The sequence below is a fragment of the Bacillus cereus group sp. RP37 genome, assembly GCF_040459695.1.
GTDB lineage: Bacteria > Bacillota > Bacilli > Bacillales > Bacillaceae_G > Bacillus_A.
The window spans coordinates 517,760-562,500 of the sequence record NZ_JARVHP010000001.1 but is presented as its reverse complement, the minus strand read 5'-3'; the positions used below and the strand labels follow the sequence as shown (position 1 = coordinate 562,500).

Sequence of the window (44,741 nt, the reverse complement as noted above, 5' to 3'; positions counted from 1 at the left end):
AGTTATTTCTATCATTAGTTGCCTCCTGACGATTGTTTCTATTAAAGCAGCTTACAATTTACCACATACCGATCATATGAATATGGATCCACTTCGACTTGCCGCCCAAATTGTATCAGGAATCGGTTTTTTAGGTGCTGGTGTTATTTTAAGAAGAGGAAACGATAGTATTGCAGGATTAACGACCGCTGCTATGATTTGGGGTGCTTCTGGTATCGGTATTGCTGTTGGGGCTGGATTCTATATCGAAGCCATTTTCGGAATGTGTTTCCTTATGATTAGTGTTGAACTTATACCATTAACAATGAAATTTGTAGGACCTAGATCCTTTCGTCAACGTGATATCGCAGTAAAACTTGTTGTGCGAAATATGGACAATATCCCAATTGTAATTGAAGAAATAAAAGAAATGGATATAAAAGTTAAGAACATGAAGCTCAAAACATTGGAGAGTGGCTCGCACTATTTGCATTTGAAATTATCTATCGATCAAAAAAGACATACCGCTGATGTTTATTATGCTCTTCAACATCTTGAAAGTGTTCAACAAACTGAAGTGGAAAGTATGTAATGTAAAACAAACTCTCTTTTAAATTAGAGAGTTTTTCTTTTTTCTATAATGGTAACAATGAATGTAGTCCTGCAAAGTAAGGAGGAATAAGAATTTGAAATCCCGTCCGAATTTAGTAGATACATTTCGTGATTCCATTATTTTTCGTTTAATTTGCTTTATTGTTGTACTTACTGCTTTTTCCGGCTTTCTTATACATAGACTAGAGCCATCGCACTTCACCACATGGTTTGATGGAATTTGGTGGTCAATCGTTACCATTTTCACTGTTGGCTATGGTGACTTTGCCCCCCATACACTAATAGGCAAACTTATCGGTATGGGTATTATTTTATTTGGGACCGGTTTTTGTTCTTATTATATGGTTCTGTTCGCCACTGATATGATTAATAAACAATATATGAAAATTAAAGGAGAAGAAGCTGCAACTTCTAACGGGCATATGATTATTGTCGGCTGGAATGAGCGCGCAAAACATGTTGTAAAACAAATGCACGTTTTACAACCGAACCTTGATATCGTTTTAATTGATGAAACACTTTCTTTACTTCCAAAACCATTTCATCATTTAGAATTTATAAAGGGTTGCCCCCATCATGATCAAACTTTATTAAAAGCTAACATTACAACGGCTCACACTATATTAATAACAGCTGATAAAGAAAAAAATGAAAGCTTAGCAGATACACAATCCATTTTAAATATTTTAACTGCAAAAGGGCTCAATCCAAACATTCACTGTATCGCTGAACTTCTTACTTCTGAACAAATACAAAATGCAACGAGAGCTGGTGTATCAGAAATTATAGAAGGAAATAAATTAACGAGCTATGTATTTACCGCTTCTCTTTTATTCCCTTCCATTTCAGGCGTACTATTTTCACTTTACGATGAAATCTCTGATAATAAATTACAACTGATGGAGCTTTTTCCGTCCTGCACCGGACAAACTTTTGCAAATTGCAGCTATACTCTTTTAAAGCAAAACATTCTCTTACTAGGTATAAAGCGTGACGAACAATATATAATTAATCCAGTCCATTCCTTTCTTCTCATTGAAAGCGACATACTCATTGTTATTCACCATTAAGAAAATGTTTTTCTAGTTCCTGCATGAGCACTTTTCCAATATTGATATGTTTTCTTTTCACATCTCCATCTGGATCTTTCGGTTCAGCAAATTGATCCATACCACTTGTTCCAGCAGTTAAAGTATTCACATGATCATCTAGTTCGTTTTGATATACGTGCGAAAGAATATAAGGCGTTTCAAGACGGACTATTACGCCCGACACATCTAGTTCTCCATTCACCGCTGTAAATGGCACTCGTAAAAATTGATAGCCATCTTCTTCATCGATTTTGTAATCAAAGCATCCTTTATCATAATCCCAATTGCCACCAATACTATATCCAAGTGGCTTCATTATCTCTTCTAACTTATATAACGCATAGGTACGTCCTTCTAAATTTGATTGAATCGGAATCAAGTCCATCCCTCCTAGACTTTTTCTTTAGCATACCCACTCTAGTTTGAATATACTGATGGACTTTTCGATAAAATAATAAAAAGCGACCGGATTCCGGTCGCTTTTTATTATTTTAAACGCTCTTCTAATTCTGCTTTTAATTCTTCAAATCCTGGTTTACCAAGTAAAGCAAACATGTTTTTCTTGTATGCTTCTACTCCTGGTTGGTCAAATGGATTTACGCCTAATAAGTAGCCGCTCATCGCACATGCTTTTTCGAAGAAGTATACAAGGTAACCGAATGTGTACTCATTTAATTCAGGGATATTTACGATTAAGTTTGGTACTCCACCATCGCTATGTGCAAGTAATGTACCTTCGTATGCTTTTGTGTTTACGAAGTCTACAGTTTCACCAGCAAGGTAGTTTAATCCATCTAAATCGTTGTCTTCTAATTCGATTTTTAGTTCATGTGTAGATTTACCTACTTTTAGAACTGTTTCAAATAAGTCACGACGACCTTCTTGAACGTATTGACCTAATGAGTGTAAGTCAGTTGAGAAGTTTGCTGAAGATGGGAAAATACCTTTTTGATCTTTTCCTTCACTTTCACCAAATAACTGTTTCCACCACTCAGCGAAGTATTGAAGTGCTGGCTCATAGTTAACAAGCATTTCAATTGTTTTTCCTTTATTGTATAAAGCGTTACGAACTACTGCATATTGGTAAGCTGGGTTTTCTTCTAGCTCTGATGTTCCGAAGTCATCATGACCAGCAGCTGCACCTTTCATCATCTCTTCAATATTTAAGCCGCTTACTGCGATTGGTAATAAACCAACTGGCGTTAATACAGAGAAACGTCCTCCAACATCATCCGGAATAACGAATGTTTCGTAACCTTCGTTATCAGCTAATGTTTTTAATGCACCACGCGCTTTATCTGTAGTTGCATAAATACGTTTGCGAGCTTCTTCTTTTCCATACTTTTCTTCTAATAACTTACGGAAAATACGGAATGCTAGTGCCGGCTCTGTTGTTGTACCTGATTTGGAAATAACGTTAATAGAGAAGTCTTTACCTTCTAATACGTCCATTAAATCTTTCATGTAAGTGGAGCTAATGTTTTGTCCAACAAATAGCACTTGTGGAGTTTTACGTTGTTCTTTAGAAAGCGTGTTGTAGAAAGAATGGTTTAACATTTCGATTGCTGCACGTGCTCCTAGATAAGAACCACCGATACCTACAACAAGTAAAATGTCAGAGTCATTTTTAATTTTTTCTGCGCATTTTTGAATGCGAGTAAATTCTTCTTTGTCATATTGAAGCGGAAGGTCTACCCACCCAAGGAAATCGTTCCCAGCTCCAGTTTTTTCGTGGATTGCGTGATGTGTTACTTTCACTGCATCACGTAAATAAGTGATTTCATGTTCACTGATGAAGGATAACGCTTTGGAATAGTCGAACGTTACATGTGTACTCATCTTTTTCCCTCCAATTATGGATATGTATTTCTGTATTCACTTTAGCGAAACTGAAGTTGTAAATCAAGCGATTCAACCATTGTAAACGTAACCAAAATATATTTTTTAGAAAAAGTTCATTTTTTGCATAAAAATTCGCATTTTTCGGTATAGATGTATATACATCTCCTTTCAAACATTTTTTATGTATAAAAACAACATAACTGCACCATTCTATAAAAGAGTTAATTAACTCATCGCTTGCTTACGCTTCACAATTAAGGGGGGCTTTTTCATGAGTACTCTGCAACGTATCGCATTAGTCTTTACTGTAATTGGCGCTGTGAACTGGGGACTAATCGGGTTCTTCCAGTTTGACTTAGTGGCAGCCATTTTCGGTGGACAAAACTCAGCTCTTGCACGCATTATTTACGGCATCGTTGGTATTTCTGGGCTTATCAATCTCGGTTTACTCTTTAAACCATCAGAAAATCTTGGCACTCACCCAGAAACGAACGAAATTCGCTAGTCAGTATGTCTTTACTTCACCTCCGACATACGAATATGATTGCATGCAATCATATTTGCAAATATATATCATAAGATAAAGTAAAAGAGGAACGCTCATATGCGCTCCTCTTTTACTTTGTTAACTCGGACTCTTCAATCCATTCTGTTAGCTTTTCTCGCAGCGTATTAAATCCGTTCTCAGATGGATTCGGTATAAGAATCCGTCCTTGTTTTCTTTTCGCCGCTTTTAACGATAAACTCATTTTTCTGTGTTCTTCATCAATTGAAAGTACCTTTACTTCTACTGTATCGCCGACTTTTAAAAAGTCATGAATATCCTTTACATATCCATTTGTAATTTCAGATATATGCACAAGTCCTTGTGTTTCTGCATCTAACGCTACAAATGCACCGTAATCTTGAATCCCAGTCACTTTCCCTGTTACAACCACTCCTGTTGTATATTGTTCTGACATATGAAACACTCCCATACGTTTACCATTTTCTCTACAATTGTAGATAGCAAAGCAGATGATTTATTGATAAATATCCGATTGGTTAGTACGTATCCTAAGTAAAGCTACTCAGGATACGCATACCTTATATTAGTAAATTATACCACTATGACAGAACTCATTCAAAATTAACGAAAAATTTCCTGTAGTATGTATAATTCTCCAATATTGGGATAGAATACTAACACATGGCTTTCTAGTATTCCCCCCCTTTTATGGACAAAACGTATTGTGTTTTGTCCTTTTTTTATTTTCTACGAACCGTTCCATTCTCTTCATTGCTTCCATCAGTTGTTCAAGCGATGTTGCATACGAGCAACGAATAAATCCTTCACCACTTTCGCCAAATACACTTCCAGGTACAACAGCCACTTTTTCTTCTAACAATAACTGTTCTGCAAATTCTACCGAAGATAGTCCAGTTGAAGAAATAGAAGGAAAGACATAAAATGCTCCGCCCGGAACATGACATGTTAATCCTATTTCATTGAAAGATGTCGCCATAAAATTACGGCGTTTCTTATAGCTATCTCTCATCCGAATTACTTCATCATTCCCCGCGCGTAACGCTTCAAGTGCTGCGAACTGAGACATCGTCGGTGCACACATCATGGAATATTGATGGATTTTGAGCATTAATTCTGAAAAATGAACAGGAGCTGCAATCATACCGAGGCGCCATCCTGTCATCGCAAATCCTTTTGAAAATCCTGAAATTAAAATCGTATGCTCGCGCATATTTTTAATACTCGCGAAACTTGTATATATTTCGTCGTATACAAGCTCTGCGTAAATTTCATCAGATAATACAATTAAATTGTACTTCTCAACAATCACTGCTATCTCTTCAAGTTCGGATTTATTTAACATTGCACCTGTTGGGTTATTTGGTGAACAAAGCAAAATTGCCTTTGTTTTTGCTGTAATAGCTGCTTCAATTTGTTCTGATTGTACTTTAAACTCGTTTTCTAAAGTAGTTGCCACAGGAACTGGAACTCCTCCAGCCAATGTCACAAGTGGTGCATACGAAACGAAACTTGGTTCAATAATGAGTACTTCATCATCAGGATTTATAATGGCGCGCATCGCTACATCTAACGCCTGACTCGCTCCAACTGTAACAATGATTTCTTCATTTGGATCATAAGATACTGCAAATTGTTTTTTTAGATACTTTGCTATTTCTTGACGGAGCTCCAATAATCCTGCATTTGCTGTATATGACGTATATCCTTGTTCTAAAGAACGGATACATGCTTGCCTTACATTCCAAGGTGTAACAAAGTCAGGCTCTCCTACTCCAAGAGAAATAACACCTTTCATATTCGCTGCTAAATCGAAAAACTTTCGAATACCAGATGGTTGTAAAGATTCTGCCGCTCTAGATAGTTCAAATTGCTTCATGGTGTCACCACAATTCGCTTATCATCATCGTTTTTTTCATAAATAATTCCCTCATGTTTATACTTCTTCAAAATGAAATGCGTTGTTGTAGAAACGACAGATTCAATTGTTGCTAATTTCTCTGAAACAAACATCGCTACTTCGCCCATCGTCTTTCCTTCTAATGTAATAGAAAGATCATATGTCCCTGACATTAAATACACAGATTTCACTTCTGAATAACGATAAATTTGCTCAGCAACCGCATCGAATCCAACGCCGTGCTTTGGCGTAACTTTCACATCGATCATCGCCGTTAAACCTGTATGTTCTTTCACCTTCGTCCAATCGATATGTGTTACATAATCCACAATAATCTTTTCCGCTTCTAATTTTCCAACCATTTTCTTTACTTCTTCTACTTCTATATTTAACAGCTTCGCTAATGTATCTACAGATAATCGACTACTTTTTTCAAGACAAGCTAATAATTCTAATTCTTTTTCTGTCACCATATAAATCATCCTTCCTTTTCGTTTGTGTCTAAATTATACAAATACCCTTTCCAGTTTGAAAAGAAGATTTTTTTAGTGAATTATGTCAAAATAAAGTGAAACTTTAATCAGCGGAATGCTTCACCCCGCTGATTATTAGCCCGCACCAATCGGGCTTTTACGGACAGTTGCTTTCCCACCTAAGCTGCTTTTTGAGCTGGGAGGCTTACTGTCCGTTAAAGCGGGGTAAAGTGAAACTTTAATCAGTGGAAAAATGCGTGATAAAGCGAAAGGGGATGGAACCGTGAAACCAAAAGTTTATATTGCTGAACCAGTTCCAACATTTGTAGAAAACTATTTATCAGAACACTGTGATTATGAAAAATGGGAGCAAAATGAGAAGGTACCTCGTGATGTTCTATTGGAAAAAATACAAGATAAAGATGGTTTATTAAATTTTGGATCTGCTATTAATGAAGAATTATTGAAGGCGGCTCCTAACTTAAAAATAGTGAGCAACATTTCTGTCGGTTACGATAATTTTGATTTACAAGTGATGGAAAAGCGAAATGTAATCGGAACGAATACACCATACGTACTAGATGATACAGTAGCTGACCTTGTTTTCGCTCTTATGCTATCTGCTGGTCGCCGTGTTTGCGAACTCGACTCCTACGTAAAAAATGGTGAATGGAATGCCGAAATTGGAAAAGAGCACTTCGGACTGGATGTACACCATAGTACAATCGGTATTATCGGAATGGGACGAATTGGTGAAGCTGTCGCAAAACGAGCGAAATTCGGATTTGATATGAATGTTCTGTATTATAACCGTCGCCGTAAAGAAGAAGCTGAACAAAAATTCGATGCTACATATTGTGATTTACAGACGCTACTCAAACAGTCTGACTTTATTGTTCTTCTTACTCCATTAACAGATGAAACGTATCATCTTATCGGAAAAAAGGAATTTTCATTAATGAAAGAAACAGCAATCTTTATTAATGCTTCTCGCGGGAAAACAGTAGATGAAGAAGCGTTAATCCATGCGTTAACCGAAAAGAAAATCTTTGCAGCAGGCATCGATACGTTTACACAAGAGCCGGTTCAAAAGGATAATCCGCTCTTATCACTACAAAATGTCGTGACTTTACCACACATCGGATCTGCAACATTAAAAACTAGGCAGCAAATGGCTATGACAGCTGCTGAAAATTTAGTTGCAGGGTTACAAGGAAAAACACCGCCTAATATTGTTCGCGGGTAATGATTAATAAGCGAAAGGCAAGATGACATCGTCATCTTGCCTTTTTTTGTTAACATATTTTTTTCTTACCTGGAAATGATATGAACAAAAATCAATGGAGTGACAAAAAATGAATCACGAATATACTTGTCCTTATTTCACTTTTTCCACTCGCGGCACTACTATTCATTATGAATTGTATGAACATGACAACAAAACGGAACGTCCTACTTTCGTACTCGTTCACGGCTTTTTATCTTCCTCATTCAGTTACCGCCGCCTCATTCCTTTACTATCGAAAGCAGGTACAGTAATTGCTCTTGATTTACCGCCCTTCGGAAAAAGTGATAAGTCTCATCTTTTTAAGTATTCTTATCACAATTTAGCAACGGTTATTATCGATTTAATTGAACATTTATCTCTCTCAAATATTGTGTTAGTTGGGCATTCTATGGGTGGACAAATTTCTCTCTATGTAAACCGTATACGCCCTGAATTAATCTCAAAGACGATTTTACTATGCAGCTCTAGCTATTTAGCACGTGCAACTTTGCCTTTACTGTACTCTTCTTATTTACCGTTCTTTCATTTATACGTAAAGAACTGGATTATCCGGCGCGGCATTGTTCATAACTTAATGAATGTCGTTCATGATCACTCATTAATTGACGATGAAATGAAGGAAGGTTACTCCGCTCCTTTTTATGACAACCGTATATTCCCCGCTTTAACTCGGATGATACGAGACCGTGAAGGTGACTTGCCTTCAACTGAATTACAAAAAATCGAAACACCTACGCTACTCATTTGGGGCGAAAAAGATCGCGTCGTCCCTGTACATGTAGGTCACCGTCTACACAAAGATTTACCGAATTCGAAGTTTATTTCTTACGAAAACACAGGACATTTACTACCTGAAGAAAAGCCTGAACATGTTTATGAAGAAATTATCGCTTTTTCTGCGCAATAATATATAAAAAAAGGCTGTCGGACATTCCGACAGCCTATAATGAACAACTTCCGCCTTCTTTTATTACAAGTAATTCCACAGCCAACTTCTCACATTTTTCAAGCGCAGGTACTTCCTCAAAAGACATAAAGTATATATGTTGAATCTTCTTTGCGATGTATTTTGAATCATCAAACACACTTACGACGTTCACAACATCGCTCGCTTCTGTTTCATAAAATTCCGGTCCCATTTGAAACGGATCCCAATTCTTCACAACCTCTATCATCTTTTCATATGTACCCATTCGCTTCCCGCCTTTTCACTTTTTAATACTTTTCTTTATCCTATCACATCAGCTATTCTATAAGAAGAGAGAGAACTTTCATAACTTAACGGTTTTACAGAAGAAGGGGGCAAACTTATGCAACTATTTCATAAAACAGTCAATCGACGTGGAACTCATAGTACAAAATGGGATACATATAAAAACGAAGAGCTTCTCCATGCCTGGATTGCTGATATGGATTTTGAAGTACCACAACCAATTCAAACTGCTTTAAAGAAACGTATCGAGCATCCTATTTTTGGCTATACACTTCCTCCCGAAAATATTGGTGATATTATTTGTAACTGGACAAAAAAACAGTACAACTGGGATATACAAAAAGAATGGATTGTCTTTAGCCCGGGGATCGTTCCAGCTCTTAGTACGAGCATACAGGCCTTCACAAAAGAAAACGAATCCGTTCTCGTACAACCACCTATTTATCCCCCATTTTTCGAAATGGTCACAACCAACAATAGACAATTATGCGTAAGTCCATTACAGAAACAAAATGATACATATGCGATAGACTTTGAGCATTTAGAAAAGCAATTTCAACAAGGTGTCAAACTCATGCTTCTTTGTAGTCCGCACAATCCAATCGGACGTGTTTGGTCAAAAGAGGAACTCACACAACTTGGCGCGCTATGTACAACATATAATGTAATCGTTGTCGCAGATGAAATTCATTCCGATATTATTTATGCAGATCATACACATACACCGTTCGCTTCCTTATCAGATGAATTAGCAGAGCGCACAATTACTTGCATGGCTCCGAGTAAAACATTTAATATCGCTGGATTACAAGCATCGATTATTATCATTCCAAATGAAAAACTCCGTCAAGCCTTTACAGCTATCCAATATAGACAAGGCTTCCACGGATTAAATATATTCGCCTATACAGCGATGCAAAGTGCCTATACAGAATGTAACGATTGGCTAAATGAAATTCGATTATATATAGAAGATAACGCTCAATTCGCTTGTAAATATATTAAAGATCACATACCTACTCTTTCCGTAACGAAGCCAGAAGGTAGTTTTTTATTATGGATTGATTGCTCTCACCTACAGCTTTCTCAAAATGAGCGCACCACATTACTTGAGGAAAAAGGGAAAATCATCGTTGAGCCCGGTGAAAAATACGGATTAGGCGGCGAAGATCATATTCGAATTAACATCGGCTGTCCAAGATCTGTTTTAGAAGAAATTTTAAACAGACTGCGCCATACGTTTTCATGATAAGAAAGGAGGCTGCATCGTGGACAGCCTCCTTTCTCAATTCTTGTTGGTAAATTTATATATCCCAATAACCGCTGATATATTTTCAATTACGTTTCACAAAAAAAGCTACCATGCACGGTAGCTTTTACTTTTTCTTCATATCCGACGCTTTTTTTACCATGACACCACAAGCAATTCGATCGCCGGATTTACCTGTCGGTTGTGTCATGCCATCATCAGCATTTTCTGTAATAATAATAGACGCTCCATCTTTTCTATGAATCGTCGTTTTTCCTTCTCCCAGCGTTATATGTGGTGCATTGATTTCCGCTTTAATCTTTCCAGAACCATCTGCAATTACGTTCGGTAAATCACCGTTTTCTGCACCCTTCGGATTAAGAAGTCCATGCTTTTTATCATCAGGATTAAAATGATTACCAGATGATTCAAAACGTGGTGCTTTACACTCACCAATTTCGTGTACATGTATGCCGTGCGGGCCAGGTGCGAACCCTTCCCCTTTAATCGTGATTTTCACTCCGCTTGTTTGCTGCACTACTTTCGCAGTCCCCACTTCATCGCCTGAAGCATTATGTAATTTCACGTCAATTTCTTTCGGCTTTCCTTGGTCACAACCTGCCATCAGAAATAATAAACAACAACTGAAAAAAAGCCGTTTTTTCATTCTATTCCCTCCAAAATATATTCTGCCCTTAGATTGTCCGAGCATGGAGGGAAACATACAAAAATGAGTTACTGTTTCTTTTCCGCTAAAAGTTTTTCTTCAACTTTCTGTAACCGCTCCGCTTCTCGTTTGGATACACGAATGAACATACGCCACGTAGCAACGGCACCAATAATAAATAGAACGCAAACAATCCCTGGAATAATATATTCTGTTTTATCTTCCGGAAAATATAAAGGCATCATATAAATAGAACACTCCTTATTAGAGGATTTATAAAACATCAGAATTTTCTGTTATATAATATAAAATTATAGTGGAACCTAGCCATATTCTCAAGGGGGCATTCCGAAAGCGAATGATTTCTTTGACTCCTTCGCGCACTTTCCTTACTATAAACTTGAGGTGAAAAATATGAGAGAAACATTTGAAATTGGTGAAATCGTTACTGGTATTTATAAAACTGGCAAATATATCGGCGAAGTTACAAATAGCCGTCCTGGCAGTTACGTCGTAAAAGTATTAGCTGTTTTAAAACATCCGGTACAAGGTGACTTACATAACGTAAAACAAGCTGACGTACCATTTTTCCATGAAAGACGTGCTTTAGCTTTCCGGGAACAGACGAATATTCCAGAGCAAATGGTGAAGAAATATGAAGGAGAAATTCCAGATTATACAGAGTCACTCAAATTAGCATTAGAAACTCAAATGAATTCATTTTCTGAAGATGATTCACCTTTTGCGGTTCGTAGTCTAGAAACATTAGAGCAGTTAAAAAAAGACTACAAACTTTAAAAAAACAAAACGACCAAATTACATACTGTGCAATTTGGTCGTTACTGTGTACTCACTTTCTTTAACACTTTTGAAAAATCAACGAGTTCCCCTAATGTTGGAGGTGCTGGTTTCACTAAATACTCTTTATCTTTTTCTACTAATTTAAAAATATTATACGTCGTCATCGCATCATCTAGCGCACAATGATGCTTTCCTGTTCCTGCTTTTCCATACGCCTCAATTGCTTTCCACAATCCTGTTTGATTTCTCTCCCCAAAAAACTTCTTATACTCAAGTGATAAGTCACGACACTGTCCTAAGAATGGAAAGTCTACTCCCGCCATTTCACAATTATGCTTCAACACTTTCATATCCATATTTCCCCACGTAACAATGGTCGGTTTACATCTCTTTTCATATTCTGCAAGTTTTTCAACGAGTTCTGGAAACGAAATTCCTTTATCTACGACTTCTTGTTTAATTCCTAAAAATTTCTTACATCGATCCGTTAAAGAAGGAAAAGTTTTCGGCCTAACATGAGCAGAATACGTGTCTTCTACCTTACAGCCAACAACCGAAACGAGTCCTACCTCAATAATTTCCGGGAAAAATCCTTTTGGTTTTTTTCTGTGTTGGGGCATCGTAAACTCAAAATCCAAAAATAAAAATTGTTGTTCATCCATACGATCCCTTCCTTATCATCTTTGTCATTCCTTTCTATTTGACACTCCTACACGAACAAGCTCGAATGCTAATTCCATTTTAAATATTCAGATTGGATGTATCTTATATATATGTCAAATGCCCACAAATATTTTTAAAAATAAGAAAAAATGACCGATGCAGAAAATATGACAAAATAAGTCCTTTCATTTACATCCCCCTTTTTTCTACTTTATAATGACTTTATGTGTGTTTCATCTAGTTAATTTTTTGACACACTAAGAAAAGTGAATGAAAGGAGATGAGATTTTTGCACGAAACAACGCAAGAGCTCGCAAACTGGCAGTATTATTTTGCTATCGCAGTCTTTTTAATTACATATGCCATTATTATTTCAGAAAAAATTAATCGCGCTGTCATCGCACTTCTTGGTGCAGCACTCATGGTAATTATGGGAGTCGTTGATTTACACAACGCCTTTACGAAACATATTGAATGGGGGACGATTACGCTACTCATCGGTATGATGATTTTGGTGAACATTACGAGTAAATCGGGTGTCTTCCAATACGTTGCCATTAAAGCAGCAAAAGGGGCGCAAGGAAATCCAATTAAAATTTTAATTTCGCTTTCCTTACTTACTGCGCTTGGTTCCGCATTTTTAGATAACGTTACAACTGTACTTCTTGTTGTTCCAGTTACTTTATCTATTACGCGCATACTGCAAGTAAATCCTGTTCCTTATTTACTTTCTGAAATTATTTTTTCAAACATCGGAGGAACAGCTACATTAATTGGTGATCCGCCAAATATTATGATTGGTTCTGCAAATAAGCATTTAGACTTCAATGCATTCTTGCTAAACTTAGCGCCAATCGTAATTATTATTATTGGTGTTACAGCAGTAATACTTTACTTCATGTACCGCAAACAATTAATTGCTGATCCTGTACAAGTTAAGAAATTAATGAGTTTAGATGAAAAGCAATACATTAAAGACCCTGTATTAATGAAAAAATCTTTAACAGTACTTGGACTTACAATCGTAGGTTTCATGACTCACTCCATCTTCCATGTTGATGCAGCTATCATTGCCTTAACTGGTGCAACTGTACTTATGCTAATTGGTGTGAAAGAACATGAAATTGAAGAGGTATTCGCAAGTGTAGAGTGGGTAACAATCTTCTTCTTCGCAGGACTATTCGTACTCGTTGGAGGACTTATTGATATCGGGCTTATCAAAACGTTAGCTCAAAAAGTAATTGGAATAACAGGCGGAGATATTTCTCAAGCATCTATCCTTATTCTATGGGTATCTGGTATCGCCTCTGCAACAATTGATAACATTCCATTCGTTGCAACAATGATTCCACTTATTAACGATATGGCAGTTGGGCTAGGTTTATCACCTTCTGACGCACAAATCGACGTATTATGGTGGGCATTAGCATTAGGTGCTTGTCTAGGTGGAAACGGAACATTAATCGGAGCTTCAGCTAACGTAATTGTTGCAGGTATTGCAAGCCGCGAAGGACATAAGTTTAGCTACATGGACTTCTTAAAAGTCGGTTTCCCAATTATGATCGTTTCATTAATCATTTCTCATATTTATATTTATTTACGCTACCTTATGTAGTAGAAAAGGGCTGTCCTATTTGGCAGCCCTTTTTTCTTGGTCAACGAATTTATATCAACGATTCTACACGAAATATCAATTTACCGACAAAAAGCTGTTCCAAAATATCTTCGAAACAGCTCCCCGCATATATCTACTCGTTATACCTTACCGGCTCATTCCGAATAATGAACAAGTGAATCGGTAAGAAAACCGAAAATGTGATGGTATGAATAATCGTAAATAATATAGAGTTCGTTCCGTACCTGTCTAAAATAGCGTAGATAAGATAAATAGACAGCACAATCGATACAGCTGTTGCTAGTAAACTTATTATTGGTACGAAGTTAAAGATGAAACACGCGACATATATGCCGAATACTTTCCATCCTGCTTCTTCTTTCAAGAAATCTGGCAATTTGTCTTTTGCTAAATCCCCCCATGTCTTACTATTTATAAAAGGAATAAAAGCAAGAACACCATCCGTTGCACCATCATTTTTCGCCATCGTATACAGTGCAAAAGCCGTTAACAAATACGAAATAATTGCCCAAATCAATATAACAAGAATAAACGCAAAACTAAGAGCAAAGAAACCTGCTAGTACGCCTTGATCTTCCATCTTATCCTCTCCTCTCTACTCTCAACATATTTCATTACTCTGCAAGTTATGTTTTAAAATTTAACCAAACTCTCTGTATAATAATAGGAGTAAGTTAGTTAGAGAGGAGAACGGATTTATGCATCCATTTGTAAAAGCGTTACAAGAGCATTTCATAGCTCATAAAAACCTTGAAAAAGCAGAACCGATGGCACGTTATATGAAAAATCATTTTCCATTTCTCGGTATTCAAACACCTGAAAGAAGACAGTTATTAAAAGACGTTATTCAAATACATACTCTCCCAGATCAAAAGGATTTCCAAGTTATCGTACGTGAACTTTGGGATTTACCAGAACGTGAATTTCAAGCGGCCGCACTCGATATTATGCAAAAATATAAAAAGTATATAAACGAAACGCATATCCCGTTTTTAGAAGAACTGATTGTAACAAAATCTTGGTGGGATTCTGTCGATAGCATCGTTCCTACATTTTTAGGGAATATCTTTTTAAAACACCCAGAATTAATTTCCGCCTATATTCCAAAATGGATTGCATCAGATAACATATGGTTACAACGCGCCGCTATTTTATTCCAGCTAAAATATAAACAAAAAATGGATGAAGAACTTCTTTTCTGGATTATTGGACAACTACATTCTTCAAAAGAATTTTTCATTCAAAAAGCGATTGGCTGGGTCCTTCGCGAATATGCAAAAACAAAGCCCGATGTCGTTTGGGAATACGTGCAAAATAACGAGCTTGCTCCCCTTAGTAAACGTGAAGCAATTAAGCATATTAAACAAAATTACGGAATAAATAACGAAAAAATAGGCGAGACTCTATCATAGATAGACGCGTTCCTCTATTGAGATTTAAAAAAGAACGTGTTAGAATATGTTCATTATTATTAATATAAGTAGCGATGACGGACTTATAAGTACTTGCACAAAAAGCGATTCAGGGATAGTGAAAGCCTGAAACCGCAAGGAAACGGCAGTCTCGAGCAATACGTGATAAAGTGGATGCACCTGTTGTGTATCAACTAGGGTGGAACCGCGGGCAAACGCTCGTCCCTAGGCAATTAAGCCTTGGGATGAGCGTTTTTTTATGTTTTTTAAAGCATATACTGCTCGTTTCACAAGTACCAGAGCACGTCATCGCCAATACGTTAACTTTCAAAAGGAGGATTTTATTATGTATTCAATGGAACAAGTTGTAAACTTAGCAAAACATCGCGGTTTTGTTTTCCCTGGTTCTGAAATTTACGGTGGTCTTGCAAACACTTGGGATTACGGTCCACTTGGAATCGAATTAAAAAATAACGTTAAAAAAGCTTGGTGGAAAAAATTCATTCAAGAATCTCCATACAACGTTGGTTTAGACGCAGCTATTTTAATGAACCCAAAAACTTGGATCGCTTCTGGTCACGTTGGTAACTTCAACGATCCAATGATCGACTGTAAAAAATGTAAAGCGCGTCACCGTGCTGACAAATTAATTGAAGATGCATTAGATGCAAAAGGCATCGAAATGGTTGTTGATGGTCTTACTTTCGACCAAATGGCTGACTTAATGAAAGAACATGAAGTAAAATGTCCTGATTGCGGTAGTGAAGAGTTCACTGAAATCCGTCAGTTCAACTTAATGTTCAAAACATTCCAAGGTGTTACAGAGTCTAGCACGAACGAAATCTTCCTTCGTCCTGAAACAGCACAAGGTATTTTCGTAAACTTTAAAAACGTACAACGCTCTATGCGTAAAAAGCTTCCATTTGGTATCGGCCAAATCGGTAAGAGCTTCCGTAACGAAATCACGCCTGGTAACTTCACATTCCGTACACGTGAATTCGAACAAATGGAACTTGAATTCTTCTGTAAGCCTGGTGAAGATTTAGAGTGGTTCGCATTCTGGCGTGAAACTTGTAAGAACTGGTTACTTTCACTTGGTATGACTGAAGAAAGCATGCGTCTTCGTGACCACGGTGAAGAGGAATTATCTCACTACAGTAACGCAACAACTGATATTGAATTCCGATTCCCATTCGGTTGGGGCGAACTATGGGGCGTTGCATCTCGTACAGACTTCGATTTAAAACGTCACATGGAACACTCTAATGAAGACTTTAACTATATCGATCCACAAACGAATGAGCGTTACGTACCGTACTGCATCGAGCCATCTTTAGGTGCTGACCGCGTAACATTAGCATTCTTATGTGATGCATATGAAGAAGAGCAATTAGAAAATGATTCTCGTACAGTTCTTCGTTTCCACCCTGCTTTAGCACCATACAAAGCAGCTATCTTACCATTATCTAAAAAGCTATCTGAAGGTGCTACTGAAGTATTCGCAGAACTAGCTAAAGACTTCATGGTAGACTTTGACGAAACTGGTTCTATCGGTAAACGTTACCGTCGTCAAGACGAAATCGGTACACCATTCTGTATCACTTATGACTTTGACTCTGTTGAAGACAAAGCTGTTACAGTACGTGACCGTGACACAATGGAACAAGTTCGTATGCCAATCAGCGAACTAAAAGGTTTCTTAGAGAAGAAAATCCAGTTCTAATTATAAGAAAAAGAGGTTGCTCTAAGGAGCAACCTCTTTTCTATTTTTCACGTTTTTCTTTAATTGCTACTGTACATCTTGATATGCATAGTAATTCATCATTCTCATCAATGATACGAATATCCCAAACCATCGTTGAATGTCCTCTATGTATCGGTGTCCCGATTGCTGTTACAATTCCATCTTTCTTTGAGCGAATATGATTTGCATTAATTTCTAGACCGAAACAGATGCATTTCTCTTGATCAATTAAATTGTATGAACCGACACTTGCTACTGTTTCTGCTAACGCAACAGAAGCACCACCGTGTAAAAATCCAAATGGCTGATGCGTACGCCCATCAACAGGCATCGTAGCAACCACCTTATCTTCTGTCATCTCTAACAACTCAATTCCAAGTGAATCCATTAAAGTTTTTGCCATATCGCTTCCCCCTTCTCTAACTTTAATTAAAATGTATAATTTTACCTATTTATTTTCAAACTACCTATAACACTTATATAAGGAGGTTTCACCTAAATGAAACAGAAATTTTGTATATTACTGCTTATGTTCTCCTTGCTGACTATTGTACCAAATTGTGCACTAGCAGCCAAAACATCTAACCTGACAATCGATGTGAAGACTGTAACGCAAAAAGGTAAGAAACCTTATATAGAATATCAAATTAGCAGACCTTCGTTTCACAATTTTTCCGATTCTAAATTTCAAAATAAGCTCAATTTCTATTACAAAAAATCTACTGACAAATTTAAAACCAAATTAGAAAAAGACGCAAAAAAATATTATACAGAAACAGAAGGATCTAGTACACCATTTCACCCGTACGTGGCGAATGTTGATTATAAAGTCTCCTTAAATAAACCACCTTTTCTTAGCCTATATGTGAATTACTATCAATATACAGGCGGGGCACATGGTCTTTATATGTGGAAGGCAAACACATTTGATTTAAACGAAAAAAAGTTACTACACTTAGACGATTTATTTCAAAAAGAAGATACATATAAAGAAGTAATCCGTGCTGAGATTGTAAGACAAATTAACCAAAATGAAAGCATTTATTTTCCTGATGCAACTGAAAAGGTCATGAGCACGAAAAAGTTTCACTTCTTTTTAGAACCGGACAATCTCGTCATTTATTTCTCTTTATATGAGATTGCTCCTTATTCAAGTGGAATTCCGCAATTTCGCATTCCGTATACGTTGCTAAGAGACTATTTGAAGCCTTCTTATCAAAATATTTTGATTGACAACAAGTAAACATTTTCGCTACGATAATGTTAACCTAATAACAACAGGAGGTTAACATTATGAGAAGATTTCATGTTTTAGATTTAGCATTAGCTGCCATGTTCGTTGCTCTTATGGCTATTGGTGCAAATATTGTATCTTGGGCCCCATTCCTACAAGTGGCGGGCATCCCATTATCTATGCAACCATTTTTCGCAATTTTAGCAGGGCTTCTTCTTGGAAGTAGACTTGGTGCATTATCAATGACTGTGTATATGCTTGTTGGAGTAGCAGGTGCGCCAATCTTCGCTAACTTCAAAGCTGGATTTGGAGCACTTTTAGATCCTACTGGTGGTTTTATTATCGCATTTATTATCGTTGCTTACGTATCAGGAAAACTCGTAGAACAAAAGGAAAAACCAACATTTATTACTTTTACAATTGCCTCTTTCACAGGAATTATTTTAACTTATATTATCGGTACTACTTATATGTACGGGGCAGTCAATCTCTTCATGGGTGGTAATATGAGCTATAAAGCTGCTTGGATGATTATGATGTGGTTCGCAGTAAAAGATATTGTATTTACAATTATCGGTGCTATTATCGCACCTCGTATATACTATGCTGTACGTCGTTCCGCTTATCAGCATTCTCATTCGACGATTTCATAATAAAAAGAGTTATCTTACTATGTTAAGATAACTCTTTTTTATTTTTCGACAATATACGACACATATTGAAAATGATTTTTGTTATGCTAATTCAGCAAATCTTATATTTTGCACATCTAATTAGAACAATGTTTTGGAGGAAAATCAGTGAATCTATCAAAAAATACACTTATTAAAGTAAGTGTCGGAGTACTATCTTTATTTTTCATACTAGGCATGAGCATCAGTTACAAATTATATGGAAATAGCGAGTTAGGAATGCCATATACCATCGGAAACGGCCTAGCATTTTTCTTTTTAATTCTTACTATAGTTAGTTTATGCGCAGCTTTAATCTTTATTGTTATTGGATTCATTAAGAAAGTACGAAAATTACCAGCCAAAAAATCTTTAATAACATCTATAATACTATTTCTTACATCAGTTATATCCGTCATCGTTCTTCTCTTTACGATAACAAAAGTAACAAATATAGAAGAGGAGTATCAAGCTCTTCAAGCACAAAAGAAAAAAGAAGATAATTACTTAATTGCCGCAGCATCTTTTTATAATAATATAAACACCTTTAAATATGCAGCATCTTACGTATTATCCGAGTATTCAACTACATGGTCAAATGCAATAGATAAAAGACATGACTTCAATCATGCACTAAGTTCTAAGAGAACAGAAATTGACGGAATGATTACAACCGTTGATACGTTTTATAGCAATATGGGAAATGATTTAAAGTTAGTCTCTGAAGCTGCAAAAGAACAGCCTAATAAATATAAAGAAACCTATGAAGAATATAAAAAAATATACGGGATTATTACTGCTCTTAACGAACAAGCCCAATCTCCAAGTGGCAGCTTAATTTCATTTAACCAAAACGTTAATTCATTAATTCAGGAATACAAAAAAGCAGCTGGTAATATTAATATCGCTATTACTGATGAAATTAAATCCAAAGCTGATGAGCTAAAGCCTACTGATCAAAATTAAAGACACTCTCTCCTGAGTGTCTTTTTTTTCCAAAAAAACCCCCTTTAGATTAAGCAATACATACGTTTCTTTATCGCTCATCCAACAGGGGATTATATCACTATATTAAGAATCTTGATTCGTGTATTCTTCTAAAATTCTCTGCATCATCGGAACCATGTCATCACGTAATTCTGGGTGTTGCAGGGCCATTTCGATTGTCGTTTGAACGAATCCTAACTTTTCACCTACGTCGTAGCGCTTTCCTTCGAAATCGTAAGCGAATACACGTTGAATTTCATTTAAGTTTTGGATTGCATCTGTTAACTGAATTTCACCACCAGCACCAACATGTTGCTGTTCTAAGAACATGAAGATTTCAGGTGTTAAGACGTAACGTCCCATAATTGCTAAGTTTGAAGGTGCTGTACCTGCTGCTGGTTTCTCAACGAAATTACGAACTTGGTAACGGCGTCCTTCTTGCTCTAACGGATCAATAATTCCGTAGCGGTGTGTTTCATCTTCTGGAACCGTTTGTACACCAATAACAGAAGAAAGCGTTTTATCATACTCTTCAATTAATTGACGTAAACATGGTTTTTCAGCTTGAACGATATCATCACCTAATAAAACAGCAAATGGCTCATCACCGATGAATTTACGTGCACACCAAACTGCATGCCCTAATCCTTTTGGTTCTTTTTGACGGATATAGTGAATATCTACCATTTTTGAAGAAGCCTGTACTTTTTCAAGTAACTCATACTTTTTCTTTTCTAATAAGTTTTGCTCTAACTCAAATGCATTATCAAAATGATCTTCAATAGAGCGCTTCGTTTTACCAGTAACGATAATAATATCTTCGATTCCTGATTTTATTGCTTCTTCTACAATGTATTGGATAGTTGGTTTATCTACTATCGGTAACATTTCTTTTGGCATTGCTTTTGTTGCTGGTAAAAAACGTGTTCCTAATCCAGCTGCTGGGATTATGGCTTTTCTTACTTTTTTCATCACAAAATACCCTCTCTTCTGTCAGAATCAATAACGATTATTTCCTTACATAGAACAAAAGGGAGGTTTCGCTCCCTTTTGTTCCCTACTACTTAAAATTACTTTATATTATAAACGATTCATAATATCTTCTTTAATAGTAAGTAACTTTTGTTCACTATTTTGTAAAGAATTATCTTGAACACCGAAGTAGAACTTGATCTTCGGTTCAGTTCCAGATGGACGTAGGCAGAACCAAGAACCATCTTCTAATTGATATTTTAACACATTTGATTTCGGTAAGTGAATCTCTTCTTTATGTCCATCTTGTAAAGATGTAACGATGCTCGCTTTATAGTCTTCAACTGCTACAACTGTTAAGCCCGCTACTTCTTTCGGAGGATTCTCACGGAATGTTGCCATCATCTCTTGGATTTGTTCCGCTCCATCTTTTCCTTTTAGCGTTAACGATACAAGATCTTCACGGAAGAATCCGTACTTCTCAAATACTTCTAATAGACCGTCGTATAACGTTTTACCTTGTGATTTGTAGTATGCAGCTACTTCACATGCAAATAGAACAGATTGTACTGCATCTTTATCGCGGCAGAATGGACGGATTAAATAACCATAGCTTTCCTCATAACCGAATTGGAATTCGTATTGTCCGCTTTCTTCATACTGTTTAATTTTCTCACCAATAAATTTAAATCCAGTTAACGTATCAACTGTATCTAAACCGTATGCTTTCGCGATTGTACGGCCAATTTCAGACGTTACGATTGTTTTTAATACAACACCATTCTCTGGAAGCGTTCCGTTTTCTTTCTTTTGAGATAATAAGTAATCAAGCATTAGTGCACCTGTTTGGTTACCAGTTAATACTTGGAACTCACCCTCATGATTACGAACTGCTACACCTAGGCGGTCCGCGTCAGGATCTGTTGCGATTAACACATCTGCGCCTACCTTCTCACCGTCACGAATTGCATACTCAAACGCTGCATGCTCTTCTGGGTTCGGTGATTTCACTGTAGAGAAGTTTGGATCTGGTAACTCTTGCTCTTTTACAACTGTTACATCTGTAAATCCAACTTCCTCTAAACCACGGCGTACAGAAATATTTGATGTTCCGTGTAGTGGTGTAAAGACGATTTTTAAATCTTTCCCAACCTTTTGTACCATTTCTTTATTAATGATGACATTGTTCAATTCTGCAGCGTATGCATCATCTACTTCTTGTCCAATAATATGTAATAAACCGTCAGCTTTTAATTGCTCCACATCAGCAACCTCAACTGTTAATTCATCTTCTACTGCGTTTACGTAGCTAATTAACTCATCAGCTTCTTTTGGAGGCAACTGCCCACCATCTTCACCGTATACTTTATAACCGTTATATTCAGGCGGATTATGGCTTGCCGTAAGAACGATTCCACTTACTGTATGTAAATGACGAACTGCGAAAGAAAGTACTGGCGTTGGACGTAAGCTTTCAAACACATATGTTGTAATGCCGTGCGCACCAAGTGTAGCAGCTACTTCCATAGCAAATTCAGGTGATTTATGACGAGAATCGTACGCAACAACAACACCGCGCTTCTTCGCTTCTTCACCTAATTTTTCAATAAACTTTGCTAATCCTTGTGTTGCTTTACGAACTGTATATACATTTAAACGGTTCGTACCAGCACCAAGTTCACCACGCATACCACCTGTGCCAAACTCTAGATTTTTATAAAAACTGTCCTCGATTTTCTTCTCATCTTGCTTCATGTTTTCTAGCTGTTCTTTTAGTTCTGCGTCTAACTCTGCATATGAAAGCCAGCGACTAAATTCTTGTTTCCAGTTCATACTTTTATCTCCTCTCGCTTGTCATATCTTTATTATATGAAAAAAACAACCTGTATCTCAATATTTTTTACAATCTAACAGGATTTTACTAGGAATATTTGTATACACTATGGTTAAATACTCCACTAAAGGGAATGAGGATTATGCAAGAATGGGGCTTGTCAGAAGAGCTCAAAATACAAACAAAGCAAATGATTGAAATTGCTGAAAAAGAATTATCAATTATGAGGCAAGCAATCGATAAAGAAAATGAATGTATTTTGTGCAAAATGGAAGATATTCATCATATGTTAGCAAATGTACAAACATTAGCAGCTACATACTATATTCAAGCGTATTTATCACCTTATACGGAAAGCTCGCAGTTCATCACAACAGCTGTCCAGCATTTAAGCGCCCGAAAACATGGTGCTCTTATTGTTGTGGAACGAAACGAGACACTCCATCCTTTCATTCAAACCGGAACAACTTTAAATGCCCATTTAACTGCACCATTGCTCGAATCCATTTTTTATCCAGGTAACCCTCTTCATGACGGAGCCGTTCTCGTTAAAAATAATCATATTGTCTCAGCAGCTAATATTCTTCCATTAACGAAAAGTACCGAAGTTGATTCTGAGCTAGGAACACGTCACAGAGCTGCAATTGGCTTATCAGAACAAAGCGATGCACTTATATTAGTTGTCTCTGAAGAAACGGGGCGCACTTCATTTGCTTTAAACGGGACTTTATATACGATTTCTTTATGAAAACCTTCCTCTTTGACATATCTGTAAAAATAGATATAATAACAAACATGGAACCTTTATTAATATATAAATCATTATCCAATGAAACTCGTCGGCAAATCTTGTCATGGTTAAAAGATCCTAAGAAACATTTTGAAGTACAATGTCATCTACCTGAAAATGACGATTTTAAAACTGGTGTTTGTGTAGGTTCAATTCAAAAAAAAGCTGGCATGGCACAATCCGTAATTTCTAGTTACTTGGTGAACATGCAAAAAGCTGGATTGTTACAATCCGAGAGAGTAGGACAGTGGACATATTATCACCGAAATGAAGAAACCATTCGCCAATTTACTGAATATGTCCAAAATGAACTTTAAAGTCACTATTTAATCAGTGGAGATAGTCTTCACTGATTAAATTAACCATAAGTTAATCTAAAATAATAGATATATAGAAATCTAATTACATATACGTTAAAGGAGCTTTTCAACTATGAACGCAAAATACGATCTACTTTTCCAGCCATTTACTTTCCAAAATGGAGCAACAATTAAAAATAGAATTTCTATGGCTCCAATGACAACAATATCCGCAACAGAAGATGGAAGAGTATCTGCAGAAGAACTCTCATATTATGCCCATCGCGCTAATGGTATTGGTATGGTCATAACGGGTTGTGCCCATATTAAAGCTGATGGACAAGCCTGGGAAAGAGGATTTGCAGCAGATTCAGATGCAACTATTCATGATTTAACGCAGCTTGCTACTGCAATAAAAAAGCAAGGTGCAAAAGCTATTTTACAAATTTTTCATGCTGGTCATAAAAGCTTACATGCTAGCTCACATTCAGATTACATTCAAAAATTAACCGAAAATGAGATCATGCAGCTCATTCATGCTTTCAGCCAAGCAACTCTCCGCGCGATTAAAGCAGGGTTTGATGGTGTTGAAATTCATGGTGCCAATGGATTTTTAATCCACCAGTTTTTCTCCCAGCAAACAAATAACCGTAAAGATCAATTCGGTGGTTCTTTTACAAATCGTACTACATTCCCATTAGCTGTCGTAGAAGCTGTTTTAGAAACGGCAAGACAATATGCAAATAAATCATTTATTGTCGGTTATCGAATTTCTCCCGAAGAAGCTGGTGAACAAGGATTTACAATGGCTGATTCATTACAATTAATGGACCAACTTGCAAATACAGAATTAAGTTATCTCCACATATCAAATGGTGATTTTTGGTCACTTCCGAGAAGAGGTGTGGAAAAACATCATACCCGTATGGAATGGATTATGAAAAAAGTTGGAGAACGTATTCCATTAATTGGCGTTGGTGCTATTCAAACAGCTGATGATGCACTGAAAGCATTACAATCGGGCATTCCACTCCTTGCACTTGGGAAAGAACTTCTTATAGAACCAGAGTGGATTAAGAAAATCGAACGTGATGAAGAACAGAATATTGCACTAAGAATATCACCTGAAGACCAGAATCGATTAGTTATTCCAGATCCTATGTGGAAAAAATTATGGGAATCTTGGTTATAAAAAAGCAGTTCCGAAATGGATGTCTTCCATTTCGGAACTGCTTTTTTTCTTTTATTCTTCTCCGAAACGTTCAACAAGTGTTGCAAGTGTACGTACCATTGCACCTGTCGCTCCAGCTGGCCCTAAATCATGCGCTCCTGATGATTCAGATGTTCCAGCGATGTCTAAGTGTACCCAAGGTGTATCTTCAGCGAATTCACCTAAGAATGTACCTGCCATAACCGCATGTCCTTCGCGGCCTGGTGAGTTATTTAAATCAGCAAATTTACTGTTTCTCACGCGTTCCTTATCACGATCAAAAATCGGTAATTGCCAAATTGATTCATCTGTTTCCATAGATGCCTCTAGCACTTGCTCAAACAACTCTTCATTGTTTGTCATTGCGCCTGTCGTATGATTTCCAAGTGCAACAATTACACCACCTGTTAATGTCGCAACATCAATCAGATAGTTTGCACCTAATTTTTTCGCATACGTAATACCGTCAGCTAATGCTAAGCGACCTTCTGCATCTGTATTTAATACTTCAATTGTTTTTCCGCTCATAGACGTAATCACATCGTCCGGCTTAAATGCTGTACCACTTACAACGTTATCCGTTGACGGAATAACAGCGATCACATTTTGCTCTGGGCGAAGTTCTCCGATAATTTCCATTGCGCCTAAAACAGAAGCTGCGCCGCCCATATCACCCTTCATACCAACCATGCCTTCACGCGGTTTTAAAGAATAACCACCTGTATCGTATGTAATTCCTTTTCCAACGAATCCAATTACATCTGTCCACTCTTCTTTTCCTTTATAAATAAGAGCAATCATTTTCGGTGGCTCAGTAGAACCTTGGTTTACTGCAAGTAATGCACCCATACCAAGATCTTCCATCTCTTCTTTCTCAAGAACTTTATAATCCATATCATACTTTTCCGCTAATTCAACAGCATACTCAGCAAGCTTCGTCGCTGTTAATACGTTTGGCGGCATATTTACAAGTGTACGAGCTGAATTTGTTGCACGTCCATGTACGTAACCAACTGTTAATGCAGCTTCAATTTCTTGTGCATCTTCCGCTGTAATAGCCGTGAATTTCTCTAGCTCCACACGATCCTTTTTATCTGATTTATACGTTTGTAACTCATATGTACCAAGACCTTGTACTTCTGCTGCAATGTGAGCTACATCAATCGCATCTAATTTCTCTGTTACGAAAGAATCAAGTAAGATTGCTGCATCTTGTACTTTTGCTGCCTGTAACGTTTTAAACGTCTTACCAAGAGCCGCACGTAATGTTTCCGTCGTATAAGATTCTTTCTTACCTAAACCAACGAAATAATAACGTTTCACATTTGTTTTTCCTAAACTATGTACTTTTGAAATAGCTTTCTTCTTAGTAGAAAGTTCTTTTTCTTCTAATAAAACTTGTAATTGTCCTTCAAAAGCTTTGTCCAGTTCTTGTACAAAACTACTCGTTTTCTCTTCTTCAAATAAGGCAACAATCACCGCTTCATGGCTTGCTAATTCTTTTTGTACTTGAAACATGTTCAGACCCCCTAAATTTCTCTACTCTACCTTTATTATAACTTTATTTTCGATAAAATGCGACAATTCTAACTTCTATTGCATCCTATATAATCCATATTTCTTCTATTATAAAATAAAAAAGTCTAGCGTAATTCCCACTAGACTATCTTTGTTTTAAATATTGACCACGAAACACTTGCATCGTTTCGTCTTCATTTAACATCGTTAACTCTTCTTCTGTAAACTTACCATTTCCTATTTTTACTACGTATACATTTACTTTTTTCTTACCCCATTGGCTATAAACATCTTTCACCGTATCATAATATAGATCAAGACGGTTTCCTTTTATAGCACCACCCTTATCAGCAACAACCCCGTACCCGTAATCTGGCACGAATAGAATCGTTCCGATCGGGAATACGCGTAAATCCGCAGCGATTGTGGAATATAAATCCCTTTTCACTTTAACACCTGAATATGTAATACCATACTCTGGATGTCCTGGCCTCTTACCAGTTGACTCAATTCCCGACGTATAACCTGTTGCAGTCATTTCAATTGAACGATATTTAGACCAGTCGTTTGCCTGCTCTAAAGCATTTATCACTTCTTTACTCGGAGCAACGTTTCTCTTAACTTCTGCTGCATGTACTTCTTTTGCACTCGTTCCCTCATATGTCTTTACAATCTCTAATAAAGAAACTCCTGTGAAAGCCTTCCATGTTACGCATAATGCGATTGCAAGTAAACAAGTCATCATAATGCGAATACAATATCGTTTTAACATTTTTATATTCCACACTCCTTCATCGTTAATCATTCCCTATACGATGAAGGAATATGCAAAAAATAATCTCCAAATGAATTGGAGATTAAAACATTTGATATCCGCTTTTCCGAAGCTTCTTAATTACAATTCCGGCTAAAGCAGCGCCTACTAATCCAGTAGATAGAATAAACACATCTGCTTGTCCTAAATGCGATACACTTGTCCCAAATGAAGAGAATGTTTCTTTCGGCTTTGAAAAATAATCCCACACACTCGCCTTATTAATAATAAGTATACAAACAATCGGATACACAATAACCATTACCCATGTCGCTCGCAATATCATGTTGAGTAAAAATCCAATTCCAAAAAACAAAATAAAAAATAACATCATTGAAATAAGTAGTACCGGTATACTCACTCTTTCTCCCCCTCCTTCGTCTGCGCCGTAAATACGTGATAGGCTGTATAACCAAATTGCTCTCCTGGATCTAATGTTTTATTCATCTCAAGATGCAGCTCTGATCTTCCTTCTAGCAAATATTTAATAAGCAGCGACGTATTAGGATCGTCCGCAATCGTCTCTGGATGTAAAAATGCTACTTCAGACAATTCCTTCTCCTGTACAATAATGTTTTCTCCTTCAGGCTCCAAAAGGAAAATAATCATGTTATCACTAATCTCATTGCGAATCACGCCCGATCGAACACCAATGATCCCCTTCACATGAGCGACAATACCTGTCTCTTCTAACACTTCACGTTTCACAGCTTCATCAACCGTCTCACCTTCATTTACAAAACCAGCCGGTAAAGACCATTTCCCCTTTAATCCACTGTATTTTTTCTTAACGAATAGCCACCTGCCATCTTTTGTAGCTACTAGGCCACTGACAGCTAACCACACTTTCCCTCGCTTCTCCATGATGTAATACCCTCCTCTACCAGAACGAACAGAATATTCTTTCTTTTTATATATTATACTATATTTTTCACATGAAAAAAGCAGAAACAGCTCTTAGCCGTTTCTGCTTCTTCTACTATATATTAAAAGAACTTTAATTTACCTTTTTTAAGAACTAATAAAGGTCCACCTAATAAGAATAGGTAACGGTTATCGATAACTTTCTTCATGAAGGAAGCTTTCCAACCTGTTAACTTTTTGCCCATAACAACGCCCATTGCATCGTCATGACCTAAAGAACATACAGACCCTTTATTGTCGAATGCGAATGTTTTCATTTCACCTTTGCCACGAACTAACACAGTTAAGTTATGTGCAATGTTGTAACCTTGTTGAATTGCGATTTGTGCTGTTGGTGGGTATGGACGATTAATTTCTTCGTTAATGATTAACGCTGCGTCACCAACCATGAATACATCTTCGTATCCTGGAGCGTGCATGTACTCATCAACTTTTACACGTCCGCGCATTGCTTCAAAGCCAGACTCTTCCACAATACCGTTACCACGAACACCTGCAGCCCAAACTACTGTTTCAGACTTAATTAATTCAGTATCATCGCCATTTGCAACGATAATACCTTCTTCAGTTGCTTCTTTAATCGCTGTACCGATGCGGAATTCTACGCCTTTTTTCTCAAGTTGTTTCACAGCGTATTCTACTAATGCAGGATCGAAACCTGGAAGTGCTGTTGGAGCAGCTTCTACACAGATGATACGTGCTTTTTCACGTGGTACATTGTACTGTTTGCAAAGTTCAGGAACACGGTTCGCAAGCTCACCTACGTACTCGATACCAGTAAATCCAGCACCACCAACAACGATTGTTACTAACTCATCGCGTTGTTCAGTTGCATATTTAGCGAAACTAGCTTCCATATGCTCACGAATTTGACGAGTTGCATTAATGTTAGCGATTGAGAATGCATGCTCTTTTAATCCTGTAATTCCGAATGTTTCTGATTCGAAACCAAGACCGATTACTAAGTAGTCATACTCTAACTCACCGTCTTTTAAGATAATGCGTTTTTCAGCAGCTTTAATTTCTACTACTGTATCTTGTACAAAGTTCACTTTATTTGTATCAATAACGTCTTGAATATCTAGACAGATTTTTTCATCTTGTAATGTACCAGCTGCGCTCTCGTGTAACCAAGTCGCTTGGTAGTGATAGCTGTTGTTGTTTACTAACGTAATTTCAGCTTCATTTACAGATAATGCTTTTTGCAGACGAACAGTCGTAATCATCCCGCCATAACCTGCACCTAAAACTACGATTTTTGGAGTCTTCACCAAATCACAACCCTTTTCTTTATATAATAGTAATGAAAAATAATACCAAGTACTAAAAACTCTATTTGTCAAGAATGTGGAATTTATCACATTCTATATCATAACAAAACGCAGTCAAAAAATCGTACGAATTTTGTCATAGAAATTTAACATAATACTTCCCTATATTAGTCGGTTTTATTACAGAATTCAAGCGTCTGGAGAATTATCAATATTTTAAAATAACATAGCGTTTTCAAGGGTTTTTCAGCCTTTTTTTCATGTATTTTCCTTTCCCCATATTTTATACAATTTAAAAAGCATCTATGCGAAAACTTACACACAATTCAGTCGTTTTCAGAAGTATTATGAACTCAAATATGCTATCATTTATTTGAAAGTGTCATCATTTGCAGGATTTTCGTGTACATATGAACAATATATGAAATCAATATCAAAATTCCATCTATAGGGGGAATGAAAGTGGCAGAAAATCAAAAAGTTTACGACATAACAATTATTGGTGGTGGTCCAACAGGACTATTCACAGCATTTTATGGCGGTATGAGACAAGCAAGTGTAAAAATCATTGAAAGCTTACCTCAGCTTGGAGGACAATTATCCGCACTCTACCCTGAAAAATACATTTATGATGTAGCTGGATTTCCAAAAGTGCGCGCACAAGAATTAGTTGATAACTTAAAAGAGCAAATGAAGAAATTTGATCCAACGGTTTGTTTAGAAGAAGCTGTTGATACGCTTGAGAAACAAGCTGACGGTATATTTAAACTTGTTACGAATAAGCAGACTCACTATTCTAAATCAGTTATTATTACTGCCGGCAATGGTGCTTTCCAACCACGCCGTTTAGAATTAGAAGGTACAGCAAAGTATGAAAAGAAAAACTTACATTATTTCGTTGATGATATGAATAAATTTGCTGGTAAGCGCGTCGTAGTATTTGGCGGCGGCGACTCAGCGGTTGATTGGACAATGATGTTAGAGCCAATCGCTGACAAAGTTACAATCGTTCATCGCCGTGATAAATTCCGTGCGCATGAACATAGCGTAGAAAGCTTAATGAATTCTCGTGCAGAAGTAAGCACACCGTACGTTCCAGTAGAACTCATTGGTGATGACAACATTGAACAAGTCGTTCTTCAGCATGTAAAAACGGAAGAAAAAATTATCATCGATGTTGATGATGTAATCGTAAACTACGGCTTCGTTTCTTCCCTTGGCCCAATTAAAAACTGGGGCTTAGATATACAAAAAAACAGCATTCTCGTGAATTCGAAAATGGAAACAAATATTCCTGGCATTTACGCTGCTGGTGACATTTGTACATATGAAGGAAAAGTAAAACTCATCGCTTGCGGCTTCGGTGAAGCACCGACAGCAGTAAACAATGCAAAAGCTTACTTCGATCCAAGCGCAAAACTTCAACCGATGCATAGCTCGAGTATGTTTTAATATAGAAATGAAAAGAACTCCTTTTACGTGAAGGAGTTCTTTTATTATTGTGCTACCGTATCCTTCCAAAATATGTTACAATAAATAAGAACAAACGTTCTATATGATAAGGGGGATATTTTAAAATGAAAGAACCTAAGATCGTAAAAAAAGAAGCTTTCCAAGCAATCGGCGTTTCGATCACGACGACAAATGAAAAAGAGGCATCTACTGAAGGAAAAATCCCACAACTTTGGAACCGCTACTTCCAAGAACAAATCATGCATCACATCCCAAATCAACAAACGAAAGAAACATTCGCTTTCTACTCAAATTACGAATCAAATGAAACTGGTACATATCAATTTACAATCGGTATGCCCGTTTCTTCATTAGAAGACGTACCTGAAAATATGACAACTTTAACAATACCTGCCGCTACGTATGCGGTATTTACGACGAGAAAGGGACCCGTCGCTGAAGTCGTTTGTGAGGCTTGGGAATATATTTGGCAATGGTCAAAAGAAAACAAACGTGCTTTTACAACAGACTTTGAGCTTTATGATGAAAGAGCGTTAGATCCAACCAACGTACAACTGGATATTTATATTGCTTTAGCCTGAACGACAAAAAAGAAGATACCATTTGGTATCTTCTTTTTTGTCGTTAAATAGCCACTGTGCAAATTCATTATTATTGTCTACAATGAGAAAGTGCAGTATAGAAATATTAGAAACTGTATAAAGTGAAACTATACTCAGTGGGGGTTTTGTCCATCCCCCACTGAGTATTAGCCCTCACCAATCGGACGTTTACGGTCAGTTGGTCTCCCACCTAACTTCTTTACTCGAGCCGAATTTTGAGGTGGGAGTTTTACTGCCCGTTAACGCGGAACAAAACTATTGTTAACAGGTTTTTTAGTTTAAATTTGTCACATAGAAAGGAAGCAATATGGAGGAACTACAACAAAATAAATCTGCTTTAGAGGGACGCGGAAAACCGTTATTAAAAAATACAAATTTCCTTTTTCTTTGGGCAGCTACTCTCTTTTCAAGCTTTGCTTTAGCCTTTTTTACTTTTTCACAAACGTGGTACATAGCAAAAACATTAAACCTTGAAGCTTCACTCGGTGTTGTTTTCGTAGCTCTTAGTGTTCCAAGGCTTATTTTTATGATTATCGGCGGTGCTGTAGCTGATAAATTCCCGAAAAAAAACATTATGTTTTATTCTAATATTATTCGTGCTATTCTTGTCGCAACCATCCTTACATGGTTCATCGTAGGTGATGTAACACTATATACATTTGCTTTATTCGCTTTATTCTTCGGACTTGCTGATGCTTTTTTCTGGTCAGCTGACGGATCTATCTTACCTGAACTTGTAGAAAAAAGCCGTTTAACACAAGCAAACTCACTTACACAAATGACAAACCAAGCATCGGTTATCTTAGGTCCTGTACTTGGCGGCATTCTTATCAAATTTACGAACTATGAAACGATCTTTTCAATCACGATTTTATTACTAATCGTCGCAGCCATACTCGTTCAAAAAATACAATTTACGATGCCAGAACAGCAAAATACAGACAAAGGCATGTTCACTTCTATTAAAGAAGGAATTTTATACGTAAAGGAATCACCATTCCTTTCGACTTTCCTTCTTTGTAGCGCCTTTTTAAACCTATTTTTAATTGGTCCGATGCAAGTCGGCTTCCCGCTTTTCATTAAAAATGTTCTGCACGGTGACTCGCTCCAGTTCAGTTACTTAGAAGCATCTGTCGGCGGCGGAATGGCAATAGGCGCTGTCATTGTCGGTTTAAAAAATATTAATCGTAGACGCGGTCTATTTTGCATTATCATGATGTTACTGTCTGGTGTATTCTTCTTATCCATCAACTTTAGCACCGTACTTTGGCAAGCATTATTAGCCGGCATGTTTTACGGTATTACAATCGCAATGGCGATCGTTCCGCTTATGGCGATGATTCAATCAACAGTAAAAGAAGAAATGATGGGACGCGTAATGAGTTTACTTATGCTATCATCAATGGGCTTTATCCCGCTTTCTTATGCATTCACATCAATCGCGCTTGCAATAGGAATTCCAATCGTAACCGTTATGAAAAGCGGTGCAATCGCCGTTATCGTCTTCGTACTATTTGTAGCGATTCGTGTTCCAGTTGTAAGAAAGTTCGATTAGCTAATTAGAGTCATGTGTTATACGCATGGCTCTTTTTTAAACGGATCAAATAACGGTACTCCCTTACTTCTTCTCACAGCTGCTCCCCATTCTAATCCAACCTCTAAAAATAGATCCCGCACTGTACTGTATAAAAGAGCCTTAACATTTTTACGGATTTCCCCGTATTTATACGCTCTCACAACACTCTTCACTCGCCAAATGAAATTTCCATACACTTCTTCATCAGCTAATATTTGCTCCAGTAACACACCTTGCTCTAGTAATCCGCTCTTTTTATACGCAAGTTCCACCTTACTCCAAAATATATTAATCTTCTTCGGATTACTCGTCATCGGCACAAGTGCGTATATAAAAGGCTTCGGTATATCATGACGACAATACGTCTCATCAAGCTCATACGTTCCTTTTCTATTCTCTTTTATTTGTGGAATGTTTTTAAAAAGAATTGTTTCCCCTGCGCTTTTTTGCTCATTTTTACTACAGCTAGCTGCATTATCCTCATTTTTACAAGCGGACATTTTCATACGGTCATCCATGCGGTCAATCGCAGATGTAAGAAATACATATAAGTTCGCACTATACCCGCCGCGTCTATGTCTTTCTTTTGTTGCAACACGCTTTATAATTCCTAGTTCCTCTAACTTTGCAATGGAGCGGCGTACTGTACGAATACTTTTTCCAACATTCGTTGCAATCGTCTCCATTAACGGACAAGCAACTCCTACTGTTTTTTGTTTCTCATTCACCGCATACTTTCCTAAAAAATGAATAATGATAGCATCCGTTTTATTTAATTGGAATCGGTAGCACTTCAAAACTTGTTTTTGATATGTATTAAACTCTTCTTTACTTCGAAATTCACTATATGGTTTCATTAAATTATATAAGCTTCCCATTTATATCACCTCATATATAAGTAAGAGGCAGGAAGAGAAATTGGCGTGACATTGAATATTTTTTATTGGAGATGAAAATATGATCGTAATTAGCGCTTGTTTAGGTGGTATCGCTTGTCGGTATGATGGAAATGACAATCTCGTTTCAAAAATAGAGGAGCTGCTGCAACAAGAAGATACAGTCCTCATTTGTCCTGAAGTACTAGGAGGATTGCCAACGCCTCGTCCCTCAGCTGAAATTATTGGCGGGAATGGCGATGATGTTTTGGATGGAAAAGCGAAAGTGATGACAAAAGATGGTGAAGATGTCACAGAATCTTTCGTGAGTGGTGCTTATAAAGCTCTAGAACAAATTAAGAATTTACATCCAGAATATATTATTTTAAAAGAACGCAGTCCATCTTGTGGTAGTTCTACGATTTACACTGGAGAATTTAACGGAAATAAACAAACTGGTTACGGAGTAACAGCTGCTTTATTCAAAAGACATGGATTGAAAGTCATTTCAGAAGAGGATTTTGAGAATATAAAAAGGAATTGACCTTGTTCGTCAATTCCTTTTTTATTCTTATTTTGCACCTAGCTTTTCTTTCACTTTCGCAGGAAGCTCATCTTTCTTTACTTCTTCCCAAGCCGATACACCTTTTTTATCTGAATGATATACACGTAAGAATGCATCTTTACGTAAGTTTTTTTGAGCTGTGAATTCTAATTCTTTTTCTTTTCCCTCTTTATCAAAACCAGTTAACTTATATTCGTAATTTTTATACGGCTCACCATTATCAGACTTACCATTATACTCTTTTCCATCTACTGTGATTTGAACGTAATACTCATCTTTCCCCATACGGTTAATATCACAACCAACTAACAAACTTGCGAATACAACTAAAATACTAAACAGTGCAATATATCTTTTCATTTCCTTCACCTCATGTTTTTTTCTTATATTGTTATCTTAAATCTCAGAGCTTAAAGAAGAAATTCAAAAACATGACATGAACATTACACTTTTGTAAGATAATAGTTATTTCTTCACTTTAGAAACCATCATTCCGTCACCAATTGGAATGAGTACAGATTTTAAATTTAGATGAGTTGCTACCACTTCATTAAACTTCTTCATACACATAAACCAACTTCTAATTATGCAAAAGAAAAAAATCAAAAAAATAATCATTCCTTATTCAACTAACCGTTTCATTTTCAATATGTAAAAAGGGATTTCTAAATGATGAATTGAATATGTATTTATTATTTTCTAGCTTTTGAGCGAAAGTTTTTTACATAAGTTTCACTCTGTCCTAATTTAAAGGTTTCGAGAGGAGAAATAATATGAATCCTATTTTATTAGATGTTCCGTTACAAATAGAAACAGACAGACTCATTCTTCGAGCCCCCCTTCAAGCAGGTGAAGGGAATGTAGTACATGAAGCTATTAAAGATTCAATCAGTGAATTAAAGCAGTGGTTGTCTTTATTCCAGTCCATTCCTACTGTTGAAGAAACGGAAATTCTCCTGAGAAATGCGCATATAGATTTTTTGAAAAGAGAAAGCTTTCGCTATCTTATCTATCATAAAGAGACGAATGATTTTATTGGAACCGCTAGCCTTCACGGCATTGATTGGAAGGTTTCTAAATGTGAAATTGGATATTGGATTAACACGCAATTTAGTGGCAATGGATATATGACAGAAGTAGTAAATGCGTTAATAAACCTTGGATTTCAGTTATTCAAATTTAGAAGGATTGAAATACGATGTGAACGTAATAACACGAAAAGTCGTGCGATTCCTGAAAAATTAGGTTTTGAGCTTGAAGGGATATTACGTAATGAAGATCTTTCAGCTGACGGCAAACAACTAACTGATACTTGCATCTATGCAAAGATAAAGTGAAATTTTAATCAGCCCTCGCCAATTAGGCTTTTATGGCAAAAGAAAAGACCTCCTTAACGATTTTATTTCATCGCTAAAAAGGTCTTTCTCTATTTCTACTAAAAACTTAGCACTCTTCTGGCTTACCAGCATTCGTCGCTGTACGGAAAGATGATCCACATCCACATGATGCGATTGCGTTTGGATTGTCGATTGTGAATCCACCGCCAAGCATAGATTGTTTATAATCAATTTTTACTCCTTTAACAATTGGAGCACTTTCTGTATCGATAACAAATTCAACACCGAAAAACTCAAGAACTGTGTCGTCTTCTTTTGGTTCTACTTCAAATCCTAAGCCGTAAGAAAGGCCCGTACATCCGCCGCCATGTACAGCAAGGCGCACGTACTTCTCTCCATCTTCAGCATCTTTTAACATATCTTTAATTTGAAAAGCTGCTTGTTCTGTTACTTCAATCATGAAATACACATCCTTTCTGTTCTCATTCTATTATACATCTTTACGCTTCTATCTTGTACTCATACACTCCGCGGCAAATTACTTCCGCTGGTCCTTTCATTAACACATTGCCTTCTTCTGTCCATGCAATCATTAAATCGCCACCAGCTAAATGAACTGTAATTTCCTTACCACGTTCCATCTTTCCATTTAAAATAGAGGCTACAACCGCAGCACACGCCCCTGTTCCGCAAGCCTGTGTTACGCCAGATCCACGTTCCCAAACGCGGAAGTTCATCTCTTCTTCATTCAAAATCTCGATGAATTCAACATTTACTCGCTCTGGGAACATTTCATGTGTCTCAAGAACTGGTCCAAGTGTTGTAAGAGGTGCTTGTTCTACATCATCAACAAAAATAACTGCATGCGGATTCCCCATTGAAACAGCTGTAAATGCATAACGATGATTATTGTATAAGAAGTTTTCACGAATAAATGGCGTTTCACCTTCACCAAGCATCGGTATTTCTGCACGTGTTAAACGAGGCGCTCCCATATCGATTTTCGCTAATGTAACTTTCCCTTCTACTACCGTTACTTCCGCCGTTACAATGCCAGCTAACGTTTCAATTGCGAAAACTGTATCTTCTACTAGTTTATGCTCATACGCATATTTCGCTACGCAGCGTAAACCGTTACCACAGCTCTTGCCTTCTGAACCATCATTATTAAACATGCGCATTTTCACCGGAGCTACGTCAGATGGACAAATTAAAATCATTCCATCTGCTCCAATACCAGTATTAATATTTGAAACCTTTTCCGCCACAAGAGCTAAATCTTCTTCGGGAATTTGTTCTTCAAACATATTTACATATATATAACTATTGCCAAGACCATGCATTTTTGTAAAAGAAAATTGGCTCATTTGTATTCACTCCAAAAATAATTTGTTATTTTAAGTATAAAATGCATGCTTTTAGAACACAATATGAATGTCCCCCGTTTCTCATATTTGACAACATTTGGCGATGAGCCATTCTTGCGCAAATTGTGTAAGAAAAAAGCCCTTCTAAAAGGGCCTTTTTTATTTATATACAATATTATCCTCCCCTGCGAAATAGGATTTTATCTAATAGAAAAAGAAAAAGGTGCTGCCGATTGCAACACCTTAAAACATTGGATTTTCATCCAAATACTCATATACATTATTGACAAGTTCTTCTACTGTAGAACCTTGTACTACTTCACCATTTACAAGTGCAAATGGTCCTTCAAAACAAATACCACAATATCCTAAACAACCATACTCCATTACATCTAAATTCGGATCTTTTTCTAATTTCTCTAAAGCTGCTTGTGAGCCACTCGCAAGGTTACCCACACAAAATTCAATTAACGGTTTAATCAAAATTCTCCCCCCTGTACTACAAAACAAATTACTTTCTGACCTTATCTATAAGAATAAAACTAAGTTTTCTCTTGTTGTTTTCGTTATACATTCTAAACTATTTAGTTACTTCACTATTTCACTTCAAAGTAGATGGTTTTATTTTATATAACATGCTATTCATAATGAAATAGTAACTAAAAAATGAAAACAGTTTACTTTACTTTTCTTCTTATTGTACAACAGAGTATTCATTCATGCATTGTTATTTGTTCACAAATTCGATATAATTTGATTGAGTAAAGTCGAAATATTTTATTAATATAAAATTGTGTGATTAGGGGATATTTCAACAGAAAAGGGGTAATCCATCATGAAACACCTCGTAATACTAGGTGGCGGCTACGGTGGAATGAGAATTCTGCAACGGCTACTTCCAAACAACCAACTTCCGGATGATGTACAAGTGACATTAATCGACAAAGTACCATACCATTGTTTCAAAACTGAATATTATGCATTAGTAGCGGGTACAATTTCAGAAACGCATATTCGCATACCGTTTCCTGATCACCCACGCCTTAATATTCAATACGGCACAATAACAAATATTGATCTCGAAGAAAAAGCTGTTCATCTTGATGGCGGCGAAGCAATCCAATATGATGATTTAATTATCGGACTTGGCTGTGAAGATAAATATCATAACGTTCCTGGAGCAAAGGAATATACGCACAGTCTACAATCGATTGAACAAACACGTAAGACATATGAACAATTAAATAGTCTAGAACCGAATGCAACAGTTGCTGTTGTTGGTGCGGGCTTAAGTGGCGTTGAAGTAGCAAGTGAACTTCGCGAAAGCCGTTCTGATTTAAAAATCTATTTATTTGATCGAAAAGATAGAATTTTATTCCCATATCCAGAGAAATTAAGTAGATATGTAGAAGAATGGTTTGTAAAGCATAAAGTTAACATTATACGAAACTCTAACATTACAAAAGTAGAACCAAATATTGTGTACAACCACGATGAGCCACTTGAATGTGATGCAATCGTCTGGACAGCTGGTATTCAAGCAAATGAAGTTGTTCGAAACCTTCCAGTTGAACAAGATGGTAGCGGACGGGTTGTTTTAACAAAATATCACAATATTCCAAATAACGAGCACGTTTACGTTGTAGGAGATTGTGCAGCACTTCCACATGCACCATCTGCTCAACTTGCTGAAGGTCAAGGAGAACAAATTGTCCAAATATTATTAAAACGTTGGAATAATGAGCCACTTCCTGATGAACTACCTGTAATTAAATTAAAAGGTGTTCTCGGTTCTCTTGGTAAGAAGCACGGCTTCGGTTTACTAGCAAACCAACCATTAATGGGGCGTGTACCGAGATTGTTAAAATCAGGTCTTCTTTGGATGTACAAATATCATAAGGGTTAATACTTTACAGGCTGTCTACTATGTAGACAGCCTCTTTTATTAGTTACAATATAATTATCAGACACATCTTTCTCAACATGGATAATGATTTATTTTTCATTTTTATATTAAAAACTAGTGATAAACAGTGTATGCTATTTATAAGTTGTTTATTATTTCCTTTAAGACCGAAGTCATTCGGTCTTATTTTTTATGTTGTAAATACTTTTACAGGAGGCATTTCATTTCACTTATGAACTTAACGAAACTAAACGATCGAATAGAAGCGAAGAAGAAAGAATTGATCTATCTCGTTGAAAAGTACGGATTCACTCATGATAAAGTAATTTCTTTCAGCCAAGAATTAGATCGTTTACTTAACTTATTAATAAAACTCAAGACGAAGAAAAAACGTTGCTCTTTATAACCGTTCTCTTCTCTTTTTTGATACGATATAAAGTGAAACTTTAATCAGCCCTCACCAATCGGGCTTTTACGGGCAGCCCGCCCCCCACCTAACTTCTTTGCTTTCGCTGAATTTTGAGGTGGGGGCTTACTGCCCGCAAATAGCGGGATAACTAGAATCTGAAAGGAGCAATTTATGTTTATATTAAAAGACGTTACCTATAAAGATATACTACACATTCCTTATTTACAGATTCAAAAAGAAAAAATCACATGTATTATCGGTGAAAGCGGGAGTGGAAAAAGCACCTTGCTCCGCATGTTAAATGATCTACAATCTCCAACATCTGGCACAATTGAATATAACGGAAAACTAATTTCTGATTATCCCCCTATTCAATTACGACGTGACGTAGTTATGCTTGGGCAAACGCCACCTATTTTCGATGGAACCATTAAAGACAATCTATTAATGGGACTTCGTCTTTCTGAAAAACCATTTCCAAATGATGATGCCCTGCGAAGCGCATTAGCGACTGTTAGCTTAGAAAAAAATTTAGAAGACAACGCTGATTCATTATCAGGCGGGGAAAAACAACGACTTGCTTTTGCACGTATCGTACTTATGGATCCACCTGTCTATTTATTAGATGAACCAACCTCGGCGCTAGATAGTGATACAGAACGCCGCGTTATGAAACAATTCACTATACTGGCAAGAGAAAAGAAAAAAACAGTTATCTTCATCACACACTCGCAACAACTTCCAGAAGAAATTGCAGACGACATTATTGAAATTAGTAAAGCAAACGGTGCAACTAGAAAGGAAGTGCTCTCAGTTGAAGGGCGTTATTGAACTCCAAATTTGGCAACTTGCCGCTGCATATATTTTCATTCTTATTTTAATTGGACTTGTAAAATTAAAAGGTATTCCGCGTGAAAAACAAATTGCACTCGCAACATTCCGTATGACGATTCAGCTTGTACTTGTTGCCTATGTCCTTACATACGTATTTGAAAATAGTAATCCATTTTATACAATTGCTCTTATTACTTCTATTACTACCTTTGCAATTTTTAATATTTATAAACGAGTCAATATCCCGATGTCAAAAGACTTAAAACGAGTAGCCGCTCTTTCCATGGTTGCCGGATCAATTGGGCCACTTCTACTATTTATCTTTGTTATAATCGGGCATGATCCTTGGTATGCGCCGCAATATATCGTTCCGATTACGGGAATGTTAGTTGGAAATGCAATGACAGGTGTTTCTCTCGGTGCAAATACATTCTTAAACAACATGAAATCGCAAAGAGGTCAAATTGAAGGAGCACTTATGCTCGGTGCAACACCGAAAGAAGCAACTGCTCCACTCATACGCGACGCTTTTGACTCTGCTATTTTGCCAACAATCAATTCTATGGTCGGAATGGGGATTATAAGCTTACCGGGCATGATGACCGGGCAAATATTAGCTGGTGTTTCACCATTTACAGCCATTCAATATCAAATCGCCATCATACTCGGTATTTCAGGAAGTACCGCTTTCGCTGTCATTATCTTCTTACAGCTTGGATATAAGACCTTCTTTAATAAGCGGTGTCAGTTGAAAGAAGTTGACTATGGTGCCCGGTAAATGGTGCACTGTTCGCGCTGAATGAAATTATACCGAAAAAAAAATGACAATAAAAAAGAGGAGGCTACTCGCCTCCTCTTTTTACTTACGCCTTCTTAACGAATTGTGATTTTAACTTCATCGCTCCGAAACCGTCGATTTTGCAATCAATATCGTGATCGCCATCAACTAGACGGATACTCTTTACTTTCGTACCGATCTTCACAACTGAAGAAGTTCCTTTTACTTTTAAATCTTTAATGACAGTAACAGCATCGCCGTCTTGAAGAACATTTCCGTTCGCATCTTTTACAACTTTTGCACCATCATTATTTTCAGCTTCTGCTTCTTGGCCCCACTCATGAGCACATTCTGGACATACGAAAAGAACGCCATCCTCATACGTATATTCTGAATTACATTTTGGACAATTTGGTAAAGTAGCCATAAATTCATTTCCTCCGTTCATTATTTATACGTAAAAATCAAAATTGATGTTTACATCTCGATAAATAAAATTTGTATAGCATTTCTTTATAGTGCCATAGTCTCACGTTATTGACAAGCCTACCTGGAATTCTCATTTTTTATTGTATTTTACAAAATTTCAATTCGTATGGTGTTTCCAATAAAAAAGAAGAACCTTCACAAGATTCTCATTTTCAAAATGAACGAATTCTCACTAGAGCCCCCATCCATTTTCCTCAATATAAAATTGATACTCTTCTAGCTCATCTTCACTTAACTTCTTATTATTCTCATATACTTCTTGCCATTCAAAATAGTCTTCACTAAAATAAACAGCAAATTTAATTTTCACGTTTTTCTTCTCTGTATAATCATAACCAGTAAATTCTACTACATCATAATCTTGTTCTTTCTTCACAAACTTCCAAGTTGGATTATCCGTCATAATCTCTAAAGTAACACCTTCACTACTTGAACGAACAACATTTTTAATATTCGGCTCAGTTTGTAAAAGGGAGAGTCCGAACATAGCTCCACCAAACACGATTCCAACTATAACCTGGACACCAACCATACCAGCAAAACTAGCGCTCCCCTTTGATTGTAGGTAATACGCCTTCTCATGATCTGGCATATTTTCTCCCTTATGTAAAACACGAACAGCATGCTTATAATATAAACGGTTTCCTTGCCATCCAGTAAATATCATCGTTCCTAACTGAAGAACTAAACTACATGTTAAATAAACCCCATCTGGAATATCTATAAAAGGAGTTACAACGATACTAGGTATCGCCAATAACGTAAGTATAATAAACAACTTATACATTTTACGATAAGCTAACCAAAAAGTTGGGAAGAAAAAGGCTACCCAATTCCACGTATTCCCTTGCGCTGGATTTTCTACTTTGCTCCATTTAAAGTCATAATAAGCTGTATTCTTTTGAACAACTTTATGTAATTCTTGCGGAGAAATTGTTTCTTGTAAAACAGTGTCATTCACGTACATCATCCTTTTCTTCTTTCTACATACATGTATTTTATAGAAAGAAAAAGAAGGAATCTAACAAAAAGGACATATATTTCATAAAAATGAACAGAAATCGAATATATTCCGACAATTCCCCGTTTCTTATTCCATTTTTCTTTTTAATATATTAAAATACTTATGAATGATACGTTTAATACACTAAGTTAAGCATTTTACATAGGCATAAAAAAAGATGTTCCAAAATCATTTTGAAACATCCTCTTAATTTTCCACTATTTTAAACTACCTTTAACTTTTTCAATAACATCCTCTATACGTTCCGCTATGCATTCCAGCTCCCAATCTCCCTCACCATGCATAGCCGTATAAACTGGACAATTCTCATCATTACTATCTACAAAAATCGGATCTCCAAGATACGAGTCTATCCCAATTACAATCCATCCTTCTTTCCAATCTCCTTCTTCATTCCCGATTAAACTTTGCCCTTCATCATCAAAGCTATAGCCAAGTTGGCCTTCTTCTATTTCTTCACTATTAAATAGTTCTATTGTCATTGGTTCAAATTCATACTCTAACTCAATTTCATTATCCTCAGCACGATCTACATATTCTAAAAGTTGTTTAATTTTATTGTGGTTTATCATAAGACTTTCTCCATTCTCTCTTAAAAAATCTAGCTCTAGTCATATTATAATATATAAAATAAAGTTCATAAAACTACTATTTCAGGTGATTAAATATGAAGTGTATAGCTTGGACAGAAGATGTTTTTTCACAAAACTTCACTACGTTCCATATTACATAATGTTTCACATGAAACTATCGACATTCCGAATTACCTTTCTACTATTTTCGACTGGTTTCAAACGTGGGCATCTTATGAAAATTTAACAAAAATAAATACCGAGGAAAAAGAGCCCGTATTCTTTCATGAAGTTGATATGTATATGAAAAAACTAGTAGAAAGCGCAATGTAATTTCACATTGTGCTTTCTACTAGTGCTTTATATTCCTCTTGTAATTTTTTAAATTGTTCTTCATATTTTTGCATCTTTACGATATCCGTCTTCGAATTAAGGAGTGGTCTTCTTCTCCCAGTCACCATTATATTTTTCCCCTCTATTGCATCGTTCATATGTACATAAGGTTTAAAAAACTCACATTCCGTATATGGCAATGCTACAGATAATTTTGCATACTCTTCTACCTTAAATTGATTAGATATGCTTAACTCTTTTAAAGTTTCCAATTGCATTAACGGTTCTAATGAATCATCTTTAACCTTTAAATTCATCAAAGTAAGCTTTTGCAACTGCTGTAATTCAGCGAGTGGTTTTAAAGTTTGTACTTTCATCGCTGCATTTATCCCACCACCCATATAGAAGGTATTGAGTTGTGTGCACTTACTTAAAGCACTTAAATCTTCTAACTTAGAAAAATCATCAATTAGTAAGGATTTGAGTTTTTTATTATAATCAATATCCCATAACGTCTTCGCTTTTGTATTCCAGCACATATGTAACTGTTGTAAATTAGACAATTTCTGAAGGCTACTTAAATCCTCGACCCTCATTTCGTAAACATATAATATATCGGGACAAACATACGTAAGAATATGATCAAACTGCTTTTGATTTACTGCGAACACCCATAACTTTTTAACTTGCAAAGATGCTAGTCGTTCTATATTTTTTGTTTTCCCCTCAATCGCTACTTCTTCTAAATCACCAGCTATACTTACTAAGTCTTTCGTAATCTTCGGCTGATCACCAATCGGAAACATTTTATCCTCCCCTACAACTCCCAAATAATATTCATCTCTTCAAACGACGCTTTACTAACTTCTAACCCTTCACTATCATCCGTTCCAATCATCGCTACTTCTTCTTTAGATAACTTAATTTCCTCATTTGGATTTTTGATTTTTCTCTCATACACGAGTTGTAAAAGCTCTATTT

The 44,741-nt window shown here is 36.6% G+C and carries 54 protein-coding genes and 1 pseudogene (2 of these 55 running past the window's edge); 26 read left to right on the top strand and 29 right to left on the bottom strand.

Annotation, left to right across the window (positions count from 1 at the left end):
• Both QCI44_RS02860 and QCI44_RS02855 read left to right on the top strand, forming a co-directional pair.
• A protein-coding gene (locus QCI44_RS02860) for an MgtC/SapB family protein (protein WP_016085759.1) crosses the window boundary here: on the top strand, positions 1-571 show its 3' portion. It extends 110 nt beyond the left edge of the window; only the last 571 of its 681 coding nucleotides appear in the window; its start codon lies off the left edge, out of view; it ends in the stop codon at positions 569-571.
• A 94-nt stretch (positions 572-665) separates the two neighbouring features.
• Positions 666-1,661 carry a potassium channel family protein gene (locus QCI44_RS02855; protein ID WP_016085758.1) on the top strand — a complete coding sequence of 332 codons (996 nt, stop codon included), beginning with the start codon at positions 666-668 and terminating at the stop codon, positions 1,659-1,661.
• Here the strand turns inward: QCI44_RS02855 and QCI44_RS02850 are convergent.
• Entirely contained in the window at positions 1,648-2,061 is a 414-nt protein-coding gene (locus tag QCI44_RS02850) for a YugN-like family protein (protein WP_353810995.1), read from the bottom strand. The two genes, QCI44_RS02855 and QCI44_RS02850, sit on opposite strands and share 14 nt — an antisense overlap.
• A 107-nt stretch (positions 2,062-2,168) precedes the next feature.
• On the bottom strand, positions 2,169-3,521 hold the full coding sequence (locus QCI44_RS02845; protein ID WP_016085756.1) for a glucose-6-phosphate isomerase: 1,353 nt from the start codon (positions 3,519-3,521) through the stop codon (positions 2,169-2,171).
• Between the two features lie 274 nt (positions 3,522-3,795).
• Between QCI44_RS02845 and QCI44_RS02840 the strand changes: the two genes are divergently transcribed.
• The gene (locus tag QCI44_RS02840; RefSeq protein WP_000105788.1) at positions 3,796-4,029 is read left to right on the top strand and encodes a DUF378 domain-containing protein; all 234 of its coding nucleotides are present in this window, start codon (positions 3,796-3,798) and stop codon (positions 4,027-4,029) included.
• A 112-nt stretch (positions 4,030-4,141) separates the two neighbouring features.
• Here the strand turns inward: QCI44_RS02840 and yugI are convergent, their stop codons facing one another.
• From yugI to QCI44_RS02825, 3 genes are all read right to left on the bottom strand, one after another.
• Positions 4,142-4,486: a S1 domain-containing post-transcriptional regulator GSP13 gene (gene yugI, locus QCI44_RS02835; protein ID WP_000003765.1), complete on the bottom strand. Its 345-nt coding sequence runs from the start codon at positions 4,484-4,486 to the stop codon at positions 4,142-4,144.
• 252 nt (positions 4,487-4,738) lie between these two features.
• Positions 4,739-5,929, bottom strand: a complete 1,191-nt coding sequence (locus tag QCI44_RS02830) for an aminotransferase (protein WP_016085755.1) — start codon at positions 5,927-5,929, stop codon at positions 4,739-4,741.
• The gene (locus QCI44_RS02825; RefSeq protein WP_000255702.1) at positions 5,926-6,423 is read right to left on the bottom strand and encodes an Lrp/AsnC family transcriptional regulator; all 498 of its coding nucleotides are present in this window, start codon (positions 6,421-6,423) and stop codon (positions 5,926-5,928) included. Before QCI44_RS02825 ends, QCI44_RS02830 begins: the two co-directional genes overlap by 4 nt.
• Positions 6,424-6,676: 253 nt before the next feature.
• Here QCI44_RS02825 and QCI44_RS02820 point away from each other — a divergent pair, with 253 nt between their 5' ends.
• Together QCI44_RS02820 and QCI44_RS02815 are read left to right on the top strand one after the other, a co-directional pair.
• Entirely contained in the window at positions 6,677-7,669 is a 993-nt protein-coding gene (locus QCI44_RS02820; protein WP_016085754.1) for a 2-hydroxyacid dehydrogenase, read from the top strand.
• A 109-nt stretch (positions 7,670-7,778) separates the two neighbouring features.
• Complete coding sequence (locus QCI44_RS02815) at positions 7,779-8,618, top strand: alpha/beta fold hydrolase (RefSeq protein WP_016085753.1); 840 nt, start codon at positions 7,779-7,781, stop codon at positions 8,616-8,618.
• Positions 8,619-8,652: 34 nt separating this feature from the next.
• Here QCI44_RS02815 and QCI44_RS02810 read toward each other — a convergent pair whose 3' ends face one another.
• Positions 8,653-8,904, bottom strand: coding sequence for a YugE family protein (locus QCI44_RS02810; protein WP_000537644.1), 252 nt, complete (start codon positions 8,902-8,904; stop codon positions 8,653-8,655).
• Positions 8,905-9,021: 117 nt separating this feature from the next.
• Between QCI44_RS02810 and QCI44_RS02805 the strand changes: the two genes are divergently transcribed.
• Positions 9,022-10,173 (top strand): MalY/PatB family protein, encoded by a 1,152-nt coding sequence (locus QCI44_RS02805; RefSeq protein WP_088084539.1) that lies wholly within the window; start codon positions 9,022-9,024, stop codon positions 10,171-10,173.
• A 127-nt stretch (positions 10,174-10,300) separates the two neighbouring features.
• Here QCI44_RS02805 and sodC read toward each other — a convergent pair whose 3' ends face one another.
• Entirely contained in the window at positions 10,301-10,840 is a 540-nt protein-coding gene (sodC, locus tag QCI44_RS02800; protein ID WP_016085751.1) for a superoxide dismutase [Cu-Zn], read from the bottom strand.
• 68 nt (positions 10,841-10,908) lie between these two features.
• The gene (locus tag QCI44_RS02795; RefSeq protein WP_000982763.1) at positions 10,909-11,085 is read right to left on the bottom strand and encodes a hypothetical protein; all 177 of its coding nucleotides are present in this window, start codon (positions 11,083-11,085) and stop codon (positions 10,909-10,911) included.
• A 169-nt stretch (positions 11,086-11,254) separates the two neighbouring features.
• Between QCI44_RS02795 and kapB the strand changes: the two genes are divergently transcribed.
• A complete protein-coding gene (kapB, locus tag QCI44_RS02790) occupies positions 11,255-11,638 on the top strand; it encodes a kinase-associated lipoprotein KapB (RefSeq protein WP_016085750.1) in 384 nt (127 codons plus the stop codon).
• Positions 11,639-11,679: 41 nt separating this feature from the next.
• On the opposite strand, the gene kapD is transcribed toward kapB, so the two are convergent.
• The gene (kapD, locus tag QCI44_RS02785; protein ID WP_016085749.1) at positions 11,680-12,303 is read right to left on the bottom strand and encodes a 3'-5' exonuclease KapD; all 624 of its coding nucleotides are present in this window, start codon (positions 12,301-12,303) and stop codon (positions 11,680-11,682) included.
• A 290-nt stretch (positions 12,304-12,593) separates the two neighbouring features.
• Here kapD and QCI44_RS02780 point away from each other — a divergent pair, with 290 nt between their 5' ends.
• Positions 12,594-13,919, top strand: coding sequence for an ArsB/NhaD family transporter (locus QCI44_RS02780; RefSeq protein WP_016085748.1), 1,326 nt, complete (start codon positions 12,594-12,596; stop codon positions 13,917-13,919).
• A gap of 133 nt (positions 13,920-14,052) precedes the next feature.
• Here the strand turns inward: QCI44_RS02780 and QCI44_RS02775 are convergent, their stop codons facing one another.
• Entirely contained in the window at positions 14,053-14,520 is a 468-nt protein-coding gene (locus QCI44_RS02775) for a hypothetical protein (RefSeq protein ID WP_016085747.1), read from the bottom strand.
• A gap of 118 nt (positions 14,521-14,638) precedes the next feature.
• Between QCI44_RS02775 and QCI44_RS02770 the strand changes: the two genes are divergently transcribed.
• Together QCI44_RS02770 and QCI44_RS02765 are read left to right on the top strand one after the other, a co-directional pair.
• Positions 14,639-15,352 (top strand): DNA alkylation repair protein, encoded by a 714-nt coding sequence (locus tag QCI44_RS02770; RefSeq protein ID WP_016135916.1) that lies wholly within the window; start codon positions 14,639-14,641, stop codon positions 15,350-15,352.
• A 346-nt stretch (positions 15,353-15,698) separates the two neighbouring features.
• On the top strand, positions 15,699-17,075 hold the full coding sequence (locus QCI44_RS02765; protein WP_000287155.1) for a glycine--tRNA ligase: 1,377 nt from the start codon (positions 15,699-15,701) through the stop codon (positions 17,073-17,075).
• 40 nt (positions 17,076-17,115) lie between these two features.
• Here QCI44_RS02765 and QCI44_RS02760 read toward each other — a convergent pair whose 3' ends face one another.
• Positions 17,116-17,499 (bottom strand): hotdog fold thioesterase, encoded by a 384-nt coding sequence (locus tag QCI44_RS02760; RefSeq protein ID WP_016085744.1) that lies wholly within the window; start codon positions 17,497-17,499, stop codon positions 17,116-17,118.
• A gap of 96 nt (positions 17,500-17,595) precedes the next feature.
• Here QCI44_RS02760 and QCI44_RS02755 point away from each other — a divergent pair, with 96 nt between their 5' ends.
• From QCI44_RS02755 to QCI44_RS02745, 3 genes are all read left to right on the top strand, one after another.
• Entirely contained in the window at positions 17,596-18,339 is a 744-nt protein-coding gene (locus QCI44_RS02755; RefSeq protein ID WP_088084540.1) for a DUF3298 and DUF4163 domain-containing protein, read from the top strand.
• 50 nt (positions 18,340-18,389) lie between these two features.
• Positions 18,390-18,983 carry a biotin transporter BioY gene (locus QCI44_RS02750; RefSeq protein WP_016135919.1) on the top strand — a complete coding sequence of 198 codons (594 nt, stop codon included), beginning with the start codon at positions 18,390-18,392 and terminating at the stop codon, positions 18,981-18,983.
• 147 nt (positions 18,984-19,130) lie between these two features.
• Positions 19,131-19,967, top strand: a complete 837-nt coding sequence (locus tag QCI44_RS02745) for a hypothetical protein (RefSeq protein ID WP_016135920.1) — start codon at positions 19,131-19,133, stop codon at positions 19,965-19,967.
• Positions 19,968-20,072: 105 nt separating this feature from the next.
• On the opposite strand, the gene galU is transcribed toward QCI44_RS02745, so the two are convergent.
• Entirely contained in the window at positions 20,073-20,960 is an 888-nt protein-coding gene (galU, locus tag QCI44_RS02740) for a UTP--glucose-1-phosphate uridylyltransferase GalU (RefSeq protein WP_016085740.1), read from the bottom strand.
• A gap of 108 nt (positions 20,961-21,068) precedes the next feature.
• Complete coding sequence (locus QCI44_RS02735) at positions 21,069-22,793, bottom strand: phospho-sugar mutase (protein WP_016085739.1); 1,725 nt, start codon at positions 22,791-22,793, stop codon at positions 21,069-21,071.
• A 143-nt stretch (positions 22,794-22,936) separates the two neighbouring features.
• Between QCI44_RS02735 and cdaS the strand changes: the two genes are divergently transcribed.
• The 3 genes from cdaS (at position 22,937) to QCI44_RS02720 (ending at position 25,075) form a co-directional block, all read left to right on the top strand.
• Positions 22,937-23,542 carry a sporulation-specific diadenylate cyclase CdaS gene (gene cdaS, locus QCI44_RS02730; RefSeq protein WP_033659962.1) on the top strand — a complete coding sequence of 202 codons (606 nt, stop codon included), beginning with the start codon at positions 22,937-22,939 and terminating at the stop codon, positions 23,540-23,542.
• A 47-nt stretch (positions 23,543-23,589) separates the two neighbouring features.
• Positions 23,590-23,901 carry an ArsR/SmtB family transcription factor gene (locus QCI44_RS02725; RefSeq protein WP_033660224.1) on the top strand — a complete coding sequence of 104 codons (312 nt, stop codon included), beginning with the start codon at positions 23,590-23,592 and terminating at the stop codon, positions 23,899-23,901.
• A gap of 115 nt (positions 23,902-24,016) precedes the next feature.
• Positions 24,017-25,075: an NADH-dependent flavin oxidoreductase gene (locus tag QCI44_RS02720; protein ID WP_016136905.1), complete on the top strand. Its 1,059-nt coding sequence runs from the start codon at positions 24,017-24,019 to the stop codon at positions 25,073-25,075.
• Positions 25,076-25,126: 51 nt separating this feature from the next.
• Here QCI44_RS02720 and pepA read toward each other — a convergent pair whose 3' ends face one another.
• The 5 genes from pepA to QCI44_RS02695 form a co-directional block, all read right to left on the bottom strand.
• Entirely contained in the window at positions 25,127-26,611 is a 1,485-nt protein-coding gene (gene pepA, locus QCI44_RS02715) for a cytosol aminopeptidase (protein ID WP_016085735.1), read from the bottom strand.
• Between the two features lie 145 nt (positions 26,612-26,756).
• Positions 26,757-27,383: a 3D domain-containing protein gene (locus QCI44_RS02710; protein WP_016135925.1), complete on the bottom strand. Its 627-nt coding sequence runs from the start codon at positions 27,381-27,383 to the stop codon at positions 26,757-26,759.
• Positions 27,384-27,468: 85 nt separating this feature from the next.
• Entirely contained in the window at positions 27,469-27,786 is a 318-nt protein-coding gene (locus QCI44_RS02705) for a YuiB family protein (protein ID WP_000027007.1), read from the bottom strand.
• Entirely contained in the window at positions 27,783-28,289 is a 507-nt protein-coding gene (locus tag QCI44_RS02700; RefSeq protein WP_016085733.1) for an NUDIX hydrolase, read from the bottom strand. Before QCI44_RS02700 ends, QCI44_RS02705 begins: the two co-directional genes overlap by 4 nt.
• Positions 28,290-28,411: 122 nt before the next feature.
• The gene (locus tag QCI44_RS02695) at positions 28,412-29,620 is read right to left on the bottom strand and encodes an NAD(P)/FAD-dependent oxidoreductase (RefSeq protein ID WP_016085732.1); all 1,209 of its coding nucleotides are present in this window, start codon (positions 29,618-29,620) and stop codon (positions 28,412-28,414) included.
• Between the two features lie 462 nt (positions 29,621-30,082).
• Between QCI44_RS02695 and QCI44_RS02690 the strand changes: the two genes are divergently transcribed.
• The 3 genes from QCI44_RS02690 (at position 30,083) to QCI44_RS02680 (ending at position 33,250) form a co-directional block, all read left to right on the top strand.
• The gene (locus QCI44_RS02690; RefSeq protein ID WP_016135926.1) at positions 30,083-31,072 is read left to right on the top strand and encodes an NAD(P)/FAD-dependent oxidoreductase; all 990 of its coding nucleotides are present in this window, start codon (positions 30,083-30,085) and stop codon (positions 31,070-31,072) included.
• A 125-nt stretch (positions 31,073-31,197) separates the two neighbouring features.
• Positions 31,198-31,674 (top strand): GyrI-like domain-containing protein, encoded by a 477-nt coding sequence (locus QCI44_RS02685; RefSeq protein WP_016135927.1) that lies wholly within the window; start codon positions 31,198-31,200, stop codon positions 31,672-31,674.
• 328 nt (positions 31,675-32,002) lie between these two features.
• A complete protein-coding gene (locus QCI44_RS02680; RefSeq protein WP_016085730.1) occupies positions 32,003-33,250 on the top strand; it encodes an MFS transporter in 1,248 nt (415 codons plus the stop codon).
• Positions 33,251-33,267: 17 nt separating this feature from the next.
• On the opposite strand, the gene QCI44_RS02675 is transcribed toward QCI44_RS02680, so the two are convergent.
• The gene (locus QCI44_RS02675) at positions 33,268-34,149 is read right to left on the bottom strand and encodes a helix-turn-helix domain-containing protein (RefSeq protein WP_016135928.1); all 882 of its coding nucleotides are present in this window, start codon (positions 34,147-34,149) and stop codon (positions 33,268-33,270) included.
• A gap of 79 nt (positions 34,150-34,228) precedes the next feature.
• Here QCI44_RS02675 and QCI44_RS02670 point away from each other — a divergent pair, with 79 nt between their 5' ends.
• The gene (locus tag QCI44_RS02670) at positions 34,229-34,690 is read left to right on the top strand and encodes a 2-thiouracil desulfurase family protein (RefSeq protein WP_016135929.1); all 462 of its coding nucleotides are present in this window, start codon (positions 34,229-34,231) and stop codon (positions 34,688-34,690) included.
• Positions 34,691-34,717: 27 nt separating this feature from the next.
• Here the strand turns inward: QCI44_RS02670 and QCI44_RS02665 are convergent, their stop codons facing one another.
• The gene (locus tag QCI44_RS02665) at positions 34,718-35,071 is read right to left on the bottom strand and encodes a YxeA family protein (RefSeq protein WP_016085727.1); all 354 of its coding nucleotides are present in this window, start codon (positions 35,069-35,071) and stop codon (positions 34,718-34,720) included.
• Between the two features lie 105 nt (positions 35,072-35,176).
• Complete coding sequence (locus QCI44_RS02660) at positions 35,177-35,317, bottom strand: methyltransferase (RefSeq protein ID WP_088084560.1); 141 nt, start codon at positions 35,315-35,317, stop codon at positions 35,177-35,179.
• A gap of 167 nt (positions 35,318-35,484) precedes the next feature.
• Here QCI44_RS02660 and QCI44_RS02655 point away from each other — a divergent pair, with 167 nt between their 5' ends.
• Entirely contained in the window at positions 35,485-36,048 is a 564-nt protein-coding gene (locus QCI44_RS02655) for a GNAT family N-acetyltransferase (RefSeq protein WP_016135930.1), read from the top strand.
• A gap of 106 nt (positions 36,049-36,154) precedes the next feature.
• Here QCI44_RS02655 and QCI44_RS02650 read toward each other — a convergent pair whose 3' ends face one another.
• From QCI44_RS02650 to QCI44_RS02640, 3 genes are all read right to left on the bottom strand, one after another.
• Positions 36,155-36,508 (bottom strand): HesB/IscA family protein, encoded by a 354-nt coding sequence (locus QCI44_RS02650; RefSeq protein WP_000573830.1) that lies wholly within the window; start codon positions 36,506-36,508, stop codon positions 36,155-36,157.
• A 40-nt stretch (positions 36,509-36,548) separates the two neighbouring features.
• On the bottom strand, positions 36,549-37,415 hold the full coding sequence (dapF, locus tag QCI44_RS02645; RefSeq protein ID WP_016085725.1) for a diaminopimelate epimerase: 867 nt from the start codon (positions 37,413-37,415) through the stop codon (positions 36,549-36,551).
• 243 nt (positions 37,416-37,658) lie between these two features.
• Positions 37,659-37,898: a YuzB family protein gene (locus QCI44_RS02640; protein ID WP_000595027.1), complete on the bottom strand. Its 240-nt coding sequence runs from the start codon at positions 37,896-37,898 to the stop codon at positions 37,659-37,661.
• 352 nt (positions 37,899-38,250) lie between these two features.
• Here QCI44_RS02640 and QCI44_RS02635 point away from each other — a divergent pair, with 352 nt between their 5' ends.
• The 4 genes from QCI44_RS02635 (at position 38,251) to QCI44_RS02620 (ending at position 41,342) form a co-directional block, all read left to right on the top strand.
• Positions 38,251-39,321, top strand: a complete 1,071-nt coding sequence (locus tag QCI44_RS02635) for an NAD(P)/FAD-dependent oxidoreductase (protein ID WP_098505941.1) — start codon at positions 38,251-38,253, stop codon at positions 39,319-39,321.
• Positions 39,322-39,553: 232 nt separating this feature from the next.
• The gene (locus QCI44_RS02630) at positions 39,554-39,727 is read left to right on the top strand and encodes an aspartyl-phosphate phosphatase Spo0E family protein (RefSeq protein WP_001054621.1); all 174 of its coding nucleotides are present in this window, start codon (positions 39,554-39,556) and stop codon (positions 39,725-39,727) included.
• Positions 39,728-39,901: 174 nt separating this feature from the next.
• The gene (locus QCI44_RS02625; protein WP_016085723.1) at positions 39,902-40,561 is read left to right on the top strand and encodes an ABC transporter ATP-binding protein; all 660 of its coding nucleotides are present in this window, start codon (positions 39,902-39,904) and stop codon (positions 40,559-40,561) included.
• The gene (locus QCI44_RS02620) at positions 40,545-41,342 is read left to right on the top strand and encodes an ABC transporter permease (RefSeq protein ID WP_016135932.1); all 798 of its coding nucleotides are present in this window, start codon (positions 40,545-40,547) and stop codon (positions 41,340-41,342) included. The genes QCI44_RS02625 and QCI44_RS02620 overlap by 17 nt, the downstream gene beginning before the upstream one ends.
• Before the next feature lie 85 nt (positions 41,343-41,427).
• Here the strand turns inward: QCI44_RS02620 and phnA are convergent, their stop codons facing one another.
• From phnA to QCI44_RS02605, 3 genes are all read right to left on the bottom strand, one after another.
• Positions 41,428-41,769, bottom strand: coding sequence for an alkylphosphonate utilization operon protein PhnA (gene phnA / locus QCI44_RS02615; protein WP_000212737.1), 342 nt, complete (start codon positions 41,767-41,769; stop codon positions 41,428-41,430).
• Positions 41,770-42,003: 234 nt separating this feature from the next.
• Positions 42,004-42,798, bottom strand: coding sequence for a DUF2628 domain-containing protein (locus QCI44_RS02610; RefSeq protein WP_353810994.1), 795 nt, complete (start codon positions 42,796-42,798; stop codon positions 42,004-42,006).
• 254 nt (positions 42,799-43,052) lie between these two features.
• Complete coding sequence (locus tag QCI44_RS02605; RefSeq protein ID WP_016135934.1) at positions 43,053-43,427, bottom strand: hypothetical protein; 375 nt, start codon at positions 43,425-43,427, stop codon at positions 43,053-43,055.
• A gap of 150 nt (positions 43,428-43,577) precedes the next feature.
• On the opposite strand from QCI44_RS02605, the pseudogene QCI44_RS02600 reads away from it, so the two are divergent.
• Positions 43,578-43,760: pseudogene (locus QCI44_RS02600) on the top strand (DUF4304 domain-containing protein); the annotation flags it as partial.
• Between the two features lie 2 nt (positions 43,761-43,762).
• Here the strand turns inward: QCI44_RS02600 and QCI44_RS02595 are convergent.
• Together QCI44_RS02595 and QCI44_RS02590 are read right to left on the bottom strand one after the other, a co-directional pair.
• Complete coding sequence (locus tag QCI44_RS02595) at positions 43,763-44,566, bottom strand: leucine-rich repeat domain-containing protein (protein ID WP_088084543.1); 804 nt, start codon at positions 44,564-44,566, stop codon at positions 43,763-43,765.
• A gap of 11 nt (positions 44,567-44,577) precedes the next feature.
• Positions 44,578-44,741 carry the 3' end of a hypothetical protein gene (locus QCI44_RS02590; protein WP_016135937.1) on the bottom strand. 505 nt of this gene lie beyond the right edge of the window, so only the last 164 of its 669 coding nucleotides appear in the window; its start codon lies beyond the right edge, outside the window — the gene reads right to left on this strand; the stop codon is at positions 44,578-44,580.

What these genes read in the sequence shown, in the direction of transcription:
- QCI44_RS02760 (WP_016085744.1), bottom strand. Translation starts at nt 17,499, where the DNA reads ATGGCAAAAACTTTAATGGATTCACTTGGAATTGAGTTGTTAGAGATG.
- kapB (WP_016085750.1), top strand. Translation starts at nt 11,255, where the DNA reads ATGAGAGAAACATTTGAAATTGGTGAAATCGTTACTGGTATTTATAAA.
- QCI44_RS02650 (WP_000573830.1), bottom strand. Translation starts at nt 36,508, where the DNA reads ATGATTGAAGTAACAGAACAAGCAGCTTTTCAAATTAAAGATATGTTA.
- QCI44_RS02725 (WP_033660224.1), top strand. Translation starts at nt 23,590, where the DNA reads ATGGAACCTTTATTAATATATAAATCATTATCCAATGAAACTCGTCGG.
- kapD (WP_016085749.1), bottom strand. Translation starts at nt 12,303, where the DNA reads ATGGATGAACAACAATTTTTATTTTTGGATTTTGAGTTTACGATGCCC.
- sodC (WP_016085751.1), bottom strand. Translation starts at nt 10,840, where the DNA reads ATGAAAAAACGGCTTTTTTTCAGTTGTTGTTTATTATTTCTGATGGCA.
- QCI44_RS02700 (WP_016085733.1), bottom strand. Translation starts at nt 28,289, where the DNA reads ATGGAGAAGCGAGGGAAAGTGTGGTTAGCTGTCAGTGGCCTAGTAGCT.
- QCI44_RS02685 (WP_016135927.1), top strand. Translation starts at nt 31,198, where the DNA reads ATGAAAGAACCTAAGATCGTAAAAAAAGAAGCTTTCCAAGCAATCGGC.
- cdaS (WP_033659962.1), top strand. Translation starts at nt 22,937, where the DNA reads ATGCAAGAATGGGGCTTGTCAGAAGAGCTCAAAATACAAACAAAGCAA.
- QCI44_RS02795 (WP_000982763.1), bottom strand. Translation starts at nt 11,085, where the DNA reads ATGATGCCTTTATATTTTCCGGAAGATAAAACAGAATATATTATTCCA.
- QCI44_RS02840 (WP_000105788.1), top strand. Translation starts at nt 3,796, where the DNA reads ATGAGTACTCTGCAACGTATCGCATTAGTCTTTACTGTAATTGGCGCT.
- QCI44_RS02820 (WP_016085754.1), top strand. Translation starts at nt 6,677, where the DNA reads ATGCGTGATAAAGCGAAAGGGGATGGAACCGTGAAACCAAAAGTTTAT.
- QCI44_RS02830 (WP_016085755.1), bottom strand. Translation starts at nt 5,929, where the DNA reads ATGAAGCAATTTGAACTATCTAGAGCGGCAGAATCTTTACAACCATCT.
- QCI44_RS02755 (WP_088084540.1), top strand. Translation starts at nt 17,596, where the DNA reads ATGAAACAGAAATTTTGTATATTACTGCTTATGTTCTCCTTGCTGACT.
- QCI44_RS02845 (WP_016085756.1), bottom strand. Translation starts at nt 3,521, where the DNA reads ATGAGTACACATGTAACGTTCGACTATTCCAAAGCGTTATCCTTCATC.
- QCI44_RS02775 (WP_016085747.1), bottom strand. Translation starts at nt 14,520, where the DNA reads ATGGAAGATCAAGGCGTACTAGCAGGTTTCTTTGCTCTTAGTTTTGCG.
- pepA (WP_016085735.1), bottom strand. Translation starts at nt 26,611, where the DNA reads ATGTTTCAAGTACAAAAAGAATTAGCAAGCCATGAAGCGGTGATTGTT.
- QCI44_RS02635 (WP_098505941.1), top strand. Translation starts at nt 38,251, where the DNA reads ATGAAACACCTCGTAATACTAGGTGGCGGCTACGGTGGAATGAGAATT.
- QCI44_RS02710 (WP_016135925.1), bottom strand. Translation starts at nt 27,383, where the DNA reads ATGTTAAAACGATATTGTATTCGCATTATGATGACTTGTTTACTTGCA.
- QCI44_RS02825 (WP_000255702.1), bottom strand. Translation starts at nt 6,423, where the DNA reads ATGGTGACAGAAAAAGAATTAGAATTATTAGCTTGTCTTGAAAAAAGT.
- QCI44_RS02765 (WP_000287155.1), top strand. Translation starts at nt 15,699, where the DNA reads ATGTATTCAATGGAACAAGTTGTAAACTTAGCAAAACATCGCGGTTTT.
- QCI44_RS02810 (WP_000537644.1), bottom strand. Translation starts at nt 8,904, where the DNA reads ATGGGTACATATGAAAAGATGATAGAGGTTGTGAAGAATTGGGATCCG.
- QCI44_RS02605 (WP_016135934.1), bottom strand. Translation starts at nt 43,427, where the DNA reads ATGATAAACCACAATAAAATTAAACAACTTTTAGAATATGTAGATCGT.
- phnA (WP_000212737.1), bottom strand. Translation starts at nt 41,769, where the DNA reads ATGGCTACTTTACCAAATTGTCCAAAATGTAATTCAGAATATACGTAT.
- QCI44_RS02815 (WP_016085753.1), top strand. Translation starts at nt 7,779, where the DNA reads ATGAATCACGAATATACTTGTCCTTATTTCACTTTTTCCACTCGCGGC.
- QCI44_RS02595 (WP_088084543.1), bottom strand. Translation starts at nt 44,566, where the DNA reads ATGTTTCCGATTGGTGATCAGCCGAAGATTACGAAAGACTTAGTAAGT.
- dapF (WP_016085725.1), bottom strand. Translation starts at nt 37,415, where the DNA reads ATGAGCCAATTTTCTTTTACAAAAATGCATGGTCTTGGCAATAGTTAT.
- QCI44_RS02630 (WP_001054621.1), top strand. Translation starts at nt 39,554, where the DNA reads ATGAACTTAACGAAACTAAACGATCGAATAGAAGCGAAGAAGAAAGAA.
- QCI44_RS02805 (WP_088084539.1), top strand. Translation starts at nt 9,022, where the DNA reads ATGCAACTATTTCATAAAACAGTCAATCGACGTGGAACTCATAGTACA.
- QCI44_RS02720 (WP_016136905.1), top strand. Translation starts at nt 24,017, where the DNA reads ATGAACGCAAAATACGATCTACTTTTCCAGCCATTTACTTTCCAAAAT.
- QCI44_RS02670 (WP_016135929.1), top strand. Translation starts at nt 34,229, where the DNA reads ATGATCGTAATTAGCGCTTGTTTAGGTGGTATCGCTTGTCGGTATGAT.
- QCI44_RS02610 (WP_353810994.1), bottom strand. Translation starts at nt 42,798, where the DNA reads ATGTACGTGAATGACACTGTTTTACAAGAAACAATTTCTCCGCAAGAA.
- QCI44_RS02735 (WP_016085739.1), bottom strand. Translation starts at nt 22,793, where the DNA reads ATGAACTGGAAACAAGAATTTAGTCGCTGGCTTTCATATGCAGAGTTA.
- QCI44_RS02625 (WP_016085723.1), top strand. Translation starts at nt 39,902, where the DNA reads ATGTTTATATTAAAAGACGTTACCTATAAAGATATACTACACATTCCT.
- QCI44_RS02675 (WP_016135928.1), bottom strand. Translation starts at nt 34,149, where the DNA reads ATGGGAAGCTTATATAATTTAATGAAACCATATAGTGAATTTCGAAGT.
- QCI44_RS02770 (WP_016135916.1), top strand. Translation starts at nt 14,639, where the DNA reads ATGCATCCATTTGTAAAAGCGTTACAAGAGCATTTCATAGCTCATAAA.
- QCI44_RS02680 (WP_016085730.1), top strand. Translation starts at nt 32,003, where the DNA reads ATGGAGGAACTACAACAAAATAAATCTGCTTTAGAGGGACGCGGAAAA.
- yugI (WP_000003765.1), bottom strand. Translation starts at nt 4,486, where the DNA reads ATGTCAGAACAATATACAACAGGAGTGGTTGTAACAGGGAAAGTGACT.
- QCI44_RS02655 (WP_016135930.1), top strand. Translation starts at nt 35,485, where the DNA reads ATGAATCCTATTTTATTAGATGTTCCGTTACAAATAGAAACAGACAGA.
- QCI44_RS02750 (WP_016135919.1), top strand. Translation starts at nt 18,390, where the DNA reads ATGAGAAGATTTCATGTTTTAGATTTAGCATTAGCTGCCATGTTCGTT.
- galU (WP_016085740.1), bottom strand. Translation starts at nt 20,960, where the DNA reads ATGAAAAAAGTAAGAAAAGCCATAATCCCAGCAGCTGGATTAGGAACA.
- QCI44_RS02665 (WP_016085727.1), bottom strand. Translation starts at nt 35,071, where the DNA reads ATGAAAAGATATATTGCACTGTTTAGTATTTTAGTTGTATTCGCAAGT.